Here is a 57,671-nt window from a genome sequence, read left to right on the forward strand (position 1 = left end):
TCATTACACATAGGCACAATATCTCCTTAATCGTTGGTTTGGTCACTTACAATTATAGAGATATTTGTGCTTTTTTAATATCAAAAATTAAAATAACGGTCAGTGAATCTCTCACCAACCGTTAAAAATATATAACCTAAACTTTGCTTTTTAATATGTAATCACCACATTTTTGTCCCACTAACTTAAGACCTATTCAATTAAGCCCAATGGTTTGTAAATGACGTTTATTGTGTTTCTCAGTCTCTTTCTTATTTTTAGTCTAATAGGGAAGTTGTGTTTAGGAAAGACCGATGAGCCGGAGTTTAAAACGATATCTTGGCTCGCGATGTTATTCAGTACAGGGGATGGGTCTCTTTTTTTACGGCATCACCGAACCGATGACACTCGATTTAACGCCACTGAATGCGAAACTTGAAGCAAATGCTGCGATATGGTACCTATATTATCTGTCATTACCATGTTACTCGTAGGTACATTTTTAATTATTTCTGACGATTCAGCCACTTTCATACTCGGCATGCAAACATCACATGATTCTTTGACACCTACAGGACGCGTAAAAGTCATTGGGGGCTTATTGCTCTCACTGATCGCATTCGCTTTATTATTATTAAATGGTGGAGAAGGCTTAGGCGCATTACAATGAGCGGCGATTATTTCAGCGTTACCCTTTAACGTCGTCATTATACTGATGCTCGTTTCATTTTATAAAGACGCTCATTTAGAACAACGTCATCTCAGCTTAACACTGACACCAGATAAAGAGAGAATGCGTGAATATATCGTTGAATCGAGAAAAGCTAAAAATGATAAACTTGATCGCAAAGAAACATAAAAACAGGCTCGGTAACACAATATCCGAGCCTGTTTTTATGTTTCTCTACTGTCTGTCGCGCTGGTCTTTCGCTGTAGTTAAACGCGCTTTTAAATCTGATTCTAATGCAAGTAAATCTTTCTCAGCCTGTTGGCGCTTTTCACGACCTTCTTGTTGAATTTGTAATGTTTCTTCAATCGTTTGAATAATATTATCTTGTGTCGTCTTCAATGTTTCAATATCGACTATACCACGCTCGTTTTCTTCTGCAGTAACACGCGCATTTTGACGTAACATTTCAGAATTACGTAATAAAATTTCATTCGTCGTATCCGTAACTTGCTTTTGTGCTGTCGCTGCCTTTTGTTGACGTTGCAATGTTAATGCAATCGCCATTTGATTTTTCCACAATGGAATACTTGTTAAAATCGAACTTTGAATTTTTTCAGCTAATGCTTGGTTTACATTTTGAATCATTCGGATTTGCGGTGCAGATTGTAATGAAATTTGGCGTGATAATTTCAAATCATAAATTCGTTTTTCAAGACGATCGACAAACTGCTCCATATCCGCAACATCTTGGACCACCATTTGGTCATCAGCAGCTTTCACTCGCTGACGCATCTCTGGTAACACATGTTGTTCAATTTCCGTTTTCTTTTGTTCTGCAGCTGCAATATAAAGATTCAACACATCAAAATAGTCTTTATTTTGTTGATACAAGCCATCCAATAGTTGAATATCTTTCACTAACAATGCTTTATTCTTATCTAGTTCTATTGAAATACGATCGACTTGTGCGCTCACAGATTGCATTCGCGAAAAAAGTTGTTGCATCGAATTGTTGGAGCGTTTGAATAATTTTTTGAGGAAATTATCATTTTGTTGAGAAAGTTCATCCGGATTCACTTCTTTCAACTTTTTCATCAACTGTTCCAAAGTCTCACCAATCGGTCCCACATCTTTCGACTGAATTTCATCTAACATTTGATGCGAAAAATGAGAAAGATGTGTTTGTGCATTTGAGCCGAATTTCAATAGGCTATCATGATTTAATGGTTCGATTTGATCTGCTAAACTTTGAACTTTTTGACGGTCTTGATCGTTAAAATGTTCGTTTAATTCTTTTGTTTCTACTTCCGTCACTGTTGCTGTTTTTGGATGATCATAATCATTAAAATAAGCATCTAATGGATGTGTACTTGTTGCATTCGTGAGATCATTTGACTTCATGAATCATTCTCCATTTCTTTAACATGTCTTCTTTGGTACATTTCATTGAGTCGCATTTCAGTATCTAACTGCTCATAATCTTGCGCATTAACTTGCTTTAAATCTGCAATGAGTGTACGCTTCACTTCTTCTAAAGTAATCCGTGTTTGTTGTAGCATTTGCCGCTCGTTGTCTGCTTTAAGTGGCATTTTAGCAAGCCGCGTATAACTTTCAATTAAGTTCAACGCATTATCAATATGTGAATAATAAAAGCTTTCAATATTAAAAAACTGAAAAGGTCGTTGCTTAATGGCTGAATTAATTGTACGCGATAATCGGTAAATATCATTCACTAACTTAAAATCTTGTATTGATCTAACTTTAATAAACGACTTTAAAATACGTTTATTTTTATTTTGAACTAAGTTAATTTGATGCATAATATAGTGATAGTCTTTACGTGTCAAATTCATTTCTTTCAAATAGGCACGTGACGTCAAACGCTGAGTAGGTACATAACCGACTACAAAACCTGCGATGCCGATGACGAAATCTATTAAAAATGTAAAATCTAAAATGGCACTTGTAAAAAAGGCGATAACTGCAACAGGTACTCCAACTACGGCACCCCAAACCCTCGATAATAAATACCTCATATTCATCTTCCTTTATGAAATCGCTCTAAAGTTTTGATATGGTTCGCTAATTTCAAGTTCATCTATTGTATAAGTTTCAACACGTGAAGCCGGGGAGGCGCCATTAATGACTCCTTGTGTAAAAGATTCAAGTGACGCGTCATCGCCTTGTGCGTGCACCTCTACATAATCTTCAACATTTTTCACTGTACCTTTGATTTGATACTTCAAAGCTAATCGTTCAGTGAAATAACGAAATCCAACCCCTTGAACACGTCCGTATACTCGGATTAAATAATGTTTCATACATTTCACCCCTCTACTCAATTATAAGTATTTTCAGTGCAAAAGACTAATATTTAAGTTTCATATCTCTTATTTTTAGGTCTTTTAGCTTGCTTTTTAAATTTAAAGATACTATCTTTTTTAGTAAGACTTTTTTTACATATAGGGGGACGTTGGTTATGTGGGAAGTTGCTAAGATTCGTGCAGACTATGAAGGTTGGTGGTTATTCGATGATTGGCCAGAACACATCATTGATTCGCAAAAATTTGAGACATTTGAAGCATTTGAACAAGCGTATCAACACATGATTCAACAAGCAAAAACGGATTATGACAATTTTATTGTTGGCAAACATAACATTTATGCATTTTATAATAATTGTGATTTGAATTTTTGTGAGGATTGTGATGAAGATTTACAGATTTTTTATAGCTTCATTACTTTAAAAAACGAAAAAATATATTTGAATTTGCCAATTATAGACTAATCAATAAATTTTAAATTCTATATTGCAAATATTGTCACATTACCTTATAATAGGGGTAAGCAATGGCATTATTCCATATTGCAAAGAATATTTTTCAGTTTTTATTTATCGAATTTATAAAGAATGAATCAGTATTTTTTGTAATATGCGAATAGCGCATATTGAATTTTAGTCTTGGAGGTTTCACAGATTATGAAACAAGGTACAGTAAAATGGTTTAACGCTGAAAAAGGTTTTGGTTTTATCGAAGTAGAAGGAGAAAACGACGTATTCGTACACTTCTCTGCAATTAACCAAGAAGGTTACAAATCATTAGATGAAGGTCAATCAGTTGAATTTGAAGTAGTTGAAGGCGACCGCGGTCCTCAAGCTGCAAACGTTGTAAAACTATAATAAATAGATGCAATATTGACTTAGAAAAAAGCAGTGAAGCTCGCTTCGCTGTTTTTTTGTTTTTTTAAATGTTTTTATCTTATCCTGTTATGAAAATACCTCTTAATATGTGCCTCATTATTTCATCTCGATTATCAATTTCTCATTCAAATTTGGTCACTTAATCAATGATATTTCATAGTTTAGAACTCACAACTAAACGACATGGATTTCATTTTTCAGTAACGTGTTAAACATTTTCAAAAACTCGAGAATAGGATGGTTCGTGTAGGTTGAAACTGTTTAAAAATTTTTATATTAAGGATAGAGTTACTATAAAGTAGGATGATACAATTAGATTTTTTAACTACATTAGACGAGTATATGTCACCTGAAGATGTAACTAAACCGTTTCTTGAAATCATTAAAAAGAACAAAAGAATGAGCAAGCAGAAATAGAAAGCAAGATAAACAAAAATAAACAACTGATAATACTGTAGATCATTTTTTCAGCAGATTTACCACTCAATTTTAAGCGACTATCCAAAAGGAGGGAGTTTGTGAAAAAAGTTGATTATGAAAAACTTTATCAAATGAGGTCAGAAATACATAAACTTTTAAAAGATAGAAAGTTACTAGATGTTGAAGACTCGATTGAAACATTTAACCCAGCAGAAGGGTTTTCAGAATTAACAGATGAAGCGTTTGAATATTTAACGTTTGGAGTTAAACTCGAATAAGCACCTAACCGATAAAAAGGCGAGGTGCTCTTTTTTTATAATTACTTTATCGCAAATCAGTATGTCAAAAGCGTTTATCTAACGAATCAATCATTTATGGCTTTCATATCATAAATAGTACTTACTTCACATCATTAATAATCAATTGGCGTAACGATTGACGTTTCACGACTTCTCTTGCTTTACCATCTTTCACAAAGAAGACGCTTGGTTTCTGCATTTGGTTATAATTCGAAGCCATACTGTAATGATACGCACCTGTCGCTAATATTGCTAAATAATCACCTCGTTTTACACTAGACGGTAACTTTGCTTCATGGATAATAATATCACCTGATTCACATAGTTTTCCTGCTATGGTTACTGTTTCATCAGGGGTTTCATTACGATTAATTAATAACGCCTGATATTTCGCGTCGTATAAAGCTGTACGGATGTGATCGCTCATACCGCCATCGATAGATACATACTTGTTGACACCAGGAATATCTTTAATCGTACCAACTTCATATAGCGTTACACCCGCTTCTGCAACGATAGAACGGCCCGGCTCGATACTCAATGTTGGTATAGGGTATTTCAATTGCTGACATTCTGCTTTAATCGCTTGTACAATCTCTGTAATACCTGCTTCAATGTCGAATGATTGGTCACCCTCAACGTATTGTGCACTAAAGCCACCACCTAAGTTGAGTAAATCGATCGTAATCGCATATTCGTCCAACCAATTCAACACCATTTTAGCCGTTTCGATCATACCTGTTGTTTCTTCAATTTGTGAACCGATATGGAAATGAATACCTTTCAACACGATATTATTAGTATTGCGAATTTTTTCAACTGCTTCCAAAGCAAGACCATGTTTTAATGAAAGACCGAATTTACTTTTCTCTTGTCCTGTTTGGATAAATTCATGTGTATGCGCTTCAACACCTGGATTCACACGTAACAGTACATCTACAGGTTTTGTGGCATACTGTTCAATGAGGTCAATTTCATCTAACGCATCAACGACGAAATAACCGATACCACTTTCAAGGGCATAACGAATTTCATGTTTTGTCTTATTGTTGCCATGAAAATGGATGCGTTGGGGGTCAAATCCTGCCTCCAATGCTGTGTAAAGTTCTCCCTCTGATACGACGTCCAATTCGAAATCTTCTTCAGCCGCAAGTTTTACCATTTGAAGACAAGTAAATGCTTTTGATGCATAAGATAACACATAACCGATATCGTTTTGTTGAAAAGCACTGTGATAGCGTCTCATTTGTTGACGAATTTGCGCTTCATCATACACAATTGTCGGCGTACCGAAACTTTGTGCTAACGTTTTTAAACTTGTTCCTCCCAATGTCAATTCACCATTTTGATTATAACTAACTGTCATTTAAACATACTCCTTTATTAACGAATTCAAATTTAATGCACTGAGTTGTTCAGAGTTTGCGCCGACACCTTTGAACGTGTAATCATCAATACGCAAATCTGAATTATTATATAAAATGACGCTATCTTTTGCTGATACTGTGTCATCTACTTCAACAAACATATGACTCATCATGAGCGCACGAATCGGATAACGTTTGCCATTGATTGAAACGTCATGTTGTGCTCTTGTCCTTAAAATGCCATCCCCATATCCGACATCTACAACCGCTAAACGTGTATGCGGTTGTTCAACAGTATAAGCAAAACTGTATCCACAGTGATCGCCTTGTTGGACATTTCGCACTTGAATCACATTTGCTTTTACTGTCAATGCTTGTGTAATGCAACCAGGTGACAAGCTAGCGTACGGGCGTGAACCATATAACGCAATACCGATACGTGCATGCGTATGATGATCAAATACACGTTGACCTTCTCTATAATAACTGGCGCTGTTTTGAGCATGAATGAGGTCGAAATGATACCCTCGTTGTTTCACGAGTGTCTCCACAATAGTCAACCATGCCTCACGTTCTTTTTCATACATGTCGACATCAAACTCATCCGCATAACCGAAATGTGTCCACAAACCAGTAATTTCCATCTTAGGTGCCGGATTTTGCTCGTGATCAGCTAAAACGGCCAGTAATTCATCTTTTGTTTTAAAGCCAGAACGATGGAGTAGATTTTCATATTCTAGATGCACTTTCACACCCGCTAAAGCTGCTTTATTTTCACGATAAAACGTTAAGGAAGGCAACGTCATATGGATATCATTCGCTCTCAAACGTTCAAATTCATCAGTCGCATTCATTAAAAATATCGTTGCTTCTGGCGCAAGTTCTCGGATACGTACCGCTTCAAATAACGACGTCGTACTGAACGTGTCAATACCTGCTTGTTGAAACATTTGTACGGCAAAATCCAAACCGTAATTGTACGCATTATTTTTCACAACCGCCATAACAGATTGATTTTGCGTTACTTGTTTCACATTTTGAAGAAATTGGGCTGAATCGACTTGCCATAATGCTGTCATGCTTCCACCTCATTATAGTTCATTAACAAGCGTTCGTAATAATCTGCAATACGAATCAACATGCGTTCATCAAAGTTCAAATGTGGTGTGTGTAAACCTGTCACGAACTGCTTTTCTTCGTTACGTATCCCGACAAAAACGAAATACGCCGGTGCGATTCGACCATAAAAGCTGAAGTCTTCACCAAATAAGTAGGGCAGTTCATTTTCAATGACATTGAGTTGATTGTATTCAAGACTTTCGATGACATATTTTTTTAATGCAGGATCATTTATTGTCGGTGGATAACCTTCCGCAAAGCGTACTTCAGACTTTACGCCGAATAACAATTCTGCACTGTCACTAATTTTTTGCATTTGCCCTTGTATGATGCTTAAATCATCCATATCATACGTGCGAATCGTCCCTTCTAAGTAACCATTGCTTGGAACTGTATTAATCGCTTCTCCTGCATGAAAATGACCAATATGGACGATATTTCGTTGCAGCCCATTCAAATGATACTGTTGAATTTGAGACAATTGCATCATGATGTGTTGTAACGCTTCTCCCGCAGATTGACCTTGTTCTTTGTTGGCAACATGACTCGATTCACCTTCAATAAAAAAGCGGAATTCTGTCGCACTTGCCGTAATTTCATTATCACGAATGACTACAGAGCCTTCTTCGACAAAAGGCATGACATGAACACCATAGATTGCTTTAATGTCATATGATGCAAATGCGTTCGCTTTAATCAATAAATTCGCACCACCACCTGATTCTTCAGCAGGTTGAAAAATAAATAATACATTATGTGGCAATTCATCGTTGTCATATAATGCTTTACAACGTTGTGCAAATAGCATCAGCGCAGTCGTATGACCATCATGGCCACAAGCATGCATACGATCATCTACTGTACTACGATAGTCCACATCATTTTGTTCATGTATCGGTAGGGCATCGATATCTGCTCTAAAAGCAATCGTTTCATCACTTTGACCCTTTAAAAAACCTATAATGCCCGTTTCAAGAGGGCGTTCATAAGGAATATCTAATGACTCTAAAAAACGTTGTAAATATTGTGTTGTTTCATGTTCTTGAAGACTCAGCTCGGGATGTTGATGAAGATATCGACGATGCTGCGTGACAAATTCAAGTTCATTCATATGCTTTCACTCCCATCATTATGTATAAAAAGAGAAGAGGATGAGTCATAAATTTAGCATTATGTTCATCCTCGGTAGAAGATACTCAAACAGAATACATAAGTTATTAAATACAATCAGTTTGAGGTTTCATCGCCAACGTTGGACGCCGACGATAAGAGATATGATAGGACGCCCATATATATTACTGATCTAACTGACGTAACGCTGCGACAATTTCACGTTTTGAATCTTCTACTTCATGCGCTTGTTTGATCACTTTCGCCGGTGTCCCCGCAACAACAGCACCTGCTGGCACATCTTGCGTCACAATGGCACCCGCAGCAACAATCGCACCCTCACCGACACGTACGCCTTCAAGAATAACGGCATTCGCTCCAATTAATACGTTATCCTCAATGACAACAGGAGAGGCACTTGGAGGTTCAATTACACCTGCTAATACTGCACCAGCACCGACGTGGACATTTTTACCTGTAGTTGCACGACCACCTAATGTCGCATTCATATCAATCATTGTGCCTTCACCAACAATGGCACCAATATTAATCGTTGCACCCATCATGACGACTGCACCGTCTCCAATCACGGCATGTTCACGAATAAATGCGCCTGGTTCGATTCGTGCATTCGTATTGATTAAGTCTTTTAATGGAATGGCCGAATTACGGCGGTCCATTTCGATTTCTAAGTCTTCAATTAGCATTTGATTTTCTTCATAAAATGCGTGCCAATCTGATGCTTCACAAAAAATGACTTTTGAATTTTCTGAACCAAATACTTTAAATTGGTCCGGAAATTGCACGTCACTGAATTCACCGTTGATATAAACTTTAATCGGTGTAGCTTTTTTCGCATCACTAATATATTGGATGATTTCTTCAGCTGTAAAATTTTTAACCATAACGTTTTATACGCTCCTTTTATAAGTTATCAAAAGTATAATACCCTGGTTGACGGTGAATTAACTTTTCTGCTGCACCTAACGCACCATTCGCAAAAATATCTTTTGACTGGGCACGGTGAGACAGTGTAATCGTTTCATCTGTTCCAGCAAATAAGACATCGTGTTCACCGACAATCGTACCTCCACGCACCGTATGAATACCAATTTCATTTTTCGTACGTTTCGCATCGTATTGACTTCTGTCATAAACAGGTGTGACATCTTGTCGTAACGATTCAATCACATCATAAAGTTTAACGAGCGTGCCACTTGGCGCATCCACTTTTTGATTATGATGTGCTTCTGTTAATTCAATGTCAAAGTCTTGCAGTAAAGGGACTGCCGCTTCTAATATTTTGGTGAGTACATGGACACCATAACTCATATTAGCACTGAAAAATACTGGCATTTTATCACTTAACGCTTGAAGTTTATCAGTAATTTGTGTCTTTTCACCCGTTGTTGCAATGACAAGGGGGAGTGTGAAATCTTCCTCTAGTAAAGGCAGTAACAATTGTGGATGTGAAAAGTCAATCGCAACATCTGCCTCTGTCACTTCACTGATTTTTTGGTAAATCGGATAGGGCACATGCGCCGTTGAACGACCTGCAATGACGCCTACAATATTATGACCGTTCGCTTCAGCTAATCGCGCGACACGTTGGTTCATTGCGCCATATCCAATTAATAAAATTTTCATGTCTGAACACCTGCTTTAAATTGATGGTAAACTGCTTTTAACTGTTGTTGCTCTTCGTTATTCAGTGGTACTAAAGGCAATCGCACCTCATATTGCCCAAAGCCTTCTAACGCTGCCAAATATTTGATTGGAATAGGATTAATATCGACACTCATCGCATCAAGAAGGGTGGCAATCGGTTCAAAGCGCGCTACTCGATCCTTCACATTTGTATAAATTTGTTGGAATTCATTCGGGATGACATTCGCAACGACCGAAATGACACCATGACCACCTTGTTCATAATATGACACAATATTATCATCGTTGCCACTATACAATGCGAACTTGTCTGTATCTAAGCGTTGTTGAAGTTCTGCTAAATAATTAAAATCATTAGTCGCGTCTTTTAACGCAACGATATATGGATTCTCACTTAAACGAACGACTGTATCCACTTCGATTGTTGAGTTTGTTCTTGATGGCACATTATAAAGGACTACAGGCAGTTCTGTCGCATTCGCAATGGCTTCAAAATGGGCAACTAAACCACGCTGACTCGTTTTTAAGTAATACGGTGTGATGAGCATAATCGCATCTGCACCTAATGCCTTTGCACGTAATGACGCTTCAATTGATTTTTGCGTGTTATTCGTCCCAGTTCCTACAATAATAGGGACACGTTGTGCATTTTCTTCTATTACTGTTGTTAAAATACGATCCTTTTCTTCATCTGTCAAAGTTGGATTTTCAGCCGTCGTGCCGTTAACCACGATGGATTGAATATGATTGTCGATTAAAAAATGAACTTGTCTTTTGATCGCTTCATAATCCACTTCACCGTTCGAAAAAGGGGTGATTAAAGCGACGCCTGTGCCTTCAAAAATATGTGACATAATTTATGCTCCTTTCAATTGAAGTACCTGTTCTAACACTTGGACTGCATTAAGCGCAGCACCTTTTAATAAATTGTCTGAAGTGACCCAAATGTGGAATGTATTGTCTAACGAATCGTCTTTACGAATGCGTCCGACAAACACTTCATCACGACCTGTTGAATGAATCGCCATTGGATATTCATTTTTGGCTGGGTTATCTACGAGGACAACACGCGCATCTTGTTCAAAAAGCGCTTGTATAGCTTCCACTGTTGCCGGTTGGTCTAACGTCACATTCATATGAACGCTATGACTATCTTGTACCGGTACACGTACACAAGTTGCTGTGACATTTAAAGTCGGCTCATTTAAAATCTTTCTTGTTTCGTCAATCATTTTTTGTTCTTCTTTTGTATAACCATCATCCAAAAAGACATCAATATGAGGTAATACGTTGTTATAAATCGGATGTGGATAAGCTTGAGGCGCCACACCTTTTGGACCGTCTTCTAAGTCTTTTTTACCTTTCATACCTGACCCCGATACAGCTTGATAAGTCGTGTATGCCACACGTTTTAACCCATATTTTTCTTGCAATGGTTTCAGTGGTACGACTGATTGAATCGTTGAACAGTTTGGGTTAGCGATAATACCTCTTTTAAAAGTAGGGGCGTTAACTTCAGGTACGACAAGGTCAACGTCTTCCGTCATGCGCCATTGACTTGAATTATCAATAATGATGGCACCGTGTGATTCAAACAGTGGGGCAAAATGAGCACTCGTACCGCCACCTGCACTCATTAAGACGTAATCAAAATCACCATCCGTTGCTTCATCTGTCAATTCTTGCACGATATACGTCTGACCTTGAAACGTGACTTCTTGACCTGCTGAACGTGCTGAAGAAAAAAGCACGAGTTCATCAAAAGCAATACCTTTACGATCAAGTGTTTCTAAAATCTTTGTTCCTACTAATCCTGTTGCACCTACAACTGCTAATTTTGTCATTCCACTTCACTCCATTTTTTCAATTCACAAATATTGTAATGTTCTTAAAATTTAGATAATAATTGAACTATTGGTAGTACAGATTGGCACTTGATGTTGATTACTAGAGCACTTGTTGAAGAGGGCAAATATCACTGATATCCAGACCGCTTCAAAAATGATAAATAAAAAACAAGCTCGGCGTGCGAACTTGTCAACTCTATATACAAGTGATGCACTCCATTATTGTAACAATAATGACAGATTCTTAGCTCTTAACCAGAGAATCCAACAAACAAGTACCTGCAATACTGTTCGTTTCGGCATCTCACCCTTTCGATATACAATGTTTGCAGACATGACTTCAATATATCTACTTATGATCGATGCGCCTCATCAATAACTATTCAATTATTATGGATACCATTATACATAGAAAGTCATCATGTGTAAACAGAAAATGCTGAAAATTTTAAAATACATCAAAAATTTCAGCATTCTTTTAGGTTCAATTGTCGACTTTTTATAAGTAACGTGATGTAGAATTAAGTTTGAAAAGACTATTATCTTAAGTCAGTATATGCAATGGGGGAGACCTACATATGCATCCGATTTACTCAAAAAAACGAGATGACATCATATCATCCCGTTAAATAATGATTATGCTTTAGATTTCAAAATACCTTTTTCCTCTAAGTAGGCCTCGTAAGAAATTTCTTTCGATAAACCACCAGGCACATCTAAATCAATGACACGATTCGCAATAGTGTTAATAAACTCAAAGTCATGCGATGTGAAAATCATAGACCCTTTAAATGATTTCAAACCTTCATTGACAGATGTAATACTTTCCAAATCTAAATGGTTTGTTGGCTCATCTAATAACAATACGTTCGCACTAGAAAGCATCATTTTACTTAACATACAACGTACTTTCTCACCACCAGAAAGAACGCTTGCTTTTTTCTTCACTTCTTCACCACTGAATAACATACGTCCTAAGAAACCACGTAAAAATGTCTCAGTTTGTTCATTTTCTGGCGCATATTGTCTTAACCAATCGACTAAGTTCATATCAACGCCTTCAAAATACGCTGAGTTATCTTTAGGGAAGTAGCTTTGTGATGTTGTCACACCCCATTTATAGCTGCCTTCATCCGGTTCCATCTCGCCCGCTAAAATTTTAAGTAGTGTTGTTTTTGCGATTTCACTTTCGCCCATTAAAACTGCTTTGTCATTTGGGTTCATCGTGAATGACAATGAATCTAACACTTTTTCACCGTCAATTGTTTTAGAAAGATTTTCAACAAATAATAAATCATTACCAATCTCGCGTTCTGGCGTAAATTTTACGAAAGGATAACGACGTGAAGACGGTTGAATATCATCCAATTCAATTTTCTCAAGTTGTTTTTTACGGCTCGTAGCTTGTTTAGACTTAGAGGCATTGGCAGAGAAACGTGCAATAAAGTCTTGTAACTCTTTAATTTTCTCTTCTTTTTTCTTATTTTGTTCTTGTGCCATTTTTTGTGCTAATTGACTAGATTGATACCAGAAGTCATAGTTTCCGACATAAACTTTGATTTTACCGAAGTCTAAGTCAGCAATGTGTGTACAAACATTATTTAAAAAGTGTCGGTCATGGGAAACAACGATCACTGTATTATCAAAGTTAATTAAGAAGTCTTCTAACCAACTAATCGCTTGAATATCCAAACCGTTTGTCGGCTCATCCAGTAAGAGTACATCAGGCTCACCGAACAAACTTTGAGCGAGTAACACTTTCACTTTTTGGTTATTTTCAAGCTCTGACATTGTTTTATCGTGCAAGTCTGTACCAATGCCTAAACCAGATAATAATGTTGCAGCGTCAGATTCCGCGTTCCAACCATTCATTTCAGCAAATTCGCCTTCCAGTTCTGCTGCGCGAATACCATCTTCGTCACTGAAATCAGGTTTCATATAAATAGCGTCTTTTTCTTGCATCACTTCAAACAATCGTTCATGACCTTTAATAACAACGTCTAGCACGCGCTCATCTTCATACGCAAAGTGATCCTGTTTAAGGACTGCTAAACGTTCATCTTTACCGAGTGACACGTGACCTGTTTGTGAATCAATTTCACCTGATAAAATTTTTAAGAAAGTAGATTTTCCGGCACCATTCGCACCAATTAAACCGTAACAATTTCCTGGTGTAAACTTAATGTTCACATCTTCAAATAATTTACGATCACCAAAACGTAAACTTACATCCGTAACTTGTAACATGCATTTTCTCCTTTAATTCAATTATTCTAATGGATGCATTATATCATGAGAATGCCTTATAAATCTAATTTCTGTTGTATTTTCTACCATCATTTCAGCTAAAAACATAGACGTTGTTCAAGAGATTTCATTATTTCACTGCTTAACACATATCAACATGCTATAATAGAAATAACTTATCAATTAAAGAGGAGTACGTTATGTCTTTTAAAGAAAATGAAATTATTGGGACGATAGAATTTTTAGAAGTGAAATCGCTTGAAGGTTCTACATATCACTTAGAAGGTCCAAACCGAGAAAAAATTAAATTAAATGCATCTGAAGTAAACGAAGATGACGATTTAGAAATAGGAGAGTCGTATAGCTTTTTCGTCTATCCTAACCGTTCTGGCGATTTGTTTGCCACTCAAAACATGCCAGATATTACTGTTGGACGGTATGATTTTGTACGCGTGTTAAACACAGATCGTGATGGGGCACGTGTAGATGTTGGATTGCCTCGCGAAGTATTAATCCCATGGGAAGATTTACCTAAATTGAAGGCATTATGGCCGGAAAAAGGCGACGAACTATTATGTACATTACGTATTGACCGCGATAGACAAATGTTTGCACGTTTAGCTTCAGAAACAACAGTGCACCAAATGTTTACACCTGTCGCAGCAGATAAAATAGAAGAACTACGTAATCAAATGATACAAGCACGTCCATATCGTTTATTACGCGTTGGTACATTTTTATTATCAGAAGACGGCTATAAAATTTTTGTACATGAGTCAGAACGTCAAGAAGAACCGCGTTTAGGGCAGGCATGTAACGTCCGTATTATCGGTGTAAATGATAAAGGGGAGTTAAATGGTTCATTTTTACCACTTGCACATGAACGGTTAGATGACGATGGCGAAAAAATATTTAATTTACTTGTGGAATACGAAGGCGAGTTGCCATTCTGGGATAAATCTAGCCCTGAAGCAATTAAAGAAGTATTTAATATGAGCAAAGGTGCATTCAAACGTGCAATTGGTCATTTATACAAACAACGCCTCATCAATATTGAAACAGGTAAAATCACTTTGACACGTAAAGGTTGGACACGTGTAGAAGAGAAATAATTAATCATTCATGAGAGACTTGCCCAAGTGGTAAGTCTTTTTTTGATCTTAAATACCCACACAAATGCCAAATCCCCATAAATTTCAACATTCTTACACTAAAATTCACTTAGTTCATCCCTATCAACTTAATTTTTGAAATCCTTAAATATTTATTAACTCAATGTAATAATATTGTCGTTTAAAACTAAACAATATATAATAGCGATTAATGTGTTTATAAACGTTGTATAAAACATAAGATTAAGAGAAGAAGAGGGAAAAAAGTGATTACAAATAAAAATATATATAGTATTCGAAAGCATAAACTTGGCGTGGCATCATTCTTATTGGGGACATTATTTGTTGTAGGGCATGCAAATAATGCTGAAGCTTCAGAAGTGAGCACAACAACACAAGAACAAAATGCCGAAAAAGAGCAGGCAAAAACTGAGGGCGAACTAACAACTGAGGCAGCACAACAAACAGCCGTTGAATCAATACCTGCATCTGAAAACATGCAGGAAAGAACATTAGTGGCAAGTGAAAATGGGAAAGAGGTTACAACTACTGAAAGCACACAAGAAGTCACAAAAACTGAAACAAAAGATACAGCAACAATGAAAGATTCAGAAATTGCACAACCTGTATCAGAAGTGAATAAACCTGTTACTCAAACAGCACCCGTTCAAACACCAACAACAGCAACAGAACATAAGTCACCACGACAAGTACAAGAAGTTACTTCACCAGTGGACACAAAAGTAATTAATGTAGAAAACGGAACAGATGTGACAAGTAAAGTAAAAGTTGAAACATCGTCAATTACAGGCCATCAGAATAACGATAAAACATACCGTCAATCGAACACTGTAAATCCACATAAAGCTGAACGTGTGACATTAAATTATGATTGGTCATTTGAAAATGGAATTAAAGCTGGTGATTATTTTGACTTTCAATTAAGCGACAATGTCGATACAAACGGGATATCAACAATAAAAAAAGTCCCACACATTATGGATAGTCAAAATAGCGAACAAATTATTGCTTACGGGGAAATTAATGAAAAGAATCGTGTCCGTTACCGATTTATGGACTATGTAAATCAAAAAGAAAATTTAAAAGGTAAATTGTCATTAAACTTATTTATTAAACCAGATAAAGTTCAAGATGAAGGAAAAATCACTGTCACTTCACAATTGGGCAAGGAAATGACAAGTCAGGAATTTGACATTAAATATATTGATGGTGTAAAAAGCCCTTCAGGTATCACATTAAACGGTCGTCTTGATGAATTATCAAAAGCAGATCAATCATTTACGCATTATGCTATATTTAAACCTAAGCATAATAACTTAACTAATGTAACTTTAAGAGGCACAGTTTCAAATAACGCACAGCAAAATGAAAAAAATGGTCAAGTTAATGTTTACGAATATATTGGTCAAGGAGAATTGCCACAAAGTGCTTATGCCAATGTAAAAGATACAAATCAGTTTAGAGATATCACTAATAGTTTGAGACCAACTACTGTTAATAGCACTGGTTATCAAATCACTTTCGATCATATAAACAAAAAACCTTACGTTATTGTCTACAAAGGGCATTATAAGAACGAAGCTAAAGATTTAGAATTCACAACTAATGCAACAGATTATCATAGTTCAAATCTATATTCATATAATTATTGGCCATACTACGGTTCATTCAATCTAACATGGAAAAATGGGGTTGCTTTTTATTCCAACAAAGCGAATGGGGAAGGGAACGACAAACCTGTACCGCCGACTTATGGATTTAGTGAATTAGTGGACACAACTCAAAATACGGCACCTGCTACGATGACTTTCCAAACAACTGGTGTTTTAGAAGAGATTGAAGATAGTGTTGTATTAAATACACTTTCACAATCTGGTGAGGATCGTGGTGAAAATACTTCTCCAATTATCGAGACAACAGAAGATTCACAGCCTGTTGAGTTTGAAGAAGAGACAAATCATGGCATTCAAGACGTGACACTTCATGCAGATGCTGTTGATTTTGAGGAAGAAACAAACCATGGTGAACAAGACACGGTACACCACTCTGATGTCGTTGAATACGACGAAGATACGACAACTGGCATGTTAACAGGTGCCATTTCTGACCATACAACAGAAGAAGACACGATGGAGTACACAACTGATGGCTTATTGATTGAGTTTGATGATGAAATGAATCCTAATGTGAGCGGTCAGTACGATGACATCACAACGGATACGATAGAGGAATCATCTCATATTGACACATTCACTGAACTTGAATCTGAATTTGGTCAACATGACGGTATAGTGACATTTGAAGAAGATACTATTGTTGAGAAGCCGAAAACAGAAAAGGGTAACCGAGTACCACCTGTAATTGATTTATCAACACCAAAACATAACCATCAGTTCAATATTCAACCTACCGATCCAAATATTGATACCTCTGCTACGTATCGAATTGGCGATTTTGTATGGCGTGATGAAGATCACAATGGCGTACAAAACGATGGCGAACACGGTCTCGAAGGCGTTCTTGTCACACTTAAAACAGCTGATGGTGTCGTTTTAAATACAACGACGAGTGATGCCAATGGACACTACCAGTTCACTAATGTTCAAAAAGGAAAATATATTGTTGAATTCACTACACCTGAAGGCTATGAAGCAACAAGCAAACATACTACAGCGAATACTGAAAAAGACTCTGATGGGTTAATCGCAAATATCGATGTTACTCAAGATGATATGTCAATCGATGCTGGTTTCTTCCCGTTAGAAAACTGGAATCCTCAACCCAAAGATGAAACATATACTATTGGCGATTTTGTTTGGCGCGATGAAGATCACAATGGCGTACAAAACGATGGCGAACATGGTCTCGAAGGCGTTCTTGTCACACTTAAAACAGCTGATGGCGTCGTTTTAAATACAACGACGAGTGATGCCAATGGACACTACCAGTTCACTAATGTTCAAAAAGGAAAATATATTGTTGAATTCACTACACCTGAAGGTTATGAAGCAACAAGCAAACATACTACAGCGAATACTGAAAAAGACTCTGATGGGTTAATCGCAAATATTGATGTTACTCAAGATGATATGTCAATCGATGCTGGTTTCTTCCCGTTAGAAAACTGGAATCCTCAACCCAAAGATGAAACATATACTATTGGCGATTTTGTTTGGCGCGATGAAGATCACAATGGCGTACAAAACGATGGCGAACACGGTCTCGAAGGCGTTCTTGTCACACTTAAAACAGCTGATGGTGTCGTTTTAAATACAACGACAAGTGATGCCAATGGACACTACCAGTTCACTAATGTTCAAAAAGGAAAATATATTGTTGAATTCACTACACCTGAAGGTTATGAAGCAACAAGCAAACATACTACAGCGAATACTGAAAAAGACTCTGATGGGTTAATCGCAAATATTGATGTTACTCAAGATGATATGTCAATCGATGCTGGTTTCTTCCCGTTAGAAAACTGGAATCCTCAGCCAGAACCGAAAAATCCTGATGATAGAGAGAAGCCAGCACCTGAGCAACCTGATGTACCTCAGCCAGAGCCGAAAAATCCTGATGATAAAGAGAAACCGGCACCTGAGCAACCTGATGTACCTCAACCAAAGCCGATGCTCCCAGGTGAAAAGGTGAAACCAAAACCAACTCATCCCGGTGAAGCTATGCAAACAACACCTCAGGACAAATCAACATCTCAAACAGATGAAGCACTTCCTCAAACAGGTGAATCATCATCACAATCATCTGCTTTAATCTTCGGTGGTTTACTCAGTCTATTAGGACTTGGTTTATTACGTCGATCATCTAAACAAAACCGTTCTTCAATGAAATAAGCATCACATAAAAAACCCCTGATTGTGCGATGATGTGCAATCAGGGGTTTCATTCTATATTAAATTTCAGTCGTTAATGACTCTAATTCGTCCACTAATTCGCCAATATAAGCAATCGTATCTTTAAGTGGTTGATCTGTTGTGACATCGATACCTGCAAGTTGTGCCAATTCAACAGGGGACATACTTCCACCTGCGCTTAATGTGTTCAACCAATCTTGAACAGCAGTCTCACCTTCATTTTTAATACGTTGTGCCATAATCGTACCAATTGTTAAACCAGCAGAATATGTGTATGAGTATAAGCCCATATAGTAATGCGGTTGACGCATCCAAGTCAATTCCGCACCATCTGTAATTGTCACGGTATCTCCCCAGAATTGTTCGATGACTTGTCGTTTAATTGCATTCAAGGTAGGGGCGCTAAGTGATTCACCTTGATCGACACGTTGATATACTTCACGTTGATATGCGGCTTCAAGTAAATGTGTCACCATATTATGATAGTACGTACGAGAAATAATCGAAGCAATTGCCCAACGTTTGAAACGTGCATCATTACTGTTTTTAAATAAGTAATTCAACATTAACATTTCGTTCATTGTCGATGGCGCTTCAACAAAATACATAGACGCCTCAGATTGTAAATAATTTTGATGCTTTTGCGCAAATGTAAAGTGTCCGGCATGTCCCAGTTCATGTGCTAGGACGAAAGCTTCAGTCATTTTACCTGTCCACGAAATAAAGATGTAGCTATGAGATGCATAAGGGCTTGCACAATAAGCACCTGTTTCTTTCCCTTTGTTTTGCGGGAAGTCAATCCAACGTGCATCATACGCTTGGTGTAACATGTCGACGTATTCTGAACCTAATACGTCTAATGCACCAAAGATGTATTTTTTCGACTCTTCAATTGTAATTTCTGGTTCAAAAGTAGGGTCGATAGAGATTTTTAAGTCTTCAAATTTGAGTTCATCTAAACCGTTTGCTTGTTGAACAAGTTTCGCATATTTGCGCATAATTGGTGCTAAATCAGACATAATTAAATCAATTTGGCGGTGATACATATCCAAAGTAACATCTTGTTCTTCCAATAAATATTCAATCACAGAATCATAACCACGCAAGTCAGCCTCAAGTTTTTCACGTTGCACTTGCGCATTATACACTGCAGCAGTCGTATGTTCATACTTTTTAAGGGTATCGCTAAAATGACGGAAACTTGCACGACGAAGCGCTGTATCGTCATGATCTTCGTAATAACCTTCAAATGTCGTATAATCCATGTCATACGTTAGACCATTGACTTCAAATGTTCCGAAATCAATATCTAACATTTTCGTCACGCCATAAATATCATATGGCACATCTAATGCTGTTGACATACTCGCAAGTGCTTCTTCAGCTTTAGGGTGCAATTGATGCGGTTTTTTCTTTTGTAGTTGTGTTAAATAATAACTGTAATCTAACTCTGAAATCGCTTGTTGCATCACAGCATCATCAAGATTTAATAGTTCTGACTCTACAAATGTCAATTGGCTTAAAACTTTGCCATATTGTGTAGAAAATAGGGCGTTTAAACGTTGTCTTTCAGCATCAGACGTATCGACGCTATGTAAAAGTTCCGCGTAATTACCCGCACGTTCTAATTCAACGAGCAATTGCGCATATGTATTTAAACCTTTTTCAAGATTTTCAACGGTATTGAGTTGGTTTTCGTATTGCACTTTAAATGCTTGAGCTTCTTGCGGCAATGATTTCAGCGCTTGTTCATAACTTTCTGGATTAGGATATAAATCAGTCAAATCCCAAGTTTCTACTCTAGCAACTTCTGAACGATGTGGTAGTTTTTGTGACATAATAAAACCTCCTTAGAAAATATATTAATTCCATTATAACGTTTTTTAACATCTTTTTGCATGTGAAATCATTACACCAGCCATTAAAAATCTAGTATAATGAAGGCTAAATACAAAAAGGAGGTTCATACATGGCCATTTTAGACATGCCAAACTATATTTGGATTACACTTCTCATTATGGTTGTTTTAACATTGTTTTGTACACTTGTCCTTAACAAATGGTTCTTTACAGCAATCATCATGTTCATTGTGCTTGGTGCTTTAGCATTCATTTTGCCAAACTTTAAACCGATTCGTTATGAACCTTTATTAGGGTATGCTGCGTTTGTCGCAATATTGAGTTTAATTTTAAGCTTTATTTTATGGTTTATTACACGTGACTGGCGCAAAAAACGACAAATGAAAAAGTATGAGAAAGAACGCGCACGCTTTGAACAACAACATCGTTCATAATGATAACGAACCCAGTGATATACACAAGTCATTGGGTTTTTGTGATGTGGACGTGATGAGATGCTATTGATTAACTGACTGAAGATAATAGGGTTAAAATGCTAACCAATATACAACTTCCTATAATATATATTATGTAAACTAAGAATTGGATTCAAATTTAACATTTTAATATATGTACATAACCAACTCATCAGTCATAAACGTTCCTTAATGATATTCGCAGCTTAAACATCAAAATTTATAACAAACAGTTTACATCATCTGGATAAGCGTTTCGATGTTAATGGCTGAATCATTCATATTAAAGCATTGTTGTAACAACAATATGTATAAATGTCATTGAAATGTGTATATGACCATTAAAACATACGAATTTGTACCTCAAATATTAGCCTTCATCAGTCATCAGTCATCAGTCCTTAAATGGCCGATTTTAAAACCAAATAATACTCTATAAGTTTACATAACATAAATATAGTTAATATGAATTTTCACTACTTTCCGTCAAAATATACATTAAAATTTCCAATTGCGCATTTTTCATCCAAAATAAAAAGCCAGTCGCTTTGCATTACACAAAGTACGGGCTTTTTATCGTTTGTTTACCGTTTAATTTTTGAGCGCAATCGATTTAACACATCAAATACGAAATATTTTACTTTATGAATTGGTTTATAGAAGTCTCCAACGAGCTCTTCAATTTGTACACCGAATCCACGTTTAAAGCGATACACACCATAGTCTTCACTATTCTCAGTGAAATCGCCTGATACGCCATAAAAGTTATAACGCTCATAACCATGGTCAAAGCAATAATTAATCATAAACCAATGCATCGCGTAAGGTCCCATAAAGTGATTGTATTTCTCACTTGAACCGCCAGAGAAGTAATTAATTTCATACGCATTCGCAAAATAAACACCTGCTGCTAAGTTTAAAACAGAGCCGTCCGTTTTACGCAATTCGCTAGCTTTTAACATCTCTTGTTGATCATGGTCGATTTGTTTATCTAATTCCGCAATTTTCTTAATTTGCTTATCCGACTTGTTTTCATTCGCCATCATTTGGTCACGGCGTGTTTCTTTGTCATTTAAACTTTCTTGCAACGACGTAATATACTCATCTAGATCAATATATGCTAATGGTACGAGCGCTTTATGACCATATGTGTTGATAAAGTTTTTAAAGTATTCGTCCGTTTTAGACACAAAACCTGCACGTTCTTCAGTTTCGCGATATAACTCTAAAAATTGATCAAATTCATCCACTTCAAGAAATCTTACTTTCACGCCAAAATTCGTCGCTTTATTAATATTACGTTTGCGCTGGCTATCGAATTGCTTCTTCAACGTTTGTGGTGTATGACCTTTTAAATCCAATACACCCATCCATCTCACTTGACTTGACGTATCATAGGATGTTGTAAAACCATGATGACGGTAACCGTGTGACTTAAATAGCTGTACTAGCTTATCGTTAGGCATTTTGTCGCCCATGGGATGAATGTCTTTATCATACACTTGATAAATCCAATACGGGTCCATTTTGACATATAAACATTTATTTCTATTTAAATATTGGTCTAATTCCTTTAAATAAAAATCGGCTAATCCCAAATCGCTATAATCCATGACCGGACCACGATTTGAATAATATACATAACTTCCTGCTGTTGGAATTTTGGAAAATAAGCTCGCTGCTAAAACTTGGTTGTTGTCATCTTTCACGCCTAACAGTACCACTTGAAAATCGTCTGCTTCTCGTGTTGCAATATTTTCTTTTACCTGAAAATAATGACTTTCTAATGCAGGATTTTGAACAAATTGGTCGTATTCTTCAACTGTCAATTCTGTAAATTTCATACCAATAAATCCCCTTCTCTTCACTCATCTTATCTTTTAATCTTCTCTTTAAGCTGTTTTAACGTCGTATAAATCTTATAGACCGGTTTTCGAACGGGTTTAATAAAATCACCTACGTACTCAATGACATCTGCGTTATAACCTTTTTTAAATTTGACCACGCCAGCATCTTCCGCATCTTCAGTAAAGTGTCCACTAATGCCATAAAAGTTGTAACGTGGAATATGGTGTTCAATTGCGTAGTTAATCATTTCCCATTGAATGGCATAGCTTCCTGCAAAATGACGGAATTCATTTGCTGTGCCACCCGCATAATACACGACTTCAAACGGATTAATAATAAAGAAACCTGCTGATATCGGTAACGTGTCACCATGTTTCGCTTGTAATTGCTCCGCTTCTTGAATTTTAGCTTGATTCGCTTCTAACTGTTGCATTAAATTGTTCTTTTTATTCAATGATTTTTGGTTATCTGGGCGTTTCTCAAGTTCTTTTTCAGTTTTAGCAATTTGTTTATGGAAATCTTGCTCTTCAGATTTTAGCTCTGGTATATACGTTGTAAAATCGATGTAAGCTAAAGGTACGAGTACACGATCTTTATAGTGTTTGAGGCGGTGATAGTAAAAATCATCTTCACGGTCCACAAAGTCTTTTGTTTCCGACGTCTCTTCCATGAACGAACGGAAAATATGTAACTCATTTTCATCCAAAAAGCGCACTTTCACACCATTTTTTTGCACTTTTTTCGTATTACGCTTTCTCAAACTATCCATATTGTTCAGTATATCTTTCGTCGTTTTACCTTCAACATCTAATACAGAATGGAACCGAATTTGTCTCACTGTATCAAATCCCGTTGTAAAACCTTCGTGTTCAAAGCCGAGTTGTGTCATTTTGTCAAAGAACCAATCATTTTGGAATCGTTCAATCACTTCGCCATCATGATTGCGTTTTAACATTGGCAAGTATGGGTCGACTCTGACATATAACGCATTGTATTTTTTAACATATTTTGCGAGTTCATTAAAAAAGAAATGAACGAGTTCTTGATTTTCATAATCCATCACAGGACCACGGTTCGTATAAAAGTATTTGAACACTTTCATGACGGGTACTGCAGTTAATAAACAAGCGGCTAATACTTGGTTATGATTATCTTTAATACCAACGAGATGTGTTTCGACACCTTCTGCCACCTTCAGCTCGTAGTTCCCTACCATTTGTGTAAAATGGCTGTATGGCATACTATCTGTGAACGCACCGAATTCTGCCGTCGTTAAATTTGTAAACTTCATTTTTAATACTCCTATTTCTCTTTATATCTTTTAGCGATATTACATTTCTGATATACCCTTATTAAATTATCTTAAAAAGACATACAATCTTTTTCATTTCCCTCATAAACACCCTTATAGTCTTTCTACATTTTAACGTATTGTGTAACAATTCGCCAACAAGACGTGGTACGACTACAGTAATTTCGAAAAACAATAGGCCTCTAATAATGCTTGTGCTGCTTTAATCGAATCCAAATGCGTCCGTTCCATTGCATGAGAAGACTCAATACCTGCACCGAAAAGGCCGTGCTTTACATCTGCACCTGCTTTTAACGCCGCTGAAGCATCTGAGGCATAGAATGGGTAGAGATCCACTTTATAAGGGATATTGTGTTTCTGACATAACGATACGAGATGATGGCGTAGTTGTTTATGATACGGTCCTGAGGCATCTTGTGCACAAATCGACACCGTATATTCATCGGACGCTTGACCATCCCCTAATGCACCCATATCAAATGCTATAAACTCAACAACTTTTGGGTCAATATTTGAATTTGCGCCATAACCAATTTCTTCATTATTCGAAATATAAAACTGAATCGTATGCGGTAAACGGTCCTCACGATGACGATACTGTTTTAAAAATTCGATAATAATCGCAACACTGACTTTATCATCTAAATGACGCGACTTAATAAAACCTGAAGCTGTCACTTCTGTACGTGGATCAAAGCTTACAAAATCACCTACATCAATACCTAGCTCACGCGTTTCATCGGCTGACGTCACTTTCTCATCAATGCGGACTTCAATATGCTCTTGATTACGTGGAATTTCATGGTTATTCGCATAAACGTGTGGCGACGTTTCATGCAATAGTATTGTCCCTCGGTACGTCTGACCTGTTGTTGTTTCAATCGTACAGTATTCACCTTCAATTGCGTTGTAACGGAAACCACCAATTAACGCTAATCGAAGACGTCCATTATCTAAAATTTCTTTGACCATTGCGCCTAATGTATCTACATGCGCCGTAATACATTTTTTCTCTGTATCATCGTCGCCTTTTACTTCAATCAATAAGCCGCCCTTCCTCGTTAACTGTGTGTTATAACCATAAGCCTCCACGGTTTGCTGTACATACGCTATCGCACGGTCCGCGTTACCTGATGGACTATTAATCGCAGTTAGAGCTGTTAAAGTTTCAATCACAGATTCATTCATTGATATGTCCTCCCTTGCCTCTTTGTTTCTATTGTACCGATGATTCTATAAAATCTCACGTATTCATATAAGTACTATTGCAATTAAACGCGTTAAAATGTTAAACTATGGCATATTTAATAAAAATAGAGGCGGTGTTAACGTGACCCACGTGTTTTTTGTTGGTTTAGGCTTAATAGGAGGCAGTTTAGCAAGTAATATTCAATATTTTCATCCAGACATCACGATTTCAGCTTATGATGCACATTACGAACAATTAGAACGTGCCGTATCCATTGGCATTATCGATCAAGCATCTGCAGATTACGAATCGACTTTACAAGAAGCAGATATCGTTATCTTTGCAACACCTGTACAAACGACAGTGCAATATTTAAGCCAGCTTCCTCAAATGAAAACGAAATCTGGTTTAATTGTTACAGATACAGGGAGTACAAAATCTACTATTCAAGCATTTGAAAAGGAATTACTCTCGGCTGACATCCATCTTATCGGTGGGCATCCCATGGCAGGCAGTCATAAATCCGGTGTTCTGAATGCAAAAAAACATCTCTTTGAAAATGCCTACTATATCCTTGTTCATCAGTTAACAGAAAACCAAGAGGCCGCGCAACGTATTGAACATTTGCTTGCACCGACTCGCGCGCGTTTTATTCATTTAACTGCTGATGAACATGACCAAATTACAGGGGTTGTCAGCCATGTCCCTCATCTCATTGCTTCGAGTCTTGTACATTTAAATGCTTTTTACGCAGCGGACGTGCCATTAATTCAAGACTTAGCTGCAGGAGGCTTTAGAGATATTACACGTGTTGCAAGTAGTAACCCTGAGATGTGGCGCGACATATCCATTGAAAATAAAGCGCATATCGTTTCATCATTGAAGCAACTACAACAACAGCTTACTGAAACCGTGGATATGCTTGAACAAGGGCACGAGGAGGCGTTATATCAATTTTTCGACCAAGCTAAAACGTACCGTGATGGCCTACCTATTCGAGGTAAAGGTGCAATGCAAAGCACGTATGATCTTTACGTAGATATTCCTGATAAACCGGGGATGATTTCGAAAGTGACTGAAATATTAAGTCAGCATCAAATTTCTATACGGAACCTTCGAATTTTAGAAGTGCGTGAGGATATTTACGGTGCTTTACGTATTAGCTTTAAAAAGGCTGAAGACCGCGACGCAGCGATGACCGCGCTTTCTGATTTTGATACGTATTTAAGTTAACGTCCCACGGTGGTATATGCACATTAGGCCTGAACTATTATCTCCAAGCCTAATGTGATACCATAACGGGGCTTTTTACATCTGATGCCCTGCCATTAATCCTAAACGACCGTATTTGGTACCCGCTTCAGTCAAGGAAATCGCTTTTGATACGACGCCTTTTCCATATTTGGTTTGTAACGCATCAATCGTTTTCGCCAACTTCTCTTGACGCAGTCGTTGAAATTCATCCGTAAACAAATCTAGATTGCGTTCGTTTTCATTCATCAATTGTGTAAGTGATACACTGAGCGTCCGATACAACGCTCCTTGATCACAATGCATGTCCGCTAAACGCTTCACTTCTTTATAAATGTCTTGATCTAAATTTGTTCCTGTATGTAACGTATACTGCTTCGTCACATGGCCGCCCTCTTTGTAACCCATAGAAAAATGAATCGTTCGTGCAATTTGCTGACGCGCTCTCAAACGTTGTGCCACATCTTCAATCAATTCTTGCATGACGACATGTGCTTCACGATACGTATAATCACGTAGCAAAATTTGACTTTTACATATCGAAGGATTAATGATTTGATACGCCTCATTCATCCGACTTTGATCTATCCCGTGTGCATGTAGATGCCAATCCACCCCTAAAATACCGAAGTCCCGCTTCAAATATTCATATGGATAGTGTGCCAGTTGTCCAATTTTAAATATCCCTCTTTGATTTAATTTCTTCTCTGTCTTTTTACCAATACCCCAAAACGAACTGAGCGGCGTAATTTCCCACACTTTGTCAGGTACATCTTGATAACGCCATTCCGCAATATCATCCGGATGTTTTTTCGCCTCATGATCCAGTGCTAATTTACTGAGCAACATATTCGAGCCAATCCCTATCGCGCAATGCACTTTCGTTTCATCATAAATTTCTTTAATCAGACGCTCACAAAACGTATGTAACGTCGTATTGAAGTGATAATAACTCTTTGTCACATCCATAAAGAACTCATCAATGCTGTACTGATGTAAATCTTCAGGCGGCACATAGCGGAGTGCAATTTCAGAAATTTTAAGCGACACTTCCAAATAACGCCGCATACTCGGATTAATAATATAAATGTCATTATGATGTGGAATTTCAAACAAACGCGAACCTGTCTGAATCCCCATCGCTTTCAGAGAAGGTGTCGCAGCAAGTACAACAGACCCTTGCCTTTTCGTATCTGCAACGACTGCGAGTTTTGTCGTCAATGGATCGAGCCCTTTCTCAATACAAGACACACTCGCAAAAAAACTTTTTTGATCAATACATAGAATGTCCCTATCTTCTAATAAATGATAATCATACATCACATTTCACCCTTACTTATCAACCTGATGTTTTTAGTATACACGAACAATTGTTCTATAATCAAGTTAAAACGAATGTACGTTCTGTTAATCATAAAAAAAGGTAGCTACGGTTAATATAGGACCGCATCTACCTTAAAGTCATGCCATTAACGATGATATGGAATGACCGCTTCAGTTTCCTCATCAACGCCATAATCAATATAAACATGTGTATTGAGGTAAACATGACTTTTATCAGATTTGAAATTCAATGTATCAGGGTGAAAATGAAATGGAATCTCTTTTTCTTCACCGACATCAATGATAAACGCTTCGTCTATCTCAAAGCGATTCAATTCATGCGAAATCGTTGTAAAATCACTCGTTTCATCATCATTCTCATATTTTTCAATCATCGTTAATACGATATGATTCACTTTTTGATCACTTTGCCCTGCTTTTAAATGGATTGTTCCGGCAATCGCATCAGATACATCAAACGTTTGCTGTTCTAATCGAATAAACACTTTCATACCATTGATGCCTAGAGATGTTAATACGTTGTCAAAACCCATAAAATCCCTCCATATTTCATTTCTTTACTCTTATCATACCGGGTAATGATTCTATCGTGCAACTATGAGGGAAAATGGTATAATATAGGTAAAGTATTAGGAGGTAGGAACATGCCAATAGTAACAGTTCAATTATTAGAGGGGCGCAGTGACGAACAATTAAAAAATTTAGTTAAAGAAGTGACAAATGCTGTGGAAAGTACAACCAATGCTGACCGTAGTGCAATTTCTGTAGTCATTCAAGAAATGAAAAAAGAACATTACGGTGTCGCTGGCGTACGTAAATCTGACCAATAAAATCAAAGCACATACAAAACGAGCCTGAGCGAAACACTCAGACTCGTTTTATACTTTAGTCTTCCAAAAAGGCTTTAATTCTCTTTTTATTTTCAGCTTTATCAATACCTAAAGCTGATCCCCCATCATTCGTCGTAATATTTTCATAGCTGCCTTTTACGGGTACACTGAGGGTTTTAATATCTTTATCTCCTCGAACGATAAAACTGAATCCTGTTTGATAAATCGTTGAATCCGGCATATCGGTACTCACATAACCACGCATAATACCTGCGAGCTTCGGTGCTTTGAAAATAGATGAAGGTTGAACCAATTGCTGCTTTAATGCCGTCATGACTTGCTGTTGTCTTCGCACACGCCCAAAGTCACCTTCTGGGTCATTACGAAAACGCGCATAACCAAGCAACTCTTTACCATTTAAGCGATGATTCCCTTTTTTCAAAGATACACCAATTTTTTCGGACATATCTTTTTCTACGTTAATCGGTATACCTTTTGGCGCAAGCTCATCAATCATAGCTTCAAAACCTTTAAAATCTAAAGTGGCGTAATATTCCGGATCAATCCCTAAGTTCGACTTTAACGTTTGGCGCAATAGCTCAGGCCCACCTAACGAATAAGCCGCATTAATTTTATAACTGTTGTATCCAGGAATATCGGCATAAATATCACGCATCACAGAGACGATTTTCATATCTTTCTTAATATAGTCATATTGTGCGACCATAATCGAGTCAGTACGTGATACCCCACCATCTTCACGGTCAGCACCTAAAATGAGTACGGTTGCTTTACCATCATTTTTTGATGCGCCATTGAATTTGTGTATCTTTGGAGCTTGATGCTTGTCCTTAGCAACTTCAAGTCCGTTTTTGTAACTTGAAACAGCATACACGACAGAAACAAGAATGATAAGGATCAACGCCAATATCACAAATGGCAGTTTTCGTATCTTTCTCTTTTTTCGACGTTTCAATGTTTTCTCAGAAGAGTTTGAGGTGCTACGATTCAAATTGTTTTCTTTCATCTTATCAACCTTATATCTTCAAAATTGTGTACTTATGTATTATAATTAATACACACTAACGTTATATAAATTTATTTTAAAAATCAAGTAAAAACAATAAAAATGGTACCAAGGTCTCATATAGGGAAGGATGTTTAGATGAATATCAACACAGCATATTTCGCAGGCGGTTGTTTTTGGTGTATGACGCAGCCGTTCGATCAAAACGAAGGCATTGAAAAGGTAAAGTCTGGATATATGGGCGGACACGTAGATCATCCGACATATGAACAAGTGAAATCAGGCGATACAGGACACTATGAAACTGTAAAAATCGAATATGATGTCGCGCTTTTTTCTTACCAAAAGCTGTTAGAAATTTTCTTCTCAGTAATCGATCCGACAGATGACGGTGGCCAATTCCAAGACCGTGGTTCACAATATCGTACTGCAATTTTTTATACTAATGAAGATCAACGTCAAGTGGCTGAAGCGTATATTGCTTCATTAGAGGGCACATTCAATCACGACAAAGCGATTGCAACAAAAGTGTTACCTGCTTCAGAATTTTATGAAGCAGAAGCCTACCACCAAGATTTTTATAAAAAGCAACCTGAGCGTTTTGCACAACAAGAAGCAGAACGTGAAGCTTATGCTAAAGAACACGGCATTCAATAACATATGCAAAAAGGCTAGGAAAACTTAATGTCCTAGCCTTTTTCTGTTATACACCATGAAAAAGCACCTTCATGATACCACCATAAAATTGTACACACCTGTTTAAATACACCCGCTATCATTCAAGGGCTTGGGCATAGAAAACTTTAAACCTCAATCCATACATAAATTTAGGAAGGGCAAGTTTAACAAAAATAACGCAACGATAGCATCAAAAACTTTTATGTCCAAGTCCCTAATTTAAATCTATATTTTCTTTTTACGAATCACCCGTGTGACTTTCAACAAACTCTCCCACGCGTTTTGACCCCGGTGATAAATGAGAAAACGTGATTCCCAGTCCGGATTAAATTTACTTTTATATTGACGCAAGCCTTGAAAACTATACAAACCATTAAAATGTTCGTAAAAACGGCCAGCAAACTTTTCTCTTAAGTGACCATATGGCACTTGACCAACATTTGACAAAGTTGCCATGCCCATATTAAAGCGTTCGTAACCTTCTGCTTGTGCCCACAAAATCATATGCAAATAAAGCGCATCCATAAACGGCAATCCCAAAGACTTATCCCAACGAATTAAGTCGACCGACACCGTTGTTGAACCTTCTACAGGCATCAATGTACAAAACGCATCGATACGACCTTCTTCATTTTTCAACACAGCAACGGGTGCCGCATTGACATAAGAAGGTGTAAAACGACCGACTGAGAAATAAAATTCTTGCTGTTTCCCTAACCAATTACGACTAATGTCATGGAGACGTTCGTATGTCGCTTCATCTAACGGTGTATCGAGAATCTCAAACTGATAACCTAACGCCTCTAATTTATTTAATGTCGCACGGAAACCACGTCGCTTCTTCCCTGCAACGGTAAAGTCAGATACTGGAATGAGCGCTTCTTCACCCAATTTAAAAAACTGATTGCCGAAATCATGATATAACGTCAAATAATTATTAGAAACTTGATAAAAAATGACATCGCCACCTAAATACGTTGCATATTCATAAAACTCGGTTAACAGTGAATAGAAGTCCGAACTGTTACCCACTGGATCACCAAGTACAATAAATGAACTGCGATCGTGACGGTACATGATAAATGCCGTTTTCTGTTCGTTCACAAACACAAGCTTGTCTTCACTATACAACAAATGACTCAGTAGATGGCCACCATATTGCTTTAAAATGGCACTGGCAATTTGTCGATCATGCAACTCTCTTGGACGACGATAATTCCATTCAAAGATATAAATGAGCACAACTACCAAAATCGTCATACCGATAATCGACAACCAAAACGTCGAACGCAGCAAGAAGAAATCAACTTTAGGCGGTAACACATCAAGTGCGAATAAAAAATCACGCACGATGATTTGATTGAAGTATAGCAAAATGACACTAATGACGACCATCGCTAATATACCTTTCATGCGTACAGGTCGTTTCAATACACGTGATTTACGATAAGCAAAAATCAATGCCGCTAAAATTAAGACAATGATCACAACTAACAATGATAATCCGTACACGTATAAATTAGATAGTAACAAGATAATCATCGCTACAATCGCAAATAAAATCGCGCGTTTACTTCGTGCAACAATTCCGCGTAAATTGAGTAATAAAATCAAACTCGCACTAACGTTGAATATGTACAACAATGTAAACAATAAATGAGGTTTTTTGTTAGCTGCATCAAAAATAATAGAGAAATTGTTAAGTAATAAAATCAAACTCATCATAAAGACTAATGTACTCAATGCTAATGATGGTACTAAGCCAACTAAGTCTTTTTGAAACGATTTTAAAAACCCAGACAATTCTTTAGCCGGTAAAAAGTATTTGGATTCAAGCATATATTTACGTGCTGCTGTACCAAATTCAAATACAGTTAAGACAAGCGCAATGAGTAACGGGAAGAAATAATACGCAAAACGATAAAGTAATAACCCTAAAACGACCTTTTCTTCCGCTACTCCGAGTTGTTGTAGTCCAAGTAAGACGATGAGGTCAAACGCCCCAAAGCCTCCAGGAATAAACGACAACAGACCTGAAATCGCCGCAACAATGAAAATACTTAACACGATTGGAAATGAAACATTCACGCCTACAAGCATAAAAGAGCAGTAAAGCACGATACTCGCAAGCAACCATTCCATGCTCGATACAAAAGTGAATACGGAACCTAACCAACGCGCAGACCGATCAACCGGTGATACCCATGAAATAATAATAAAAACGGGTAATAAAAACGCTACAATATAGAGAAAAACAGTAAACCATACCGATGTCCGATCTAAAAAACTAACATCTAAGACATGCGTCACAATGAGTATGGATAAAAAACTTAAACCTGTTAACATGGACGTCAACATGTATGAAACGAATTTGACTAACTTTTTACGTTCAGTCGTATACGAACCATAAAACCACAATCGTACGCTCGCACCAATAAAACCGCCAAAACCGATAATATTGTTGAACGCATTAATAATATAGCCGACACGTAATGCTTTAAATTTTGATAAAGATAACTTAAAGCGTGTCGTCAAAATCACATCATAAAGTGATAACAAAATCACCGAACTCCCGCCGAGTAAAAAAAGACTGAACGTTTCCATTCGGCTAATTCCATTAAATAAAAGAAAGACACGTTTAAAATCAATATGTGCTAATTCTCGTCCTAATATGATAGAAATCGTTACAATCAAAAAGAGTATAAACGCAATTTTGAAATATTTTAACCAAAGCTGTTTTGTCATGAATAGGGGTCCTTTCTTTAGTGTAATGACTGTGTATGCTTATAAAAAGAGATTGAGCTTCACAAAACCGCCCAATCTCGTCATGTTACACTCATTTAATCTTTACTATATTCCTCTTTAGGCATCTCATAAGGGCCTGCATCATCCGCATAATATTTATTGTAGCGACGTTTGAACAGTAGGAAGATATGCGAAACAAGTACTTTTAAAATTGCATAACTTGGAATCCCAAGAATGACGCCGACAACGCCGAGTAAGTTCCCAGCACTTAAAAGCACAAAGATAATCGTTAAAGGATGAATCTTCAGGGTTTTACCCATAATATTAGGTGAAATAAAGTGCCCTTCAATAAACTGTACTGCCGTCCATACCACAATCAACTTAATCAACATAAACGGTGATGTAATAATTGAAATGATAATCGCTGGCGAAATAGCAATCGTAGGCCCTAAATAAGGTACTACACTCGTAACAGCTGCGATACTGGCTAAAATTAAAGCATAGTCTAAACCGATAATCGAATAACCAATAAACAGTAAAATACCGATACAAAATGACACGATAATTTGTCCTTGAATGTATGAGCCGACTTGTTCACTCATTTTATCCAACAAATCGTGTACATCTTTACGAAATTTTGGCGGTACAATTTTATTTGAAAACTCTTTAAAACGATGACCATCTTTTAACATGAAGAATAACACAAACGGTACCGTAATGATAACGACTGTAATATTCACGACAGCTTCAGCGAAAACACGAATTTTAGAACTCAAGCCATCTGCAAAAGTAGGGATCTTCTCCTGCAAACCAGTCACAGCCTTTTCAATTTGTGAATAGTAATCCGATAAAAACGGAATGTGCATCATGTTGTTAGCGAATGATGTCAATTTGTTTAAATAATTCGGGAAATTGTCCATCAAGCGATCAAATTGAAAAGATACAATCGGAATTAGCAAGTTCACTGCGATAGTAATCATACCAATGATTCCTAAAAACAAAATCGTAATGCCCCAAATACGGTTAATATTGTATCGTTCCATCAAATTAATGACAGGATTGAATAAGTAATACAGAATGAGCGCGATAATAATCGGTGCTGCAATCGTATTAAAAATGATAATAAAGGGTTGAAAAATATATGAAACGCGATCGAATATAAAAATCACAACTCCAACTAAAATAAAAACGAGTAACGCAAAAATGAGATCTTTGCCTCCGAAAAACTTCATGAAACGGCTTTCTCGGATATCAATGTTTTTTGAAACTCCATTTTGCTTATGTTGATTTTCAGACATATCATTCACCAAGCCTTTTCGAAATTACTTATAGTTTATCGTTTTTCACGTCAGATTGAAACTTAAAACCTATTATATCAAAGTATTTTTCTAGGTACGCCGTTTTAATGACATCATCTATTCATTTCAGTCGTATGTATCTTTCAAATGATCGGACAAGATCTCGAGGTTTCATCACGTACACACCAAATGAATGCACGGTAAGAACGAAACGAAGAGAATAAACGCAAAAAAAGACTAGGACAACATCCTAGCCTCTTTGTTAGTTACAACTTAGATTTCAAATAACTTGTCACCATGTTTGACATCTTTCGCCTCTGTAAATTTTAACGCTGTCACTTCGGATTGCGTCACAATAATCGGCGTGATATCACTTTTCGCAGATGCGCGGATAAGCTCTAAGTCCACTGTCATTAAATGATCGCCCGCTTTTATCGTTTGACCTTCTTCAACATGAACTGTAAACCCTTCACCGTTTAATTTTACAGTATCTAAACCAACATGAATCAATAATTCTAAACCATTGTCAGACACTAGGCCGAATGCATGTTTAGTTGGGAAAATCATTTGAATCTTACCATCAAATGGTGCATACACTTCACCACTCGTTGGACGAATTGCAATCCCTTCACCCATCATTTTTTCACTAAAGACTTGATCGGGTACTTCAGATAATGGTACAACCTCACCATCCATTGGCGCGACAACTTGTCCTGTTTTCGTAACAGCCGTCGTGTCTGCAGCTTCATCAATCACAACTGCTTCGTCCTTATCTTCATCTAAATCTACAGGGTGTTGTACAGCTTGACCTGACATAATTTGTTGCATTTCGTGTTTGATTTGGTCTGATTTCGGTCCGAAAATCGCTTGCATATTGTTGCCGACTTCTAAAACACCTGAAGCACCTAAATCTTTCAAACGTGCTACGTCGACTTTTGATTTATCGTTCACTTCAACACGTAATCTTGTAATACATGCATCTAAATGCTTGATGTTATCTTTGTCACCCATCGCTTGTAATACAGCATAAGGCAATTCGCTTGCAGTCGTTTTCGTCGTTTCAGTTTGTTTATCCTCACGTCCTGGCGTTTTGTAATTCATCTTCGTAATTAAGAAGCGGAAGATTGAATAGTAAATAACACCATACACAAATCCGACTGGAATCACGAGCCACCAATGCGTTTTATTTGGCAAGATACCGAGTAATACAAAGTCGATAAAGCCACCAGAGAATGTGTAACCTAAATGTAAATCAAGCAAGTATAAAATTAAGAAACTTAAACCGTCTAATATAGCATGAATAAAGAATAATAATGGTGCTACAAATAAAAATGAAAACTCTAATGGTTCTGTAATACCTGTTAAGAATGATGTTAATGCTGCTGAACCCATCAAACCGGCAACTACTTTTTTGTTTTCAGGTTTTGCAGTATGATAAATCGCTAATGCTGCAGCTGGTAAACCGAACATCATTACTGGGAATTCACCTTGCATGAATTTACCTGCTGTTAAGTTTGTACCTTCACGAATTTGTTCGATAAAGATACGTTGGTCACCACGAATAATTTCACCCGCCATATTTGTATATGAACCAAATTCAAACCAGAATGGCGCATGGAAAATATGGTGTAAACCGAATGGAATTAATAAACGCTTAATAAAACCAAATAAAAAGACTGCTAAACCCGTGTTGGAATCTAATAACCCTTCACTGAATGCGTTTAAACCATTTTGAATCACTGGCCAAACGAGTGCCATTGGGAATGCAAGTAAAAATGATGTTGTCGCCATCACAATTGGTACAAATCGTTTTCCTGCAAAGAAGCCAAGATATGACGGTAACGAAATGTTATAAAACTTGTTGTAACACCATGCCGCGAGAGCACCGATAATGATACCCCCGAACACCCCTGTTTGTAATGTCGGAATACCTAAGACGCTCGCATAACCTTTCGCAGCGTCACCCACGTTGTCAGGAGTAACCCCTAAAAATTCACCCATCGTTTTGTTCAAAATGATAAAACCAACGAAAGCTGCAATGGCTGCAACCCCGTCACCGCCTGCTAAACCAATCGCAACACCCATAGCAAAAATAATTGGCAAGTTTTCAAAAATGATACTACCGGCTGCTGCCATCATTTCTGCGACGTTTTGTACCCCATCAGCTTGAATGAATGGTAAATACGATTGCAGTTGTTCCCCTTGTAATGCTGCACCGAATGCGAGTAACAAACCGGCAGCTGGTAAAATAGCAACAGGTAACATTAATGCTTTACCGATACGTTGCAATTGTCCAAATAGTTTTTTCCTCACTGTAAGCCCTCCTATTTTGTTGACACAACACAAAAAATGCATGAGTAAAAAGCTGCGAGCGTTTTGCCCACAATTTTCAACTCATGCCTAATCTCACTTAGTAACACGTTTTATGATTGATTTTGAGATGCCAGTGACAGTTGCTGAATGTGCATCGTTAAATATGCGACTTCGGCTTCGTCCACTCGTACATCAATTTGTGATTGTATCATTTTAACTATTTTAACAGCTACATTATAGCATAACGGATATTGTGCCTTCAATAGGTTTTCAAAACTCAGTTCAATTGTCGTACGTTCGCCTTTTTTCAACCGTTGTAACAGAAAATGAATATGTCTCACAAACCGTTGATACTGAATGGATGCAACTGGAATTTGTATTTTCATATCATTTTCAATCATTCGAATCGCATTGTTAATCAACTTCGGTACATATTGCATTTCACTCAAATCAATATCATCTGTTTGAGAGGCAATATGCAGCGCAATAAAACCAACTTCATCTTCTGGAAAGTCTGTGTTCAATTGCAAGTTAATACGCGCCACTACTTTTTTCGCGATTTTATACGCTTCTGGATAACTGTATTTCGTCTCACTTAAAAACGGATTTTTAATTAACTGTCCCTTTTCCAAGCGTTTCAATGCAAAAATTAAGTGATCGGTTAAGGAGACGATAAATGATTCTTCATGATGCAGTTCAAAATGCGTCATTATAATTTGTACAGAATCAATGACCGCACGTAAGACACGTTCATCGGTATGTGCCACTAACATCTTGTAATGGTCTTGTTCATTTTTATTTTCTAGTTTAAACACTTTTTCAATCGTATCAAGATCATTGATTTTCATCCCTGGCTTTTTGTTAAATCCAAGACCTTTACCAATGATAACGACTTCTGATTGTTGATATTCGCAAATGAGCACGTTATTGTTGAGGACTTTTTTTATCGTATATTGATTCACTTTTATGTCACCTCTTCAAAGTACAATTCAAATCATATAACGAAATGACTATAATTGAAAGCACTAATTTTCGAAGTTGAAATTTGTACGACACTTTTTATTTATTAATATATAGTATTGTTCGCTTCATCATAGTAGAAAACGTCTATAAAATAAAAGGGCTACAGACAAAATGCTGCCCCAGCCCTCTTCAAATTAATCTTCTTTTTTATTTTTATGGATGGCGTTACCCCAAGATTCGATACCAAATAAATTGATTTCTAAATTTTCTGGTCTGAAAATCGGACGCTTGCCTTCTTTACGTTGACGTTGATAGTCTCGCATGACTGCAAAAGCAATATTGGACAGGCCGATAATGGCGATAATGTTAACGATAGCCATTAATCCCATAAATACGTCAGCAGTATTCCAAACTGTTTCAGTCTTTACAACAGCGCCTACGAATACGAGAATAACGACAAAACAACGGAAAATAAATAGCACAACCTTATTAGTAGATAAAAATTCAATATTAGATTGTCCATAGTAATAGTTACCTATAACGGATGAGAATGCAAATAATGCAACAGCTATAGATAAGAATACGCCACCTGCACTACCTAAGTGTTCGTTTAACGCAGATTGTGTTACGGCAACACCTTGTGCTTCACCTTCACCAAATTTCAAGCCTGAATATAATAAAATCATAATCGCTGTCGCTGTACAAACTAAAATCGTATCAAAGAAGACACCTAATGATTGAATTAAACCTTGCTTGACAGGGTGTGATACTGCGGCAGTTGCAGCTGCGTTCGGTGCAGAACCCATCCCTGCTTCATTTGAGAAAAGACCACGTTTCACACCTTGTAGTACAGCGAAACCAACTGCACCACCTGTCGCCTGGTCAATACCGAAAGCACTTTTAATGATTGTAGAAATCATCGGGAAAATTTGATCGATGTTCATCACTAAAATGACTAACACGATTAAAATATAAATAATCGCCATCACTGGTACAATCACTGATGATAATGTTGCAATACTTCGCACACCACCGAAAATAACAATCGCTGTAATAACTGCTAAAATGATCCCTGTCACCAACGGACTAATGTGATATTGCGTATTTAATGACTCAGCAATCGTGTTTGATTGTACTGTGTTAAATACAAACGCGAATGTCACAGTGATCAATATCGCAAATAAAACACCTAACCAACGTTGATTCAGCCCTTTTGTGATGTAGTATGCAGGACCACCGCGGAAGCCCCCTTCTTTATCAGGTACTTTATAAACTTGTGCTAACGTTGCTTCGATAAAGGCACTCGCTGCACCAATGATTGCAATAATCCACATCCAAAATACCGCACCAGGACCGCCAAGTACAATCGCAGTTGCCACACCTGCAATATTCCCTGTACCTACACGTGAGCCGGCACTAATAGCGAAAGCTTGGAATGACGAAATCCCCTTCTTACCACTTTCAAGAGTTTCGGATTTATCGGTTAATGCACGAAACATCTCAGGAAGCCATCGAATTTGGACGAATTTTGAACTAATCGAGAAAAACAAGCCTACTGTCAACAGTAACCCGATTAAGTATTGTGACCAAATCAAGTCGTTTCCTATTTGAATAAATGCTTTAAACCAATCCGGAATTAAACTATCAAAATCTCTCACTCGAACCCCTCTTTACTCTTCAGTTTAAATGTCAGTGTCATTTTAAAATAACTAGTCTCATTTTATCATCATTGTGCAAAAGTGACTATCTATTTTTTAATACTAGTCCACATATAGGTCTTCAATTTCACCGAATGTACTCGTATCAACCACAAAACTACCATTTGTGTACTGTTCTGACAAGTGAATGTCTTTAATCAATCCTGTTGTCTCATCTTGTTGAGATACAAGTCGATATTGTGACTGCTCAGGGCGACATACGCGTGCTGCAACAACGCGATGTGGTTGCTTTTTCAACTCTTTTAATAACGTAATACCACGTTGTGCACGTTTCGCTTGTTGTAACACTTTAAAACTAATGCGCTTCAATGCACCGCGTTGTGTCGCAATTAAAATCGTGTCTTCTGTTTGAATGTGATCAGCTAGGACGACATGATCTTCGTCTTTTAGGTTAATTGCTTTAATCCCTGTTGCACGTAATCCAGTATCTAGCAGTTCAGACATCGGATAAGTCAGTGACATGCCTCGGTGTGTTAACAATGTAATGAGTTGTGACGACGCATCTGCTGGCACAAGCATCACTGAAATGAGCGCATCGCTTTCTTTCACTTTCATCGCTACGAGCGGCTTTGTTGTCCGTGTTGACTTAAAGCCAGACAATAAACTTTTCTTAATCATACCTTGGCGTGTCGCTGTAATGATTGCGCGCTCATCATTGAATTCAGACACAGTGTAACAATCTACCACACGTTCATCTTCTTCAATGGGCACGATTTGAGATACATGTTGACCCAAATCTTTCCATTTCACGTCAGGCAATTTATGCACAGGTATGAGCAAGTAACGTCCTTTATTCGTAAAGACCATCGCGTAATCTTGTGTATTGGTTTCAATGATTTTCAACACTCCATCACGCTCTTTTAAACCAATTTCTTCTTTACCACTCGCATTGAAACTTCTTAGCGATGTCCGTTTAATATACCCTTCTTGTGTCAGACTTAACATGACTGTTTCACTTGGAACAATCACTTCTTTATCGATTTTAATTTCAGAAATTTTCTCTTCAATGACCGAAAGGCGTGGTTGTTTAAATTGCTTTTTGATTTCAGATAACTCTTCTTTAATCACATCGAGTAACGCATCGTGATTTTCTAAAATATGTTTCAATGCCGCAATTTTTTGTTTGAGTGCATCATACTCTTCTTGCAATGCCACAATGTCGGTATTCGTTAAACGATAAAGTTGTAACATCACAATGGCTTCTGCTTGCGCTTCTGTAAAGTCATACGTTTTAACTAAATTCTCTTTCGCATCACGCTTATTTTTTGAATTTCGAATTAATGCGATGACTTCATCTAGAATAGAAAGAGCCTTCATTAGCCCTTCAACAATATGCATGCGCTCTTCTGTATGTTTTAAATCAAAGCTTGTACGACGTGTAACAACCTCAATTTGGTGGTTGAGATAACTACTAATAATCGGCTTGATTCCCATTAATTTCGGGCGTCCTTCCGTAATCGCAACCATGTTGAAGTTGTACGCCACTTGTAGATCAGTATTTTTGTATAAGAAGTTTAAAATTGATGTCGCATTAACATCTTTTTTCAATTCAACAGCGACACGTAGACCACTTCGATCCGTTTCATCACGCACTTCGACAATCCCTTCCACCTTTTTGTCCGCACGTAACTCATCAATCTTTTTCACGAGACTACTTTTATTCACTTCGTATGGAATTTCTGTCACGATAATTTGACTACGGCCATTACGCAACGTTTCAATGTCAGCTTTAGCACGTACAACGACTTTCCCTTTACCTGTTTCATAAGCTTTTTTAATGCCATCGATGCCTTGAACAATACCACCTGTCGGAAAATCAGGCCCTTTAATATATTTCATGAGCTGTTTCACTGTCAGATCAGGATTGTCGATATATTTCAACGTCGCCGTAATGACTTCCGCTAAGTTGTGCGGTGGAATATCCGTCGCGTAACCCGCTGAAATCCCTGTCGAACCATTCACCAATAAATTTGGAAAGCGTGCCGGTAAGACCATAGGCTCCATTTCGGTATCATCATAGTTCGGCACAAAATCGACAGTATCTTTATTAATATCACGTAAAATTTGTTCAGATAACTGACTTAATTTCGCTTCAGTGTAACGCATCGCAGCAGGAGGGTCATTATCGATACTCCCGTTATTTCCGTGCATTTCAACGAGCACGTGACGTAATTTCCAGTCTTGACTCAAACGGACCATTGCATCATACACAGAACTATCCCCGTGCGGATGCAACTGACCAATCACGTCCCCAACTGTTTTGGCACTTTTACGAAAATGTTTATCATACGTATTGCCATTCGAATACATCGAATACAGAATACGACGCTGCACCGGTTTCAATCCATCGCGCACATCAGGCAAAGCACGCTCTTGAATGATGTATTTACTGTAGCGACCAAAACGATCACCAATAACGTCAACTAAAGGTAAATTTTGGATGATTTCAGCCATTATGCGTCCTCCTCTGCAATATCGTCATCTGATAAAATTTGAATTTCTTCATTTTCTAAAATACTTAGATCTTCTTGCATACCGAATTGAACATGGCGCTCAATCCATTCACGTCTCGGTGCTACTTTATCACCCATCAATGTTGAGACACGTTGCGACGAGCGAACTTCATCGTCTATTTGCACACGAATCAGTGTACGTGTTTCAGGATTCATCGTTGTTTCCCATAACTGATCTGGGTTCATTTCACCTAAACCTTTGTAACGTTGAAGCACGAAACCTTTACCCATTTCACGTTGTAACTTTTCTAATTCTTCATCTGTCCAAGCGTATGCAATCTTTTTATTTTTGCCTTTCCCTTTTTCTAACTTATAAAGGGGTGGTAAGGCGATGTAAACACGTCCTGCCATCACAAGTGGTCTCATATATTTGAAGAAGAATGTCAATAACAATACTTGAATGTGCGCACCGTCTGTATCCGCATCGGTCATAATAATAATGCGGTTGTAGTTGCTGTCTTTTAAGTTAAAATCATTCCCCATGCCTGCACCAATCGTATGAATAATCGTATTAATTTCTTCATTTTTAAAAATATCTTCTAAACGTGCTTTTTCAGTGTTAATGACTTTACCGCGCAATGGTAAAATCGCTTGGAATTTACGGTCACGGCCTAACTTAGCAGATCCCCCCGCTGAGTCACCTTCGACTAAGTACAGTTCATTTTTTTCAGTATTTTTACTTTGTGCCGGCGTTAATTTACCCGATAATAACGTGTCTTTACGTTTATTCTTTTTACCAGAACGTGCATCTTCTCTCGCTTTGCGTGCTGCTTCACGTGCTTGTTGTGCTTTGATTGCTTTTTTAACGAGTGATTTAGACAATTGCCCCTTTTCCTCTAAATAAAACGGCAATTTCTCAGCCACAATCGCATCAACTGCACTTCTTGCTTCTGGCGTGCCAAGTTTAGACTTCGTTTGACCTTCGAATTGTAATAAATGTTCAGGAATTCGTACTGAAATAATAGCAGTTAAACCTTCACGAATATCATTACCTTCTAAATTTTTATCTTTCGCTTTCAAATCGCCAATTCGACGAGCATATTCGTTAAATACACGTGTCATCGCAGTTTTAAAACCAACTTCATGCGTCCCACCATCTTTTGTACGCACATTGTTAACGAAGCTCATAATACTTTCAGAGTACTGGTCGTTATATTGGAATGACACATCGACCTCAATTTCATTCGCTGTACCTTGGAACAAAGCAACATCATGCAGCACTTCTTTACCTTCATTGACATAGCTCACAAAAGCTTTAATGCCTTCTTCGTAATGATACACTTCGCTACGTTCTTTTCCTACACGACGATCTTCTAATGTGATTTTTAAATTTTGCAATAAAAATGCAGACTCTTGAAGACGCTCACTTAAAGTTTCAAAATTAAAGCTTGTAGCAGATTTGAAAATTTCAGCATCTGGCTTAAATGTAACAGTTGTACCCGTTTTTTTCGTCTTTCCTTTTTTAATCAATTTCGTCTGAGGTACGCCACCGTGAGCGAACTGCTGTTCAAAAATTTCGCCGTCACGATGAATTTCTACAGACAGTGATTCACTTAAAGCATTTACTACCGATGCCCCTACACCATGCAGACCACCTGACGTTTTGTAGCCGCCTTGACCGAACTTACCACCTGCGTGCAACACCGTAAAAATCACTTCAACAGTCGGCTTACCTGAACGGTGTGTCCCTGTTGGCATGCCGCGACCGTTATCCGCCACAGTGATGCTTTCGTCTTCATTGATTGTTACGTTAATTTCGTTCCCGTAACCATTTAAAATTTCATCTACAGAGTTATCCACGACTTCATATACTAAATGGTGCAAACCGCGCTTATCTGTAGAACCTATGTACATGCCTGGTCTTTTACGTACGGCTTCAAGTCCTTCTAAAACTTGAATCGCATCATCAGAGTAATTATTAACCTTTTTTGCAGACACTCAATTCCCCTCCTACAAACATACGTTCGTTTATCAAACTATACAATAGCTATTCTTATATAAATCAAGGTAAAATGCAAGCCTAATCTAAATAGCAGTAAAAATTAATATTATTTTTATGTGTATCGACTATTGATTACAAACTGTTATCTATGTAAAATCATAATGAATCAATGATACACTTTTAAATTCATTAATAGCATAAAGCAATTCAATAAAATATAAAAATACCTCATCTTCTCTTAAATTATGTTAAAATAGGAGTAGGTACTAAAAGGATGTGAAGAATCATGGTGTTAATCCTACTATTCATCGTTAGCTATTTAATTGGTTCCATACCAAGTGGCTATTTAATTGGTAAGATTTTCTTCAAAAAAGATATTAGAAAATATGGTAGTGGTAATATGGGAGCCACAAATAGTTTTCGTGTACTTGGGAAGCCAGCTGGTTTTGCAGTCACATTTTTTGATATATTCAAAGGCTTTATCGTTGTATTTTTACCTGTACTTTTCAACGTAGAAATACACGGTTTACTCGTGGGAATTTTTGCAATTCTAGGACACGTTTATCCGATTTACTTAAAATTCCGTGGTGGAAAAGCTGTTGCAACAAGTGCTGGCGTGATGCTTGCTGTCAATCCGATTTTGTTACTTATTCTTGCAGCTATCTTTTTCGCTATTTTGAAATTAACAAAATACGTTTCTTTATCAAGTATTATTGCGGCTATTTGTTGTGTTATTGGCTCTTTCTTTGTGAGTGATTACATTATGCTAATCACAAGCTTTGTAGTGGCGATATTATTGATTTATCGACATATGAGCAATATTAAACGCATTATTAAAGGTACAGAACCGAAAATTAAATGGATGTAATCATAAAGTTTTAAATTTCATTGAAAACCCCTTACAATAAGGTTGAATTACATTAACCTTAATATTGAAAGGGGTTTTTTTACGTGAAAATTGAACTTACAGATGACGCTGTTGAATGGTTCAAAGACGAATTAGAATTACCTGAAGAAGGAAAAGTATTACAATTCTATGTGCGTTATGGTGGCGAATTCCAACTCAAACAAGGATTTAGCCCCGCTTTTAATGTAGAATTTGAAAGTGATATTGATGAAATTGGCTTTGAAGAAACATTTAATGACATTCGTATTGTGATTGCGGAAAAAGACGTTTGGTACTATGAAGATCACAAGCTTTCCATCGACATTAACGACGATGAAGTTATCTACACAGCTGAATCCATCGAAGCATAATTATGTGACGTCAAATGTAAAAAGGTGTCGACCAGGAATCTTTTTTTATTTATAGAGATTTCTAGCCGACACTTTTTTATATTTTTATTCATACACTATTAAACACTGTATTCAGCACACCTATTTTATTAGTCTATGTCCGAGCTTTTCACTTCTAAATCTTCACCAGCTTGATTACGTTGGTCCACATCATGATATACTGTATACCAACTCGGAAATGCTTTATCTAAACGAACAGGTTTTCCCGCATCTTTCGTAATGATTACATTATCTGTATATCCCGTTGTAACCAGCTCACCTTTTGCATTATAGATTTCATATTGATAACGAGAACGTAAGCGCGAAAATCGAGAAACCCACGTTTTAATTATCACTTTTTCAGGGTATGTCACACTTTTTTTATATTGAATGTTGAGTTCAGTTACTGGCGACACAACGCCTGCTTGTTCCATTTCTGCATAGTCTAGACCCAGCTTGCGTATGTAATCTGTACGTGCCACCTCAAACCAAGTCGCATAATTTCCGTGATAAATCACACCCATTTGATCCGTTTCTTGGTATCTTGCTTCAATTTCCGTTAATGCATAAATCATTCTTTTACCTTCTTTCTATATAAGAGAAACTTGCTACATTTGAAAAGTCATAATCGATTCAAATCAGCGCTGTCTCACAATTTGAAACTTTAACTTCATTCATCTCTATGACATTATCGCATATTTTGATCAATTTGATACAGTGTGGACCCCTTAACGTTGGGTTTTTAAAAATCGTTTAGAATATTTAAGTTGACATAATATAATTATAATGAAGTGATTCGCCTTACACGTTCAATTGGTCGATGACTCGCATTTTCTCATCACACAGCACCATGACGATACGTTACTAAAATTCATAATAAAAAGGGATAAGCGCCAATGATGACCTTATCCCCTATCATTAAAAGCCTCAATTATGCCATTACGCTGAAGCTAACTTCTTACGTAATACAAGTTGTAAAATACCACCATGACGATAGTAATCAATCTCAACATTTGAATCGAAACGTGCAGTTACATCGAATTCAACTGTTGTACCGTCTTCTTTCGTCGCTGTCACTTTAACTGTTTGACCTGGTTGCACATTTTCATCGAGATCAACCGCGATTGTTTCTGTTCCATCTAATCCTAATGTATCCGCAGATTCGCCTTCTTTAAATTGTAAAGGTAATACACCCATCATTACTAAGTTTGAACGGTGAATACGTTCGTAACTTTGTGCAATTACTGTTTTCACGCCTAAAAGATTTGTACCTTTAGCTGCCCAGTCACGAGAAGATCCCATCCCATAGTCGTTACCTGCTAATACAACTAAACCAGTACCGTCTTCTTTATATTTCATTGCAGCATCGAAAATAGGCATGACCTCACCAGTTGGCCAGTAAGTTGTATAACCACCTTCTGTACCAGGCGCAAGTTGGTTTTTAATACGGATATTCGCAAATGTACCACGTACCATCACTTCATGGTTACCACGACGTGAACCATAAGAGTTGAAATCACGTGGCGATACACCATTCGCTGTTAAATATTGACCTGCTGGCGTATCTTTACCAATCGCACCCGCTGGAGAAATATGGTCCGTTGTCACTGAGTCACCAAATTTACCCATCACACGCAAGTTAGATAAAGGTTGGATTGCGCTAGGTTCTTTTGATAAACCTTGGAAGAATGTAGGATTTTGAATGTATGTTGATTGTGGATCAAAGTCATACAATGGTTGATCAGTTGTATCGATTTGGTTCCATAATTCGTTGTTGTCATACACGCTCTTATATTCTTCTTTAAAGAGTTCGGGTGTTACAACGCTTTCCACTGCATCTGCAACTTCTTGAATTGATGGCCAAATATCTTTTAAGAACACATCATTGCCTTGTTGATCTTGACCTAATGCTTCGCTATGAAGATCGATATCTACAGTACCTGCCAATGCATACGCAACAACAAGTGGTGGTGACGCAAGATAGTTTGCTTTCACTAATGGATGGATACGACCTTCGAAGTTACGGTTACCTGATAATACAGAAGTCACAAGTAAATCTTCGTCAGCAATCGCTTTTTCAATTTCTTCTAATAATGGACCTGAGTTACCGATACAAGTTGTACAGCCATAACCAACTAAGTTAAAGCCTAATTGATCTAAGTAACTTTGTAAGCCTGAATCACGTAAATAACCTGTTACGACTTTTGAACCAGGTGCTAAAGAGGTCTTCACATAAGATGGTACCTCTAAACCTTTTTCAACTGCTTTTTTCGCTAGCAAACCTGCACCTAACATCACGTATGGGTTGGATGTATTCGTACAAGATGTAATCGCAGCAATCGCAATATCACCTGTCGTCATTTCAGTTGTTGAGCCGTCTTTAAAGTTCACTGTCGCTGTTTTGTCGAATTCTGCCTTATCTAAACCATGACCTTGGTTACCTGCTGGTGCAGTGACAGATTTTTCGAATTCTTTTTTCATGTCGCTTAAGAAAATTAAATCTTGAGGGCGTTTAGGACCCGATAAAGACGCTTCAACAGTTGATAAGTCTAAATCTACCACATCTGTATAGTTCGGTTCTTCATTGACATCAAAGAACAAGTGATTTTGTTTTAAATATGTCTCTACTGTTTCAATGTGCTCGTCAGAACGTCCTGTTAAACGTAAATATTTTAAAGTTTCATCGTCAACTGGGAAGAAACCACAAGTTGCACCATATTCAGGCGCCATATTTGCGATTGTCGCACGGTCAGCAAGTGGCAATTTGTCTACACCAGGACCGAAGAATTCAACGAACTTACCAACAACGCCTTTTTTACGTAATAATTCAGTTACACGTAAGGCTAAGTCTGTTGCATTCGCACCTTGAGGTAATTCGTTCGTCAAACGTACACCAATCACTTCTGGAATTGGGAAATATGAAGGTTGACCGAGCATACCGGCTTCAGCTTCGATACCACCAACACCCCAACCGAGAACACCTAAACCATTGATCATCGTTGTATGAGAGTCAGTACCTACTAATGTATCAGGGAATGCAACTTGCTCACCATTTTCTTCACGTACGTGGACAACATTCGCTAAATACTCTAAGTTAACTTGGTGAACGATACCTGTTGCTGGCGGTACAGCGTTATAGTTATCAAACGCTTTTGTCGCCCAGTTTAAAAATTGGTAACGCTCATAGTTACGTTCAAATTCTAATTTCATGTTGCGCTCTAACGATTCAGGATTCGCATAGCTATCTACTTGTACAGAGTGGTCGATAACTAAGTCTACTGGTACTTCTGGATTGATTTTAGTTAAGTCCCCACCTACATCGTCCATCGCTTTACGTAATGAAGCCAAGTCCACGACAGCTGGCACGCCAGTAAAGTCTTGCAAAATAACACGTGACGGCTTAAATGGCACTTCACCCTTTTCATTTTCTTTACCGAAAGATGATAGTGCTTTAATGTGTTCATCTGTAATAACAAAACCATCCTCTTGACGTAATACAGATTCAAGTAACACACGAATTGAGTATGGTAAACGACTAATTTGTGTATAACCTTGTTCTTCTAAAGTGTTTAAATCGTAATACGTTAAGCTCTTACCATTCAATTGGAATGACTTTTTTGCTTGTGCTTTTAAATTTGAAGCCATTGAATATCCCCCCTGATATTTTTATATACCGTTTATTTAATTGTATAATTAACGCTTTATGAAAACAACTAAATGGAGAGCAAAAGTAACCATTTGGAGTTTTGACTTTCTAATCAGTTATTATAAGCAAAAGTTATGATAATAATATAGCGTTATAAGTATATGTTATTAATTGAGAATGATTTTCAATAACATTTTTGATTGGGGGAGACATATCCGTATAAGATATTGACACTATATGAGCGATAACGTAAAAAACGGCTGATGATATGTAATCACCAACCGTAAAATTTCATATTTATTTTTCTTGTTCACGTAAGCCTTTACGTTTTGAAATCAATTCGTCTTCATAATCTTGTTGTGAATTTGCGACGTATTCTTTCAAACGATGCTTATTCGGTGTTAAAGTAAGGCCTAAGAATTTACGCTCTTTATTGGCATCTTTATAGAAACTAATCATCATCAGAATCACAATAAAGGAAAACGGTAACGCACTAATAATCGCAGCACTTTGCAAGGCGTTTAAACCTGCTTCTCCGTCACCGCCACCTGAAAGTAACAAGACAAACGCGATTAATGATTGTGCGATCCCCCAAGTCACTTTAATGAATGCACTTGGATTAAGCGAACCATTCGTAGTTTGCATACCTAATACGAATGTCGCCGAATCTGCTGATGTAATAAAGAATGACGCAATAAGTAATAATGCGATTATTGATAAAACAATGCCGAGCGGGATATGGTTGAATACACCAAACAATTGTGTTTCTGCTGACATATCAAAAATCTCTTTATGTTTCTTAGCCGTCTCAATTCCTAATACACCAAATACACTAAACCAAATAAAGCTCACGATAACAGGTACAAGTAATACGCCCGAAATAAATTCTCGAATCGAACGTCCTTTTGATACACGTGCGATGAAAACACCAACGAATGGGCTCCAACTTAACCACCAACCCCAATAATAAAGCGTCCAGTCAGACATCCATTCACGCTTTTGTGGGTTCGTAGCTGCTGCATCAAAACTGTTGAATAAGAATGAATTTAATAGACTACCTGTTGAACTTGTAAACATATTTAAAATTAACACTGTCGGTCCAACAATTAGTCCCGTAATTAATAACAATGTACCAAGTCCAATGTTTAAATTACTTAAATATTGAATCCCTTTACTTAATCCTGACCATGCACTCATAATAAATAAGATAGTTACAACAACAATAATGATAGATTGCGTCACAATTGTATTAGGTAAACCAAATAAGTAATTTAAACCACCTGAGATTTGTAATGCCCCCATACCAAGTGAAACCGCAACACCTATCACTGTTGCAAACACTGCCAACACGTCGATAATTGTTCCGATAAGGCCATCGACATGATCTCCCAAAATTGGGCGCAACGTTTTAGAGAGTAATCCCGGTTCTCCTTTTCTAAATTGTGCATATGCTAACGCTAACGCAACTACGCCATAAACTGCCCATGCATGAAAACCCCAATGAAAGAATGTCGATCGTAATGATTCGGTAAATGCTTCCGTAGATTGTGGATCTGCATTAGGAGGAGACGCAAAGTGAGAAATAGGTTCAGCTGCCCCGTAGAAGACTAAACCAATCCCCATACCTGCACTAAACAACATCGCAAACCAAGAAACTGTATTAAATTCCGGCTTGTCGTTTGGACGTCCCAACTTTAACTTTCCGATTGGGCTAAAAATTAGAAAGATACAGAAGAATACGATAATCGTAGTTAAAATAAGATAATACCAACCCAGTTTATCTGTAATCCAAAGTTTAATCGTATTCGTAAATTCACCAAATTGTGTTGGGATGAATACACCAATCAGTACAATCGCAAAAACGATAATCGCACTAACTAAGAATACAGGAGAAAACTTCTTACCATTTGGTTCTGGAGTTGAAGAATTCATAAAATAACATACTCCCTTTCCTCATATTAAATTTTAAGTATCACACACTAATAATCAAAAAAACTCAATAATTAAATTAAAAGTGCAATCGACATATATACCATAACAAAACATTATCATATAATCAATGTACTAAGAAATGTATGGATTTTTAAGAAAATTTTGTATTGCAATAATTGTGCTTTCGTGTATAATCGTTTTTGTTATTCAAAAATTTTGTAATTAGAGGTGAATTGGACATGCTGCAAGAATTTAAAAACTTTGCGTTAAAAGGTAACGTGCTTGACTTAGCAATCGCCGTTGTCATGGGGGCCGCCTTTAATAAAATCGTTACATCGTTAGTTGAAAACATCATCATGCCATTAATCGGTTTATTATTTGGCGAAGTTGACTTTGCGAAAAACTGGTCAATGTATGGTATCAAATATGGTATTTTCATTCAATCTATCATCGACTTCATTATTATTGCATTTGCATTATTCATTTTTGTTAAAATCGCAAATACGGTTGTAAAACCAAAAGAAGAAGAAGTTGTCGTAGAAGAAAATATTGTATTATTAACTGAAATTCGTGATTTATTACGTAAAGACAGTAAATAATCGGTAATATAGTGAGGCTGTGAAATTCAATTTTCTCAGCTTCTTTTTTATATATCCTATGCCACGAATATTATCAAAGAAAACTGTCACCAACACCTTTGAATAGAAAAGCATTGGTGGCAGTTTCACGTGCGTACGGAGGAATATATGTCATCAGCTTATTCATCACCGTTTTCTCGATTTCGATACAGGATCAAACCGGTTACATCTCAAAAACATGCATCATGATTATTCATTGCTTCTTAAATGCGTTGTACTTTGGTAGTTTTTAGATACAACTTCTAAAATAATCGGAATGCGATTTTTTAGTTCTGAAACGTGCGAAATGATACCGACTAATCGACCACTCGATTGCAATTGAATTAAAGTATCGAGGGCTGTTTCTAACGTTTCTTGATCAAGTGTCCCAAATCCTTCATCTATAAACATCGCATCTAACGCAATGCCACCTTGTTCACTTTGAACGACTTCACTTAATCCTAACGCCAATGCAAGTGAGGCTTGGAACGTTTCACCACCGGACAATGATGTAATGTGACGCGATTGGTTAGAATAGTAATCAAACACCTCAATCTCAAGACCACTAAACCCTCTTCCTTTTTTCTCATTTCTCACTAATTCATAACGCTGTCCGGTCATACTGAGGAGGCGTTGATTCGCTTTCAACAAAATCTGTTCTAAATAATGCATTAAAACGTAATTTTCTAACGTTAGGTTATGTGCATTTTTGCCACTCAAAATTTCAGCAAGTTGAAATAATTCAATTTGTTCGTTGAGAGTATTTTTTAAATAAGTCACTTCATCATTAATTTTTTGTGCTGTTTTTTGATTTTGTGTCGCTTGAAATGCATATTCATTAAAACGTCTTTGTACATCTTCAAAATCTGCACGTTGTTGTTGTTGTTTTACTTTTAAATCATCTAAATCTTCAACGGTAATTGCGGACAGTTGCTGAGACACATCTTGCATTTTAAGTTCTACTATTTGTTTTTCTTGATGATACGTTTTCACTTCTTGTTCATATGCTTCTTTATAAACACTGTCTTGTAAAATATCAAGTAATGTTTCACGATTCTGAATGTTTAATGCTTCCAATGCTTCATCAATGTCGGCATTTAAAGTTTGCACTTGTTTGGAACGTTCAATGATTTGATGTACACACAATTGTATCTCATATTGTTGCTCTTTTATCTTTGTTGTAAGTTGATCACGTCGTTCGGTTAATGTTGCTTTTTCTTGATAAAACTGATCGACAGCTGATTTCAATTGGGTAAAGGCTGATTGGAATGTCTCAATATCGTCGTATGCCGTTTCAGCAACAAATCTGTCCATACGCTCTTGAATGTATTCTTGTTCGTTCTTTAACAATTGTATTTGCTGTTGATTTTCGTCTATCACTTGATGAATACGACCAACTTCTTCTTGAATGGTTGCAATGCGTGAATTTTCTTTATCGATGGCCTCTAGCTTTTGTTTTATGTCGTGTTGTTCCGCTTCTGCCTTCTTGAGATCTTCTTCATTAAAATCAACTTCACCGATTTCAGCAAGTTGTGCTTTGGTGTGCGCAATATTTGCATCACATTTAATCTTTTGTTCTTTAAGCTTTTCAAGTGTTTGCTCAATAATACGATTTTCTTGTTGAATCTTTTTAATTTGTTCTATATCAGCATCCGCTTCAACATGATGCACCGTTTGACCACATACTGGACATGGATCATTTTGACTTAATGTCGCGCGCAATGTCATAACAGCTTGTTCATGTTTCAACAACTGTTGTTCATTTTCTGAGATGACTTGAATATTCGCCTTCTTTTGAGCAATCTCCCCATCGATTCGCTTTAAATCCTCAGTGTATTGTTGAAGCTGTTGTTGTTGTCGCGCTTGAAGTGTTGCATGATTTTGTGCGATGCGTAATGTCGCAACTTTTTCTACTAACACTGCCTGTTCAGTTTGTAATTGTGATTTTTTTTCATAATCAGGTTGGCGTTCTAAATCGTCCTTGTCAATCGCTTCAAGTGTTTGCATTGCTTCTTCATTATCCTGCATTAACTTTTGTATCGTTTGCTCAATGTTTGTCATACGTGTATATTTTTCTTTCAATTGCTTACACTCTTGATAAAAATGATGTGTGCGCTCAAGATACTGTGCTTTTTGGTTCATCTCATCTTCTTGTAATAAATGCGTTTCAAGCGTTTGTTGCTGTTCAATTTGTTCTGTTTCTAAATTTTCGTTTTCATTCTGCAGTTGTTCATACTCATTTTGTTGTCGTTTTAATGCCACTTCTAATTCTTGAAGATTTTGATACATTTTCAGCGCCATTTTACTTTCATTCATTAACTTTAATTGCTGTTCAAGTTGCTGAATGTGCAGTTGGCGTACTTCAAATTGCTCAAGTTTCATCTTCAATTGTATCTGTTGTTCAGATAATTGTTGGCGTAAAATTTGACGTTCTACTGCTTCATTCACACTTTTTAATTCTTTTTCAACCTTTGATTTTTCTTCTTGCACTTTTGAAACTTGTTGTTCTGCAATCGTTTCAAATTGAGGTAATGCAGCCATCATCAAATCATATTGTTCACTTTTGAGTCCTTTTTCCACTACTAAATCAGGATGGTCTAGTGTATACAATTCATCCCAAGCACTTTGTATTTTGGTATAGATTTGATCGATTTCATTTTTCATGCTTTTCGTTTTATCAGTGAGTCGATTTTTCAACATATCATATAATTGCGTATTAAAAAGCGTCCTTAAAATAGTTTGCTTATCTGAACTATTTGAGACTAAAAACTCTTTAAACTCCCCTTGAGGCAATACGAACAACTGTCTAAACTGATCTTGTTTGAGTTTTAGAAGTTCTAAAATGAAGCGTTCCCCTGCTTGAATTGTACTCTCTATAAGTTCAAAGCGCCCTGCCTTATGACGATACACTTCAAGCTTCGGTTTCGTTTCATTTTTATTACCTGGTTTTAAAAACGATGCTTCACGAACGACTTTATATAATCTACCAGAAATTTCAAATTCAAACGTGACGGTTAAAGGTTTGGTAGCGGCTGCAAAATGACTTCTTAAATGTTTCACTTCTCTTTTTTCTGTCGATGCACGACCATACAATGCATACACAATCCCATCAAAAATCATCGTTTTACCTGAACCTGTCTTACCACTAATCAGAAACAGTTGATTAGATTGAATACGGGAAAAATCAATCGTTTCATCTAAAAATGGGCCGAAATTTTGAAGGTGCAACTTTAATGGTTTCATGATTATTCCTCCTCATTCATCGTTTCTAACAACTGGATGACATTACTTTTTTGCGTCTCTGAAAGCGTATCGGTCGTCATTTCAGAGTAAAATTGACCCACGATATCTAATGGGGATAACTTTTTAACATCTGCCAATACTTTAGACTGATAAGATGACGGTTGTGTTTGTTGCGTTAACGACAGTGTATTCGGATAAATTTGTTTCAACTTTTGCATAGGGTCTTTGACGTGCGTTAATTGTTCAACATTAAAATGAAAATAATTGTCATCACTTTTACGCTTAAAACGACCATTCATAATATCATCAAAACTTGCTTCAACAACTTCTAATTCACGGGCTGGCTTTAATGGGATAAAACTTTGGCGTATCGCTTGATCGGCTTCAATATGAAATAAGCGCACTCCCTTAACTTGTTGCACTTCGGAAAATGAATATTGCAACAGTGAACCACTATACACAACGTTTTGATACTGACTCGCAAAAGGATGATGAATATGTCCAAGCATGACCGCATCAAAATCTACCAAAAATTGTGGCGATACTGCTTCAATAGTACCTATCGTAATATCACGTTCCGAATCACTTTTTGGCGCACCTGTAAGCGTAAAATGCCCCACTAAAATGTTCGTCATTGCAGGATTTAACTGTGGTCTTACTTGATCGACTAATTTTTTCACAGCCTCTTCGTAATTTTCTACAGACACTTCTAAATACTCACGTGCTTCAGATAAAGTAAAAAATGGTAGCGTATAAATGGCCACATTCCCCAAAATCACTGGTTCAAAAAATTGCTCAATTTCCGTAGTAATATAAAGCTGATTATGTCGAAACCAAGAGGCACCATAGCGCAAACGTTCTTTACCATCGTGATTGCCATTAATCATCACAACCGGGATTTGTATCTCTAAATTGATTTTTGCAATCGTTTCTTCCATCAGTTGAATCACATATTTACTCGGATAAGCCGTATCATAAATGTCTCCTGCAATAATGAGTGCATCCGGTTGTTCACGTTCAAGCACTTCAATCAATTGTTTTAATACGTATTGCTGATCTTCCAAAAACGAATGACCGTTTAAAACTTTGCCTAAATGCCAATCGGCCGTATGTATTAATTTCAATTCCATCACCTCAGAACAAATGTTCGATTTCATTTTATAGCATGCTATGGCTCATTTCAAGTGATTGCCGACGCTATTTATTAACATTTTGCACTTGCTTTCAACTATAGAAAAAAGACCTCGCAGCACGCTCACTGCAAAGGTCAATAACATACTCATTATGCGACAATTTGGTCTTTGATTTTTTTATATCGATAAAGCATTGCAAGTCGCCAAGGTACAAGCATACTAAACGCGAGCAAGAAGAACATCCCCGCTAATTCCCCAGGGTCTACAGAATTACCTAAGAAGACTTTCAGCACTGTACGAAACAGTAATAACGTGACCAGCACAAATGGGAATGCTTTAGATTTTTTTAAATAAATTTGGCTACCTTTGACTTCAAAATGCGAGGTCATAATGAGTACACTTGAAAAAACAACCCCTAACACGACGGATTCAATGATTTCAAAACCAGTTAATCTAAAATAAGGGACGACATACATCAGTGCACCCGTAGCCATAAAGAAAGGAGGCAAAATAATTTTCTTTGTATTTACTGGATATTTTTGCGCCTTCATTCTAATGACAATGACACCTGCACCCATTACAAACGCAATGAGTATGGATAGAACTAAATATGTCAACGCTGCTCCTCCTAACATCATCCAAAGATACCAATAAGTATATCATATGACAAGTCAAATGAGTAATGGTCTATACTTGTCGTTTTGAATGGAAAATGGATATATTCAATAGTTTTCCATATTAAAAAGTATCGTTGAACTGTTGAAACCAAAAACTTGTTGTCTCGCTTGCCTTCAAAAAAATAGCAAGGATGCGCGATTTTTTAATTCCAGCACAAATCCTTGCTATCGTTAACGTTAAAGAACATTACATTTTTTTATCCATGTTTTTGTTCATCATTGTCATCATTTGATTAATTTTCTTTTGAGATGGTTTTTGTCCCATCTGCATCATCATCATGCGTAACATTTCTTCATTGATTGGTGGGTTTTTCTTTAAATAATCCATCATATATTTACGTGCTAAGAAAAAGCCCCCAACTAATCCACCGATAAGTGCAATAACAATTAATAAAATTGCTAACCATGTAGCCATAGTTTCACCCACTTTCTTTATCCTTTTGCATTTTACTAAAATTATGTATGCTTTTCAAGATATGGAAGACAAATTTATACCAAATCTAAAAAGAAAAGCCGAGCTCAAAATCGACTGATCGAGCTCGACGCTATATTTGACACTATTTTAGAGGAAATTATAATTTTTCAATTTCTGCTAAAACATTATCTTTAGTGAAGCCGTATTTCTCAACAACTAAGTCGCCAGGCGCACTTGCACCGTAACGGTCGATACCTACAACAACACCGTTCATACCAACGTATTTATGCCAACCTAATGAAGCTGCCATTTCAACAGCTGCACGTTTTTCAACATGTGGTAATAAAATTTCATCTTGGTATGCTTTTGATTGATTTTCAAATGCGTTCCAGTTTGGCATTGAAATGACACGTACACCTTTACCTTGTTCTTCAAGTGCTTTAGCAACGTCTACTGTTAAGCTCACTTCTGAACCAGATGCTAATAAAACGTATTCTGGAGATTTTTCAGTTTCG

48 protein-coding genes and 1 riboswitch (1 of these 49 running past the window's edge) are annotated in these 57,671 nt (G+C 37.1%); of the genes, 15 read left to right on the top strand and 33 right to left on the bottom strand.

All coding sequences use genetic code 11. The annotated features are described in order from the left end of the window. Positions 1–220: 220 nt before the first annotated feature. Genes BJK46_RS09125 through BJK46_RS12205 form a run of 3 tightly spaced genes read left to right on the top strand, consistent with a single transcriptional unit; the run spans position 221 to position 838 of the window. Positions 221–418 carry a BCCT family transporter gene (locus BJK46_RS09125; protein ID WP_197894067.1) on the top strand — a complete coding sequence of 66 codons (198 nt, stop codon included), beginning with the start codon at positions 221–223 and terminating at the stop codon, positions 416–418. Between the two features lie 15 nt (positions 419–433). Beyond that, positions 434–649: a BCCT family transporter gene (locus tag BJK46_RS12100; protein ID WP_037543060.1), complete on the top strand. Its 216-nt coding sequence runs from the start codon at positions 434–436 to the stop codon at positions 647–649. 45 nt (positions 650–694) lie between these two features. Further along, positions 695–838: a hypothetical protein gene (locus BJK46_RS12205; RefSeq protein ID WP_015729111.1), complete on the top strand. Its 144-nt coding sequence runs from the start codon at positions 695–697 to the stop codon at positions 836–838. A gap of 45 nt (positions 839–883) precedes the next feature. On the opposite strand, the gene BJK46_RS09135 is transcribed toward BJK46_RS12205, so the two are convergent. From BJK46_RS09135 to BJK46_RS09145, 3 genes are read right to left on the bottom strand one after another with little or no spacing between them, the layout of a single operon-like run. Continuing rightward, positions 884–2,050 (bottom strand): toxic anion resistance protein, encoded by a 1,167-nt coding sequence (locus BJK46_RS09135; RefSeq protein ID WP_103263628.1) that lies wholly within the window; start codon positions 2,048–2,050, stop codon positions 884–886. Then, entirely contained in the window at positions 2,047–2,685 is a 639-nt protein-coding gene (locus tag BJK46_RS09140; RefSeq protein ID WP_014613942.1) for a 5-bromo-4-chloroindolyl phosphate hydrolysis family protein, read from the bottom strand. The genes BJK46_RS09135 and BJK46_RS09140 overlap by 4 nt, the downstream gene beginning before the upstream one ends. A gap of 12 nt (positions 2,686–2,697) precedes the next feature. Further along, positions 2,698–2,970 (bottom strand): acylphosphatase, encoded by a 273-nt coding sequence (locus BJK46_RS09145; protein WP_101431429.1) that lies wholly within the window; start codon positions 2,968–2,970, stop codon positions 2,698–2,700. Between the two features lie 158 nt (positions 2,971–3,128). Between BJK46_RS09145 and msaA the strand changes: the two genes are divergently transcribed. The 3 genes from msaA (at position 3,129) to BJK46_RS09160 (ending at position 4,549) form a co-directional block, all read left to right on the top strand. After that, on the top strand, positions 3,129–3,437 hold the full coding sequence (msaA, locus tag BJK46_RS09150) for a regulatory protein MsaA (RefSeq protein ID WP_014613944.1): 309 nt from the start codon (positions 3,129–3,131) through the stop codon (positions 3,435–3,437). A 192-nt stretch (positions 3,438–3,629) separates the two neighbouring features. Then, entirely contained in the window at positions 3,630–3,830 is a 201-nt protein-coding gene (cspA, locus tag BJK46_RS09155; RefSeq protein ID WP_014613945.1) for a cold shock protein CspA, read from the top strand. Between the two features lie 539 nt (positions 3,831–4,369). Then, positions 4,370–4,549, top strand: coding sequence for a hypothetical protein (locus BJK46_RS09160; protein WP_070407448.1), 180 nt, complete (start codon positions 4,370–4,372; stop codon positions 4,547–4,549). A 121-nt stretch (positions 4,550–4,670) separates the two neighbouring features. Here the strand turns inward: BJK46_RS09160 and lysA are convergent, their stop codons facing one another. From lysA to BJK46_RS09200, 8 genes are all read right to left on the bottom strand, one after another. Continuing rightward, positions 4,671–5,936: a diaminopimelate decarboxylase gene (gene lysA / locus BJK46_RS09165; RefSeq protein ID WP_065354231.1), complete on the bottom strand. Its 1,266-nt coding sequence runs from the start codon at positions 5,934–5,936 to the stop codon at positions 4,671–4,673. Next, positions 5,937–7,016 carry an alanine racemase gene (gene alr / locus BJK46_RS09170; protein WP_070407449.1) on the bottom strand — a complete coding sequence of 360 codons (1,080 nt, stop codon included), beginning with the start codon at positions 7,014–7,016 and terminating at the stop codon, positions 5,937–5,939. Next, a complete protein-coding gene (locus BJK46_RS09175; RefSeq protein ID WP_014613950.1) occupies positions 7,013–8,167 on the bottom strand; it encodes a M20 metallopeptidase family protein in 1,155 nt (384 codons plus the stop codon). Before BJK46_RS09175 ends, alr begins: the two co-directional genes overlap by 4 nt. 184 nt (positions 8,168–8,351) lie before the next feature. Beyond that, a complete protein-coding gene (dapD, locus tag BJK46_RS09180; protein ID WP_014613951.1) occupies positions 8,352–9,071 on the bottom strand; it encodes a 2,3,4,5-tetrahydropyridine-2,6-dicarboxylate N-acetyltransferase in 720 nt (239 codons plus the stop codon). A 19-nt stretch (positions 9,072–9,090) separates the two neighbouring features. Next, on the bottom strand, positions 9,091–9,813 hold the full coding sequence (dapB, locus tag BJK46_RS09185) for a 4-hydroxy-tetrahydrodipicolinate reductase (RefSeq protein ID WP_014613952.1): 723 nt from the start codon (positions 9,811–9,813) through the stop codon (positions 9,091–9,093). Further along, positions 9,810–10,688, bottom strand: coding sequence for a 4-hydroxy-tetrahydrodipicolinate synthase (dapA, locus tag BJK46_RS09190; RefSeq protein ID WP_014613953.1), 879 nt, complete (start codon positions 10,686–10,688; stop codon positions 9,810–9,812). The genes dapB and dapA overlap by 4 nt, the downstream gene beginning before the upstream one ends. A 3-nt stretch (positions 10,689–10,691) precedes the next feature. Further along, on the bottom strand, positions 10,692–11,678 hold the full coding sequence (locus BJK46_RS09195) for an aspartate-semialdehyde dehydrogenase (protein WP_014613954.1): 987 nt from the start codon (positions 11,676–11,678) through the stop codon (positions 10,692–10,694). Between the two features lie 204 nt (positions 11,679–11,882). Next, positions 11,883–12,062: riboswitch (Lysine riboswitch) on the bottom strand. 255 nt (positions 12,063–12,317) lie between these two features. Continuing rightward, on the bottom strand, positions 12,318–13,928 hold the full coding sequence (locus BJK46_RS09200) for an ABC-F family ATP-binding cassette domain-containing protein (RefSeq protein WP_014613955.1): 1,611 nt from the start codon (positions 13,926–13,928) through the stop codon (positions 12,318–12,320). 200 nt (positions 13,929–14,128) lie between these two features. Between BJK46_RS09200 and BJK46_RS09205 the strand changes: the two genes are divergently transcribed. Both BJK46_RS09205 and BJK46_RS09210 read left to right on the top strand, forming a co-directional pair. Next, positions 14,129–15,040 (top strand): CvfB family protein, encoded by a 912-nt coding sequence (locus tag BJK46_RS09205; RefSeq protein ID WP_103263629.1) that lies wholly within the window; start codon positions 14,129–14,131, stop codon positions 15,038–15,040. A gap of 266 nt (positions 15,041–15,306) precedes the next feature. After that, the gene (locus BJK46_RS09210; RefSeq protein WP_112424790.1) at positions 15,307–18,912 is read left to right on the top strand and encodes an SdrD B-like domain-containing protein; all 3,606 of its coding nucleotides are present in this window, start codon (positions 15,307–15,309) and stop codon (positions 18,910–18,912) included. A 59-nt stretch (positions 18,913–18,971) separates the two neighbouring features. Here BJK46_RS09210 and pepF read toward each other — a convergent pair whose 3' ends face one another. Continuing rightward, entirely contained in the window at positions 18,972–20,771 is a 1,800-nt protein-coding gene (gene pepF, locus BJK46_RS09215; RefSeq protein WP_020219595.1) for an oligoendopeptidase F, read from the bottom strand. Positions 20,772–20,902: 131 nt separating this feature from the next. Here pepF and BJK46_RS09220 point away from each other — a divergent pair, with 131 nt between their 5' ends. Further along, the gene (locus BJK46_RS09220) at positions 20,903–21,226 is read left to right on the top strand and encodes a hypothetical protein (RefSeq protein WP_014613959.1); all 324 of its coding nucleotides are present in this window, start codon (positions 20,903–20,905) and stop codon (positions 21,224–21,226) included. Between the two features lie 605 nt (positions 21,227–21,831). Here BJK46_RS09220 and BJK46_RS09225 read toward each other — a convergent pair. The 3 genes from BJK46_RS09225 to BJK46_RS09235 form a co-directional block, all read right to left on the bottom strand. Next, the gene (locus BJK46_RS09225) at positions 21,832–23,091 is read right to left on the bottom strand and encodes an aminoacyltransferase (RefSeq protein ID WP_014613960.1); all 1,260 of its coding nucleotides are present in this window, start codon (positions 23,089–23,091) and stop codon (positions 21,832–21,834) included. Positions 23,092–23,120: 29 nt separating this feature from the next. Continuing rightward, the gene (locus BJK46_RS09230; RefSeq protein ID WP_063279038.1) at positions 23,121–24,386 is read right to left on the bottom strand and encodes an aminoacyltransferase; all 1,266 of its coding nucleotides are present in this window, start codon (positions 24,384–24,386) and stop codon (positions 23,121–23,123) included. A 174-nt stretch (positions 24,387–24,560) separates the two neighbouring features. After that, a complete protein-coding gene (locus BJK46_RS09235; protein ID WP_015729098.1) occupies positions 24,561–25,595 on the bottom strand; it encodes a M42 family metallopeptidase in 1,035 nt (344 codons plus the stop codon). 142 nt (positions 25,596–25,737) lie between these two features. Here BJK46_RS09235 and BJK46_RS09240 point away from each other — a divergent pair, with 142 nt between their 5' ends. Next, complete coding sequence (locus tag BJK46_RS09240; RefSeq protein WP_014613963.1) at positions 25,738–26,829, top strand: prephenate dehydrogenase; 1,092 nt, start codon at positions 25,738–25,740, stop codon at positions 26,827–26,829. Between the two features lie 75 nt (positions 26,830–26,904). Here BJK46_RS09240 and BJK46_RS09245 read toward each other — a convergent pair whose 3' ends face one another. Together BJK46_RS09245 and BJK46_RS09250 are read right to left on the bottom strand one after the other, a co-directional pair. Further along, on the bottom strand, positions 26,905–28,167 hold the full coding sequence (locus BJK46_RS09245; RefSeq protein ID WP_014613964.1) for a Y-family DNA polymerase: 1,263 nt from the start codon (positions 28,165–28,167) through the stop codon (positions 26,905–26,907). Positions 28,168–28,316: 149 nt separating this feature from the next. Beyond that, a complete protein-coding gene (locus BJK46_RS09250; protein WP_014613965.1) occupies positions 28,317–28,724 on the bottom strand; it encodes a sporulation protein in 408 nt (135 codons plus the stop codon). Between the two features lie 111 nt (positions 28,725–28,835). Between BJK46_RS09250 and BJK46_RS09255 the strand changes: the two genes are divergently transcribed. Beyond that, positions 28,836–29,021 (top strand): 2-hydroxymuconate tautomerase, encoded by a 186-nt coding sequence (locus BJK46_RS09255; protein ID WP_014613966.1) that lies wholly within the window; start codon positions 28,836–28,838, stop codon positions 29,019–29,021. Between the two features lie 55 nt (positions 29,022–29,076). Here the strand turns inward: BJK46_RS09255 and BJK46_RS09260 are convergent, their stop codons facing one another. Continuing rightward, positions 29,077–30,048 carry an LCP family protein gene (locus BJK46_RS09260; protein WP_014613967.1) on the bottom strand — a complete coding sequence of 324 codons (972 nt, stop codon included), beginning with the start codon at positions 30,046–30,048 and terminating at the stop codon, positions 29,077–29,079. 138 nt (positions 30,049–30,186) lie between these two features. Between BJK46_RS09260 and msrA the strand changes: the two genes are divergently transcribed. After that, positions 30,187–30,705 carry a peptide-methionine (S)-S-oxide reductase MsrA gene (msrA, locus tag BJK46_RS09265; protein WP_014613968.1) on the top strand — a complete coding sequence of 173 codons (519 nt, stop codon included), beginning with the start codon at positions 30,187–30,189 and terminating at the stop codon, positions 30,703–30,705. 246 nt (positions 30,706–30,951) lie between these two features. Here msrA and mprF read toward each other — a convergent pair whose 3' ends face one another. The 7 genes from mprF to parE form a co-directional block, all read right to left on the bottom strand. After that, positions 30,952–33,471, bottom strand: coding sequence for a bifunctional lysylphosphatidylglycerol flippase/synthetase MprF (gene mprF / locus BJK46_RS09270; RefSeq protein ID WP_063284360.1), 2,520 nt, complete (start codon positions 33,469–33,471; stop codon positions 30,952–30,954). Positions 33,472–33,566: 95 nt separating this feature from the next. Then, positions 33,567–34,769: an AI-2E family transporter gene (locus BJK46_RS09275; protein WP_103263505.1), complete on the bottom strand. Its 1,203-nt coding sequence runs from the start codon at positions 34,767–34,769 to the stop codon at positions 33,567–33,569. A 273-nt stretch (positions 34,770–35,042) separates the two neighbouring features. Beyond that, the gene (gene ptsG / locus BJK46_RS09280; RefSeq protein WP_103263506.1) at positions 35,043–37,082 is read right to left on the bottom strand and encodes a glucose-specific PTS transporter subunit IIBC; all 2,040 of its coding nucleotides are present in this window, start codon (positions 37,080–37,082) and stop codon (positions 35,043–35,045) included. A 110-nt stretch (positions 37,083–37,192) separates the two neighbouring features. Then, the gene (gene glcT, locus BJK46_RS09285; RefSeq protein ID WP_014613972.1) at positions 37,193–38,044 is read right to left on the bottom strand and encodes a glucose PTS transporter transcription antiterminator GlcT; all 852 of its coding nucleotides are present in this window, start codon (positions 38,042–38,044) and stop codon (positions 37,193–37,195) included. A 195-nt stretch (positions 38,045–38,239) separates the two neighbouring features. Next, on the bottom strand, positions 38,240–39,703 hold the full coding sequence (gene alsT / locus BJK46_RS09290; RefSeq protein WP_014613973.1) for a glutamine transporter AlsT: 1,464 nt from the start codon (positions 39,701–39,703) through the stop codon (positions 38,240–38,242). 102 nt (positions 39,704–39,805) lie between these two features. Continuing rightward, positions 39,806–42,217, bottom strand: coding sequence for a DNA topoisomerase IV subunit A (gene parC / locus BJK46_RS09295; RefSeq protein ID WP_103263507.1), 2,412 nt, complete (start codon positions 42,215–42,217; stop codon positions 39,806–39,808). After that, positions 42,217–44,214, bottom strand: coding sequence for a DNA topoisomerase IV subunit B (gene parE / locus BJK46_RS09300; protein ID WP_103263508.1), 1,998 nt, complete (start codon positions 44,212–44,214; stop codon positions 42,217–42,219). The genes parC and parE overlap by 1 nt, the downstream gene beginning before the upstream one ends. Positions 44,215–44,504: 290 nt before the next feature. Between parE and plsY the strand changes: the two genes are divergently transcribed. Together plsY and BJK46_RS09310 are read left to right on the top strand one after the other, a co-directional pair. Then, a complete protein-coding gene (gene plsY, locus BJK46_RS09305; RefSeq protein ID WP_014613976.1) occupies positions 44,505–45,086 on the top strand; it encodes a glycerol-3-phosphate 1-O-acyltransferase PlsY in 582 nt (193 codons plus the stop codon). An 83-nt stretch (positions 45,087–45,169) separates the two neighbouring features. Then, the gene (locus BJK46_RS09310) at positions 45,170–45,475 is read left to right on the top strand and encodes a HesB/YadR/YfhF family protein (RefSeq protein WP_015729090.1); all 306 of its coding nucleotides are present in this window, start codon (positions 45,170–45,172) and stop codon (positions 45,473–45,475) included. A 128-nt stretch (positions 45,476–45,603) separates the two neighbouring features. Here the strand turns inward: BJK46_RS09310 and menI are convergent, their stop codons facing one another. From menI to BJK46_RS09325, 3 genes are all read right to left on the bottom strand, one after another. Then, positions 45,604–46,068, bottom strand: coding sequence for a 1,4-dihydroxy-2-naphthoyl-CoA hydrolase MenI (gene menI, locus BJK46_RS09315; RefSeq protein ID WP_015729089.1), 465 nt, complete (start codon positions 46,066–46,068; stop codon positions 45,604–45,606). A 364-nt stretch (positions 46,069–46,432) separates the two neighbouring features. Beyond that, positions 46,433–49,138: an aconitate hydratase AcnA gene (acnA, locus tag BJK46_RS09320; protein ID WP_014613979.1), complete on the bottom strand. Its 2,706-nt coding sequence runs from the start codon at positions 49,136–49,138 to the stop codon at positions 46,433–46,435. A 298-nt stretch (positions 49,139–49,436) separates the two neighbouring features. Continuing rightward, positions 49,437–51,071, bottom strand: coding sequence for a BCCT family transporter (locus BJK46_RS09325; RefSeq protein WP_014613980.1), 1,635 nt, complete (start codon positions 51,069–51,071; stop codon positions 49,437–49,439). A 239-nt stretch (positions 51,072–51,310) separates the two neighbouring features. Between BJK46_RS09325 and mscL the strand changes: the two genes are divergently transcribed. Further along, positions 51,311–51,670 carry a large conductance mechanosensitive channel protein MscL gene (mscL, locus tag BJK46_RS09330; protein WP_014613981.1) on the top strand — a complete coding sequence of 120 codons (360 nt, stop codon included), beginning with the start codon at positions 51,311–51,313 and terminating at the stop codon, positions 51,668–51,670. A 228-nt stretch (positions 51,671–51,898) separates the two neighbouring features. Here the strand turns inward: mscL and sbcC are convergent, their stop codons facing one another. From sbcC to tkt, 5 genes are all read right to left on the bottom strand, one after another. Beyond that, positions 51,899–54,931, bottom strand: coding sequence for an exonuclease subunit SbcC (gene sbcC, locus BJK46_RS09335; RefSeq protein ID WP_103263595.1), 3,033 nt, complete (start codon positions 54,929–54,931; stop codon positions 51,899–51,901). Positions 54,932–54,933: 2 nt separating this feature from the next. Continuing rightward, positions 54,934–56,088 carry an exonuclease subunit SbcD gene (gene sbcD, locus BJK46_RS09340; RefSeq protein WP_015729086.1) on the bottom strand — a complete coding sequence of 385 codons (1,155 nt, stop codon included), beginning with the start codon at positions 56,086–56,088 and terminating at the stop codon, positions 54,934–54,936. Positions 56,089–56,213: 125 nt separating this feature from the next. Next, a complete protein-coding gene (locus BJK46_RS09345) occupies positions 56,214–56,681 on the bottom strand; it encodes a CcdC family protein (protein ID WP_014613985.1) in 468 nt (155 codons plus the stop codon). A 247-nt stretch (positions 56,682–56,928) separates the two neighbouring features. Next, positions 56,929–57,156: a YneF family protein gene (locus tag BJK46_RS09350; protein ID WP_014613986.1), complete on the bottom strand. Its 228-nt coding sequence runs from the start codon at positions 57,154–57,156 to the stop codon at positions 56,929–56,931. A gap of 157 nt (positions 57,157–57,313) precedes the next feature. Continuing rightward, positions 57,314–57,671, bottom strand: the 3' portion of a protein-coding gene (tkt, locus tag BJK46_RS09355) for a transketolase (RefSeq protein ID WP_014613987.1). It continues 1,628 nt past the right edge of the window; 358 of the gene's 1,986 nt are visible here — the last part of the coding sequence; its start codon lies off the right edge, out of view; the stop codon is at positions 57,314–57,316.

It is taken from the genome of Staphylococcus pseudintermedius (assembly GCF_001792775.2).
Classification (GTDB): domain Bacteria; phylum Bacillota; class Bacilli; order Staphylococcales; family Staphylococcaceae; genus Staphylococcus; species Staphylococcus pseudintermedius.

Excerpts from the sequence above, each read along its gene's own strand:
- BJK46_RS09125 (WP_197894067.1), top strand. The coding sequence starts at position 221 with ATGACGTTTATTGTGTTTCTCAGTCTCTTTCTTATTTTTAGTCTAATA.
- BJK46_RS12100 (WP_037543060.1), top strand. The coding sequence starts at position 434 with ATGGTACCTATATTATCTGTCATTACCATGTTACTCGTAGGTACATTT.
- BJK46_RS12205 (WP_015729111.1), top strand. The coding sequence starts at position 695 with ATGCTCGTTTCATTTTATAAAGACGCTCATTTAGAACAACGTCATCTC.
- BJK46_RS09135 (WP_103263628.1), bottom strand. The coding sequence starts at position 2,050 with ATGAAGTCAAATGATCTCACGAATGCAACAAGTACACATCCATTAGAT.
- BJK46_RS09140 (WP_014613942.1), bottom strand. The coding sequence starts at position 2,685 with ATGAGGTATTTATTATCGAGGGTTTGGGGTGCCGTAGTTGGAGTACCT.
- BJK46_RS09145 (WP_101431429.1), bottom strand. The coding sequence starts at position 2,970 with ATGAAACATTATTTAATCCGAGTATACGGACGTGTTCAAGGGGTTGGA.
- msaA (WP_014613944.1), top strand. The coding sequence starts at position 3,129 with ATGTGGGAAGTTGCTAAGATTCGTGCAGACTATGAAGGTTGGTGGTTA.
- cspA (WP_014613945.1), top strand. The coding sequence starts at position 3,630 with ATGAAACAAGGTACAGTAAAATGGTTTAACGCTGAAAAAGGTTTTGGT.
- lysA (WP_065354231.1), bottom strand. The coding sequence starts at position 5,936 with ATGACAGTTAGTTATAATCAAAATGGTGAATTGACATTGGGAGGAACA.
- alr (WP_070407449.1), bottom strand. The coding sequence starts at position 7,016 with ATGACAGCATTATGGCAAGTCGATTCAGCCCAATTTCTTCAAAATGTG.
- BJK46_RS09175 (WP_014613950.1), bottom strand. The coding sequence starts at position 8,167 with ATGAATGAACTTGAATTTGTCACGCAGCATCGTCGATATCTTCATCAA.
- dapD (WP_014613951.1), bottom strand. The coding sequence starts at position 9,071 with ATGGTTAAAAATTTTACAGCTGAAGAAATCATCCAATATATTAGTGAT.
- dapB (WP_014613952.1), bottom strand. The coding sequence starts at position 9,813 with ATGAAAATTTTATTAATTGGATATGGCGCAATGAACCAACGTGTCGCG.
- dapA (WP_014613953.1), bottom strand. The coding sequence starts at position 10,688 with ATGTCACATATTTTTGAAGGCACAGGCGTCGCTTTAATCACCCCTTTT.
- BJK46_RS09195 (WP_014613954.1), bottom strand. The coding sequence starts at position 11,678 with ATGACAAAATTAGCAGTTGTAGGTGCAACAGGATTAGTAGGAACAAAG.
- BJK46_RS09200 (WP_014613955.1), bottom strand. The coding sequence starts at position 13,928 with ATGTTACAAGTTACGGATGTAAGTTTACGTTTTGGTGATCGTAAATTA.
- BJK46_RS09205 (WP_103263629.1), top strand. The coding sequence starts at position 14,129 with ATGTCTTTTAAAGAAAATGAAATTATTGGGACGATAGAATTTTTAGAA.
- pepF (WP_020219595.1), bottom strand. The coding sequence starts at position 20,771 with ATGTCACAAAAACTACCACATCGTTCAGAAGTTGCTAGAGTAGAAACT.
- BJK46_RS09220 (WP_014613959.1), top strand. The coding sequence starts at position 20,903 with ATGGCCATTTTAGACATGCCAAACTATATTTGGATTACACTTCTCATT.
- BJK46_RS09225 (WP_014613960.1), bottom strand. The coding sequence starts at position 23,091 with ATGAAATTTACAGAATTGACAGTTGAAGAATACGACCAATTTGTTCAA.
- BJK46_RS09230 (WP_063279038.1), bottom strand. The coding sequence starts at position 24,386 with ATGAAGTTTACAAATTTAACGACGGCAGAATTCGGTGCGTTCACAGAT.
- BJK46_RS09235 (WP_015729098.1), bottom strand. The coding sequence starts at position 25,595 with ATGAATGAATCTGTGATTGAAACTTTAACAGCTCTAACTGCGATTAAT.
- BJK46_RS09245 (WP_014613964.1), bottom strand. The coding sequence starts at position 28,167 with ATGTATGATTATCATTTATTAGAAGATAGGGACATTCTATGTATTGAT.
- BJK46_RS09250 (WP_014613965.1), bottom strand. The coding sequence starts at position 28,724 with ATGGGTTTTGACAACGTATTAACATCTCTAGGCATCAATGGTATGAAA.
- BJK46_RS09255 (WP_014613966.1), top strand. The coding sequence starts at position 28,836 with ATGCCAATAGTAACAGTTCAATTATTAGAGGGGCGCAGTGACGAACAA.
- BJK46_RS09260 (WP_014613967.1), bottom strand. The coding sequence starts at position 30,048 with ATGAAAGAAAACAATTTGAATCGTAGCACCTCAAACTCTTCTGAGAAA.
- msrA (WP_014613968.1), top strand. The coding sequence starts at position 30,187 with ATGAATATCAACACAGCATATTTCGCAGGCGGTTGTTTTTGGTGTATG.
- mprF (WP_063284360.1), bottom strand. The coding sequence starts at position 33,471 with ATGACAAAACAGCTTTGGTTAAAATATTTCAAAATTGCGTTTATACTC.
- BJK46_RS09275 (WP_103263505.1), bottom strand. The coding sequence starts at position 34,769 with ATGTCTGAAAATCAACATAAGCAAAATGGAGTTTCAAAAAACATTGAT.
- parC (WP_103263507.1), bottom strand. The coding sequence starts at position 42,217 with ATGGCTGAAATCATCCAAAATTTACCTTTAGTTGACGTTATTGGTGAT.
- plsY (WP_014613976.1), top strand. The coding sequence starts at position 44,505 with ATGGTGTTAATCCTACTATTCATCGTTAGCTATTTAATTGGTTCCATA.
- menI (WP_015729089.1), bottom strand. The coding sequence starts at position 46,068 with ATGATTTATGCATTAACGGAAATTGAAGCAAGATACCAAGAAACGGAT.
- acnA (WP_014613979.1), bottom strand. The coding sequence starts at position 49,138 with ATGGCTTCAAATTTAAAAGCACAAGCAAAAAAGTCATTCCAATTGAAT.
- BJK46_RS09325 (WP_014613980.1), bottom strand. The coding sequence starts at position 51,071 with ATGAATTCTTCAACTCCAGAACCAAATGGTAAGAAGTTTTCTCCTGTA.
- mscL (WP_014613981.1), top strand. The coding sequence starts at position 51,311 with ATGCTGCAAGAATTTAAAAACTTTGCGTTAAAAGGTAACGTGCTTGAC.
- sbcC (WP_103263595.1), bottom strand. The coding sequence starts at position 54,931 with ATGAAACCATTAAAGTTGCACCTTCAAAATTTCGGCCCATTTTTAGAT.
- sbcD (WP_015729086.1), bottom strand. The coding sequence starts at position 56,088 with ATGAAATCGAACATTTGTTCTGAGGTGATGGAATTGAAATTAATACAT.
- BJK46_RS09350 (WP_014613986.1), bottom strand. The coding sequence starts at position 57,156 with ATGGCTACATGGTTAGCAATTTTATTAATTGTTATTGCACTTATCGGT.